The sequence below is a fragment of the Streptomyces sp. AK08-02 genome, from assembly GCF_033795085.1.
Lineage (GTDB): Bacteria > Actinomycetota > Actinomycetes > Streptomycetales > Streptomycetaceae > Streptomyces > Streptomyces echiniscabiei.
Window position 1 is genome coordinate 456,767 of sequence record NZ_JARAZV010000004.1, and the last position, 56,636, is coordinate 513,402.

The window sequence follows — 56,636 nt, forward strand, 5'->3', positions numbered from 1 at the left end:
CCCATGGGGAGTTCACCGACCCGGTCGCGTGGTGAGCAGGTCGCCGCCACACGTTCCAGGAGACCGGCGGCGACCTTGTCCTGGGCCCGGCGGTCGATCCGGCCGTACCGTGTCCACTCCTGGCCGAGAAAGATGTTCTCGGAGACGGTGAGCGCGTCGACCACGCTCAGCGTCTGGAAGATGATCGCCACACCCGCGGTGATCGACTCACGCGGGCTCAGCCGCTCGTACGCCCGTCCGCCGACCTCGATCGTGCCCGCGTCGGGTGGGTAGGCGCCGCCGAGGCACTTGATGAGGGTGGACTTGCCGGCGCCGTTGTGGCCGAGCAAGGCGTGGACCTGTCCCATCGGCACGGTCAGGTCCACGCCGTCCAGGGCTCGGACCCCGCCGAAGGACTTGGTCAGTCCGCGGATCCGGAGACTCGGCTCGGTCATGACGGTCCCCTAGCCGTTCTGGGCGAGCAGGGCGTCGATCTTCGCCGTGTCCCGCGGGCCGACGAGCGCGATCGGTACCTCCACACCGGGGTTGGCCTTGCCCGCGGCGACCGCGAGGGGGACGTCGACGACGGCGTTCGCGATGTCCTGCGGGGCGAGGGCGGCGGAGGCGCGGTAGAACGTGCCCTGCTTGATCGCGAGGAGCGAGGGCGCCGCTCCGTCCTGCCCGCCGACGAACGTCTTCGCGTCGTCCTTCGCCCGCCCCGTCTGTTCCAGCGCCTTGTAGCCGCCGTACGCCGCCGCGTCGGTCACCCCGAGGACCAGGTTGAGGTCGGGGTGCTTGGCCAGGATGGCCTTCGTCCTGCTCAGGCCCGTGTCCGGGTCGATGGCCTGCTCCTGGGAGACCACGTCGACGCCGGGCGCCAGTTTGGTGAAGGCGTCGATCATGCCCTTGGTGCGTTCGCGGCCCAGTTCGATCGTGCTGTCGGTGAGGAAGGCGATCTTGCCCTTGCCGCCGAGGTTCTCCAGCGCCCACTTGGCCGCCGCCTCGCCGAGCAGCGTGCCTCCCTCCCGGAAGCTGAACCGGATGTCGGCGCTCTGGTGCTCCAGCGTGCCGCCGTACGTCACCCAGATCAGGCCCGCGTCCAGCGCGGCCTCGGCCATCGGCTCGGCGGCCTCGAACACCATCGGGAACGACACGATCGCGGGCGTCCTGCGGGCGACCCAGGTGGTGAGGTTGGTCGCCTGGGTGTCGGCGCTGCTGCCGTCGCTCGTCGTCAGCAGGGAGACTCCGTGCTTCTTCGCGGCGGCGGTGGAAAGCTTCACCAGCGTTGCGTAGAGCGGGAGTTGGGTGAACGGATAGTCCAGGCCGATCTTTGTCAGGGGCTCGTCGGACGCCTTGCCTCCGGCGGCCTTCTGCCCCGATGACGCCGCGCTGCCGCCGGGGGCGGAACAGCCGGCGGCGGCGAGGGCGAGGGCCGCGCCGGACCAGGCGAGGAACTGTCTGCGCGAGGCCGCGGAGCCGGCGAACGGGGATGAGGTCATGGCGGTGCTCTCCCAGAGGACGTGCCCGTCGGGGACGGGCTGCGAGGGGTGTGGCAAGTGGTTCGGGACGCCGCCGGTCGGGGGGACCGGCCGTGCGGAACAGAAAAGCCCCAGGCGCCCCGCCGCACCATCCGTAGAAATACCGACCCTGTCCCGGCCCCACCCGCACCCCGCCGCGGCCGTGATCCATCCCGCTGTCGCGCCGGAACCGATCCGGTCACGTCCGGGCGAACGCCTTGTCCGGCACGGGGTGCGACTCTAACGTTAGGGGCCAAACAACTTTGCTGCTTGATGACTCCCGGGCAGCTCCCGGAGGCGCGCATGCTCAGCCATCACCAGATCGCGGCGGCCACCCGCATCGGCATGCTCACGCGCGAGCGCGACACCGTGGCGGCGTGCGACCAGGCCCTTGACGAACTCCGCCGCGCCCTGCCCCTCGACATGGCGACCCTGCTGACCATCGACCCGCTGACCGGCGAGCACATCCAGCTCGCCGGCATCGGCTACACCGCCGAGACATCGCAGGCGCTGGCCGCCGAGTTCGTCGACACCCCCTGGTACCGCAACGTCGTCCGCCAGGACGTGCCGCCTTCCATCTCCGAGGACGCCGACGACCCCGGGCAGCGCTTCCGCCACGGCTGGTTCTACGCCGACCGGGTCCGCCCGGCAGGCGTGCGCGACGCCATGACCGGAGCGCTCCGGCACGACGGACGTCTCGTCGGCCTCATCACCCTCTCCACGCGCGACGCGGACGCCTACGACACCGAGGCCCGTCACCTCCTCGCCTCCGTCATCCCCGCGCTCGGCGCGCTCGCCGACCCGACGGCGCACACCGGCGACCTGCACGGACTGCCGGCGGAGGGCGCGGCGACCCTCGTCGCCGAGGGCGGGAGCGTCGGCCTGCCGGGCCGGGAGCGTGCCCGGGTGGCGGCGGACGAGGAGTTCCGTCCCCTGCTGCGCGCCTTCGCCCGGACGCGCGGCCGACGGCTGCGGCTGCTGTGGCCGCTCGACGGCACCTGGTACCGCGTCTCCCTGTACCGGCACACCACGCACCGGCACACCTCGGCCACGGGCCCGACCGGCTCGGCGGACGCGGTACTGGTCCACGAGACACCGACCGAACTGCCGTACGGGCTCAGCCCGCGCGAGCTGGAAGTGCTCACGCGTGCCGCCATCGGGCAGACCAACCAGGCCATCGCGCAGGCGCTGTTCCTGTCCCCACGGACCGTGCACAGCCACATCGAGCATCTGCTCCGCAAGACCGGAGCCGCCTCCCGCGCCGAGGCCACCGCCCTCGCGGTCCGCGACGGCCTGCTGCGTCCCGCTCCGGACCACCTGGACCACTTCGTCGAGCGCGGCGCCTGAGCCGGGACGGCGACGGGCGTCCGTTCTTCCCCCAACCTCGCCCTGTCGCGCTGAACCCGGCGGCTTCTGACCGCGTATCACTTCACGGAGCCGACGGCATCGCCGTACGCGGCCCGTGTGGAGTCCGTACGCAGGGAAGGGGTGCAGAGTGTCGACACCGCCCGCACCGGGCCGGCCGGAAGGCCGCCGGCCCCTGGAGCCGACGCGCGTGGTGCGCCGCCGCCGTACCGAGGCGCTGGCGCAGCTCATGCGAGAGCACGAGGAGGCGATGGCCGGAATGCCGGAGGGCTACGAGGCCGTCCCGCTGCCCCGGCCCGCGCCCGACGTGGAGGAGGCGACGGAGCAGTTGCCCCCGGTCGCCCACCGCGGACGCGCCGAACGGCGACAACAGCGTGGACGGAGGGGGCAGTCCGGTCGGACGGAGCGGAGGGAGCGGGTCGGCAGCGGCTTCGGGTTCGGGCCGAACCTGCGCAGGGCCGCCATCGCGGTCGCCGTCGGCGCGGCGGCTCTGGTCGGCTTCGGTTCGGCCCTGCTGCTCCCGGGCAGCGCCGAGGGCGACGAGGTCCGGCCGGCGCCTTCGGTCACCCCGCCCGTCACGTCGTCGGCTCCCGTCCCTTCGGCGCCCGCCGCGGTGGACCCGGACGGTGACGGCACTCTGCGCGAGGGGGACAGCGGTCCCGAGGTGACCGACCTCCAGGAGCGCCTGCTGCGCATCCCGGACGTCTACACCCACGGTGCCACCAGCGGCAGTTACGACACCGCCCTCACCGAGGCCGTGGCCCGCTTCCAGCTCTGGTACGGCATCCGCGGCGACGAGACGGGCGTCTACGGCGACGACACCCGCAAGGACCTGGAGTCACGTACGGGTTCCTGAACCGCCCCTGCCGGCGGACCGGGCCGAGACGAACCGCTGCCCCGACGGACTGCCGACCCGGCGTGGGGGCTCAGCGGGCGGTGTGGGTGTCGACGAGGGCCTGGGTGACCGCGCGGATGCTGCGGGCGATGTGCTGGAGCTGGAGCACCTCGGCGGCGTACATCTTGATCGTGTGTTCGATGACCGACTCGCTCAGCCCGAGACCGGGCAGGTCGGCGCGGGCCGTCTGGAGGGCGGTGCGGGCGACCCGGATCTCGTGCTGGACCTGGATGTGCGCGTGGCGGGCCAGCAGTACGGGGTGGCGGATCAGCGTGGGGTAGCCCGCGTAGCGCGTCGGCACCAGCTCGCGCAGCCACTTGACCGCCGAGCGCTCCCAGTCGTAGCTGCCGGGGATCTTGACCTGACAGGGCCAGTCCGGACTGGTGCGCGTGGTCATCGTGGACGTCATGGGCATGCTCATCGCTCCGGGAGTGCGGCGTCGACAGGGTGGTGCGACGGGATTCAGCGGCCCCGGCCTAGGGGATGGCCGGGGCCACAACGGGCGTTCGCGCAGGCGGCACCCGTCCGGACACCCACGGCGCCGACGCGGGTAGGAGACGGCGGCAGCGGGTGTGCGGGGCTTGGAACGTGTCCCGGAGTCCCACCGGGACGCGATCCGTCAGCAGTATTTATATATGCCGTCTGGTTTGCAAGAAGTATGAAAAAATTCATGCACAAAACGGGATGAACACCCATACGCCCGGACGAGGGCACAGGCGGCCGATTCAGTCCCGGAGGAAGAAGTGGTGCTGGTCGGCGCTCTGTTCGTACTCCTCCAGGCGCCCCTGGGTCCGCTCCGGATCGGCGTCCGTCATGGCCTGGAGCAGTGCGGCCGAGAGCACCGCGGGCCCGGCGTACGAGTCGAACACCAGCCGGGATCCCGTGCCGGTGGCGAAGGCGATGTCGGCCTCGTCGGCCAGCGGGCCGAGGGCCAGGTCGGTGATCAGGGCCACCCGCAGCCCGGCCCGCCGCGCGACCTGCACCGCGGTGAGCGTCTCCTGTGCGTGCCGGGGCATGGAGAAGGCCAGTACCCAGGTGCCCCCGGCCCCCCGCGACTGCAGGAGCGCGTCGTAGGCGACACTGCCGCCCCGGGTCACCAGCCGGACGTCGGGGTGGATACGGCGGGCGGCGTAGGCGAAGTACTCCGCCAGTGATCCGGAGATGCGCAGGCCGAGCACGGTGAGCGGAGTCGAGCGGGACAGGTGCCGGCCGGCCTCGATCACGCGGTCGGGGTCGGCGAAGTCCCGCCGCAGGTTCTCCAGGTTCGCGATCTCGGCGTCCACGGCGGCCTGGAGTTCGTTGCTCCGGTTCTCCTCCGTGGTGCCCGGCGCGCTCGCGAGGGTGCTGAGCGCGATGGCCTGGAGCCTCTCGCGCAGTGCGGGGTAGCCGCTGAAGCCGACGGCCGCCGCGAACCGGGTCACGGAGGGCTGGCTCACTCCCACGCGGTCCGCCAGATCCGTGATCGACAGGAACGCGGCCTCGGTGATGTGCTCGATCAGGTACTGCGCGATGCGCCGCTGTCCGGGGGAGAGCCGGGGCCCGTCGAACAGGTCCCGCAGCCGGGAGGTCGGGGCCGCTTCCGCCTCGGGGGCCGTCTTCCCCGAGGTGATCGCGGACGCCTGGGCGCGTGCCTGCTGCGGCGATGGCACCGATGTGCCTCGTTCGTCTCCCACAGCGACTCAACATAGCTCACCGTTCACCGGTGGAAGATCGTGATCGAGTGGCCGACCTCGTCGACCTCGTGGCTGCTGTGGATCAGCCGCGCCAGTGGCCCCCGCGCCTTGGCGACCGACGAGTCCGACACCACCAGCAGCCCGCGCACCTTCCGTTCGGGCCGGCCGCGCGGATCGGACGCGTGGATCCCGTAGAAGGCGGGCACCCCGCTGCCCTTGTAGACCAGCCAGACCCGCTGACCCGTGTACCGGTCCCGCAGCCGGTCCGCGAGCCGCCCCAGGTCCTGGCCCCAGTCGACGTTGGAGTCGTGCAGCCGCTCGTGCGTCTTCGCCGTGCCCCCGAACGCCTCGTTGGAGTACGGCAGATAGAACGGGAACGTACGCAGCGAACTGATCGCCACGAACGCCAGCAGCCCCGCCGTCGCGACCGGCACCCACCGCCGCCGCAGCGCGAGCACACCGACCGCCGCCACCGCCCCGAACATCGGCACGAAGATGGCGTACCGCACCCCGAAGTCCCGCTGCCCGTCCATGGCCGCGGCCAGCAGCACGGCGGTGGGAAGCAGCAGGTAGGGCGCGACGGGCCGTAGTTGACGAATCGTCAAAAACGCTGTCGTACCCGCCGCCCACAGTGCCAGCATGCCGAGCGGTGTCTTCACCAGCAGTGCGGCCGGCAGGTAGTACCAGAGGGAGCCCTCGTAGTGCCGCCCGAAGAGGAAGCCCTCCCAGTGCGCGTTCTCCAGACCGAACTGCATGCGCGTCCCGTCGCGGTAGGCCTGGGGGAGGGGCAGCAGACCGGTCAGTCGCCCCCGCAGCCCGTGCACGGCCGGGACCTCGCCGGAGACCGGCGCCCAGTGCAGATGGGGATCGACGGCGAGATACGACGCCCATACGACGGCCACCGCGACCAGGGCCACCAGGGCCGCGCCCGCGCCGGCCCGCACGAGCTGCCTCGGCGGCGCGCCCGGGACCGCTGCGCGCCGGGCGTGCCACACCGACAGGCCGGCCAGCGGAAGCAGCACGGGGACGGCGGCGAGGGTGTTCATCTTCGTGGCCACGGCCGCCCCGAGGGCCGCTCCGGCGAGCGGGAGACACAGGCGGGGCCGTCGTCGGGCTCGCCACAACAGCCACACCGACGTCAGGACGAACCCGGCCGCCGGTACGTCGAGGGTGGCCAGTGAGCCGTGCGCGACGACGTCCGGCGAGAACGTGTACAGGGTGAGCGCCACCAACCCGCCCACCGCACCGGCGAGTTCACGGCCGAAGGTGAACACCACCAGCCCGAGGAGCAGCGTCAGCGCGATCACCGGCAGCCGCGCCCACAGCATCAGCCGCCAGGGGTCGTTGCCGGACTCGTAGAGCAGATGACGGCCCACGTGCCCCTGGTCGCCGACGTAGTCCCGGTCGAAGTGCGGGTGGGCGGCGGCGACCCCGGCGGCGATGAGCAGTTTGCCCAGCGGCGGGTGCTCGGGGTTGAGGCGCAGGCTGTGCTCATGGAGGTAGACGGCCGCCGTGCCGACGTACACGGGCTCGTCGATGGTGGGCGTCTGTTCCACCGCCGTGGTGACCATCGCCACGGCCATCTGGAGGAGCAGGACGGCGACGGCGAGCGGGACCAGCAGGCGCCGGTGCCGTCTGAGCCGGGCGAGGAACCGCTCCCGTCCGGTCGGGGCCGCCGGCGCGGTGGCAGCGGCCCCGGGGAGTGTCTCCTCCGGAGCCTCGGAGCTGGGCGGGCTCCCCGCGTCGGGGGGAGTCCTGGGGTCGAGAACCGTGTGCCGATCGCGCGTCATCGTCCGCCCCGCGGCGACGACGACCGCGCGGTGGCGGGAGTGATCCGGAGCCGGGCCATGGCCCTACTCTCGCATCGGCTCCCGCCCCGCGGCGTGCGTTACCGCTTCAGAAGTCGTACCGACAGACCCTTTGCCGTGTAGACGGGTACGGCGCGAATCTTGTCCGAGTTCACCACGACCCGGTCGAAGTGGCCCCGCAGAGCCGTGGCTCCGATGACGGGGACGACGCTGCCCACGGCGGGCGGGTTCTTGGCGTCGAGGGTCAGCGACAGGACGCTGCCCTTCTCCAGGATCGCGCGCCCGCTCACCGTCACGACCTCCTTGTGACGGTCCTTGCGCAGCGTGACCGCCAGCGTTCCCGACCGCTGGGAGAACGTGCCGTGCAGCTGCACCGGCTCGGTCACCCGCAGCGTCCCGCCCAGCACCCGGACATCGCCGTGGCCCAGCGCGTGGGACGAGGCCGAGACCAGCACGCCGGCCTTGAGGTCCGTCCCGCCCGTGTAGCTGTTCTGCCCGGTCAGCGTGAGCGTGCCGGTACCCGTCTTGGTCAGCCCGCCCCGGCCGTCGATGTCGTTGCGCCAGGAGTCGGCCGCACCGAAGCCGTGCGCCGCCGTGTCGAGCCTGACCGTCACGTCGGACTCGAAGGAGCCGTATCCGTCCGCCGCGGCGACCAGGTTGAGCCGCCCCCACTGTTCGAAGCCGTCGAGCAGGACGTAACCGGAGGGCACCGCGGTCGTACGCAGCACCGCCCGGCGCTGGTCCGCGCTCAGGTAGGGGAGCCGCGTCTCCAGCAGCACCTCGGCGCCCTTCGGGACGGTCAGCGGCGTCGAGCGGCCCTGCCGGGGAAGGACGTACGTCAGCTTGGGCGTGACCAGGGCGAGGTTCGCGGCCCGGTCGGCGTACTTGTCGTGGGCGTCGGAGTGCGCGTAGGCGAACAGGGTGTCGGCCGTCGTGCCCGTCTTGGCCTGGAAGTACTCTGCGGCCTGCTTGCGGGCGGCGGCCTTGAGCGCGGTGTTCTCCGGCTTGTACAGCACGGCGGCGGCCAGCGCGGTGGCCATGATCCGGCCGCCGATGACGTCGACGGTGGAGTGCATGCCGGACATGATCCGGGTGTGGCTCAGCTCGTAGGCACGGGTCACGATCTCCTGGAAGCGCTCCGGGACCGCGTACGCGTACGCCAGGGCCGCCAGGTGGAAGGCGTTGGTGTGGCCGCTGGGGAAGCCGCCGTCCTCGGCCGGGACGTCGCTGCGCTGCCGCAGCAGCTGCGTCACGACGACGACGTCGGAGTCGTAGACCGGGAACCCGAGGGCGTCGGTCGTTCCGGTTTCGACGACCTCGCTGTTCTCGTTCATCCGCCACGGGCGCGGGTACTGGAAGCTGAACTTGGCGGGGTTGCTGGAGGTGAAGTCGCCGCGGACGGTGTCGACCAGCTTGGCCACCTGGCCGAGGTCCGAGTCGTACGAACCGGCGCCCAGCGCGGATCCCGCGGGGGCGTCGGCGGGGACGGCGTCGTTGATCTTGGCGGCCGGAATGCCGTGCGGAGCGGAGGTGATCGAGGTGACCGCCTTGGCACCCGAGCGGTACAGGTCGGCCAGCGGGCCGAGCCCGCCGATGATGGCGTAGCTCTGGTGCTGGCGGTCGTAGACGAACGCCTCCCTCGCCTGCTCCTCCGTGCGCGCGTGGGTGAGGCGGATGCTGTAGCGCACGTTGGCGCGCAGTATCTCGGGCTGCAGCGGCGTGCCCGTGTTCCAGGTGGCGCCGGTCTTCCAGACCTTGGCGAAGCCGCCGAGCACGCGGATCACCGCGTTGGTGTCGGCCGTCGAGTTGGCGACGATGTTCGTGCTGTAGTCGTCGACGAACGCGAGAGGCGCGGTGGCGGCCTTCGCGTCGGCCGCGGCCAGCCAGCTGACGGCGGTCGGCGCGGCGAGCAAGCCCGCCGACGCGCCGAGGGAGGTACGGAGGAACCCGCGTCTGTCGACGGCGAGTTCACGGCCACGGGCCGACGGGGTGGCGTGCTGCCCGGCTGCTGACGGCATGCGATGCCTCTCTTGAGTTCTTCGGCCCTGCGGCCGGGTGACGACATGCGGACGGCGGTGTCCCAGGTACGTACGGGGTACATGGGGTTTACGAGACCTGCGTGTTGTGTGTTTCCGGAGGAGGAAGCGCACGGGGTGGGTCTTACGAGCGAAGATCTACGGCCAGGGCGTGTACCGATGCCCATGGTTCGGCGACCGCGAGACGGCCGCGAACTGTCATACGAGTGAACGAGCCAGCTCCACGGCCCCTTCGACCGGCGGCACCCTCAACGGCTGTAGCCGGGCGCCGGGGACGAGTTGGGAAAGTGACGCCAACAGCGCGTCGTGCAGGGCTGGTTGAGCGAGCACAGTACCTCCCGCGACCACGACGTCGTCGACCGGGACACCGCGCGCGGCGAGCCGGGCGACGAGCGCGGCGAGTGACCTGCCGCCCTCGGCGACCACCGTGCCGGCGAGTGACGAGCCCGCCTCGGCGGCGGCGAACACGACCGGCGCGTGCCGGCCCCAGTCGGCGGAGGGAGAGGCGGCGGCCTCCAGTGCACCGCCGAGCGCGGGCACATCGGGCACCCCGAAGGCGGCGAGGAGGCCCTTGGCGAGTTCGTCGGGTTCCTCGCCGCGGTCGTGTGCCGCCCACACCGTGCGGACGGCCTCACGGACGAGACCGGCGGATCCGCCCTCGTCGCCGAGGAGTGCGCCCCAGCCGCCGACCTGGACGAGGGTGCCGTCCTCCCGGCGGCCCACCGCGACGGAACCGGTGCCGGCGACCAGGCCGGCGCCCCGGTCCAGACCGGCGGCGGGAACGAGCAGTTCGGCGTCGCCGACGACCGACGCGGGCGCGTCGAGGTGAGGACGAAGGGCGGCGCGGATCTGGGCGCACTGCCGGGGCGTCTCGCAGGCGTGTCCGCCCATGGCGACGGCGGACGGGCGCGCGCCCGCGGGCAGTGCGCCGGTGACCAGCGCGGCCAGCCAGTCGGCGGCGGCCACGGGGTCGTGCGGACGCCAGCCCTCGCTGGGGCGGATGTGATCGGCGATCAGATCGTCCCCGGCGTATGCGCGCAGGTGCGTCTTGGTGCCGCCCACGTCGATGCCCACGACGAGCGGGTGTGGGTAGGGAGAGTCCTGCACGGATCCTCTTTCGTCGTTGCGCGGTGGCTGCGACGGTGGGCGAACCGTGCCGGGAGCAGGGAAAACCTGCTGTACGGAAGCTGTTTCGAGGAGCTGGGGAAGAACTAGTGAAGCCCCGGGACGGGCCTCTGGGCGGACACGGCAGGCGAGTACCGTGACATTCGTTAGGAAGTTAACTAACGAAGTACAGTGCGTGTCAAGAGGTATCGCGCACTCGACCGAGACGGTGGCCCGAGGGGCCGGAACGAGGCGGGAAACCGCGATACCAAGGAATCCCGTCGCCGCATCCCACGACATCGAGCTATCGGGGAGCGCGGCCCTCGACCTGGGGGACAACTGTGGACCATGAAGTGGCGAAGGCCCCCCGCCTGACCGAGAGCGCGAGCGCGGTGTTCGCCGTGCTGGCCGGGGCGGGCACCGCCACCCGGCCGCAGCTCGCGAGTCTGGCGGGGCTGTCGAAGCCGACCGTGTCCTCCGCGGTGGCGGAGCTGGAGAGCGCCCGGCTCGCCGCCCACTCCGGCATCGCCTCCGGCGGCACCGGCCGTTCCGCCGCCGTGTACGCACTCGGTCCCGCGGCGGGCTCCGTACTCGCCGTCGACCTCGGCCCCGCCCTGACCCGGGTGCGTGGCTGCGCCCTGGACGGCACCCTGCTCGCCGAGGCCACCGGCTCCCGCGACGAGGCCGCCGAGGTGGTGCGCGAAGCGCTGGGCACGCTCCCCGCCGACGCTCCGCTGCGCGCCATCGTGGTGGCCGTCGGTGACGTCACCGCGCGCGCCGAGGAGGGCACCGTGCGTCCGGCGACCGCCAAGGCGGGACCCGTCTTCGACGCGATGGCCGTGGCGCTGCCGCCCGGAGTGCCCGTCCACCTGGAGAACAACGTCAACTGCGCCGCGCTCGCCGAGCTCTACGAGGGCGCGGCGCGCGGCCGGCACACCTTCGGCTATCTGCGGATCGGTGTCGGTATCGGTCTCGGCATCGTCGTGGGGGGCCAGGTGCTCGCCGGGGCCAACGGCGCGGCCGGAGAGCTCGCCCGGCTGCCGTACCCCTGGGACGACGCCCTGGAGCCCCGCCGTGAGGCCCTGGAGGAGTACATCGGCGCCCGCTCACTGCTGCGCAGGGCCGCCCAAGCCTGGCCGGAATCCGACGTTTCATGCCCGCGTACCGTCGAACGGCTGTTTCTGCTGGCCGAGCAGGGCAGCGCCGGGGCCCGCGCCGTCGTCGACCGCCACGCGGTGGACGTGGGCCGGCTGGCCGCCGCCGTGACCGCCGTACTGGACCCCGGACTGCTCGTCCTGAGCGGCAGCACCGGCTCGTTTCCACAGCTCCTGCCCGGTGTGCGGGCCGAGCTGGAGCGGCTGAGCTGGCCCACCGAGGTGGTGAGCAGTCAGGTCGGTGATCTCGGCACCGTGGTGGGTGCGGCACGGCTCGCGGTCGCCAGAGGAGTCCAAACCGTGACCCAGGCAGCGCGGGCGAAGGATTGACGGTTTCGGACTCGGTCTGCCAATGTCCGGACAAGCGCTTTCTAAGTCGGCCGGGACGCCGACTTGGGGTGAGCCTCCCGCCCGTACTGACGTACGGCAACCGCACGAGGGCGTGCCCGTGCGGTGACGGCCTGGACGGCCGGGGATCCCGCCCCGCGTGGACGACGTGGCCGGGCGAGGCCGCGCCCCCGGAAAGCGACTATTCCTGCAAAATGCACCCGTACCGCCTCAGTCGGTGCCGTGCTCCGTCTCCTACGACGAAAAAAGGGATCGAAGATGACCACTGTGGGTGTACGGCGCTCGCGCCGAATCGGCCCCGGCGGCATGCGCCGCCTGGCTCCCCTCGCTGCTGTTGCCACGGCGGGTGCCCTGCTCCTCACCGCCTGCGGAGGGGACTCCGACTCGGGCGGTACGTCCAAGTCGCTGACGTTCTGGATCTCCACGGTTCCGGGGCAGGACGCGGGCTGGAAGAAGTCGGTGGCGGACTACCAGAAGGAAACCGGCGTCTCCGTCAAGCTCGTCAACATCCCCTACGACGGCTACACGACGAAGCTGCACAACGCCGCGCAGGCGAACTCCCTGCCCGACGTCGCGGCCGTCCCGGCGCTGGACCCGATCTGGTCGAACAAGCTGATCGACCTCGCCTCCATCGCCGACAACAAGACCAACAAGATCAACCCCAACTTCCTCGCGAAGGACTCCTCCGGGAAGGTGCTGGCCATCCCCTCGGACGTCACCGCGTCCGGCCTGTACATCAACAAGACGCTCTTCGAGAAGGCCGGCGTCTCCTTCCCGACCTCGCCCGACAAGACCTGGACCTGGACCGACTTCATCAAGGCGGCGGACGAGGTCCGCGAGAAGGCCAAGGCCAAGTACTCCCTGACCTTCGACCAGTCGCCGTCGCGACTGCGCGCCATGGTGTACGAGATGGGCGGGCAGTACGTCCACGCGGACGACTCCGGCAAGTTCTCGGTGGACGAGGCGACCAAGAAGGCCGTGAACACCTTCGTCGGCTGGAACGACGACAAGACCATGCCGAAGTCGGTGTGGACCAGCGGCGCCGACCCGTCCGCCATGTTCCAGAGCGGTGACGTCGTCGCCTACTGGTCCGGTGTGTGGCAGGTTCCCGCCTTCGCGGAGAGCATCAAGAAGTTCGAGTGGGCGAGCGTCCCGACTCCGGCCCAGCCGGTGCAGGCCAGTGACGTGAACAGCGGCGGCAACGTCGTGGGCTTCAACAACAACGCCGACGCGTCCGCCGCCGCGAAGAAGTTCCTGTCCTGGCTGTACGAGCCGGCCCACTACAAGGCGCTGTGCGAGGCGTCCGGCTTCCTGCCGGTCGAGAGCGGTCTGAACCCGACGTACCCCTTCAAGTCCGAGGCGGCGCAGGCGGCGTTCAAGCTCTACAACGAGTCGATCCCGCTCTACGCCCCGATCTCCGGCTACTTCAACGGCGCGCAGACCAACTGGGTGCTGAAGGGCAAGAGCCTCACCGAGGACCCGACCAAGACGGAGCTCGGCAAGGCCATCAACGGCCAGCAGTCGGCCGACAAGGCCCTGGAGAACATCGTCGCCGGCTACAACCAGCAGGTCGGCGGCTGATCGCAGGCCCTGGGGCCTGTCGTCACATTCCCGCCTGCCGGGCGACGCCATGCACGCACACTCGCCGCACCGGGCACAGGCCCACGTACAACCAGTACGAGGGCCCGCGCCCGGCACGCCGAGAGCACGCACCTGACGCCGCCCGGCCCGCCCTCCGGGCGGACGACGGGAATGTGACGACAGGCCCTGGTCCGGGCGGCGGAGTCTCGACCCCGCCGCCCGGCCCGGGCGCCCGCGCGACGCCGGGCTCATGGCGTGAGCCCACAGGAATCCCTTCCACCAGCACGGAGTCAGGAAGATGACAAAACGCGCCTCGGACGTGTCCGCGAGCCCGCCGAGCCGGTCCAGGAGACGCAACAAGTACACCCTCGCGCCGCTCGTCCTCATCGCGGCCAATGTGGTGCTCTTCGCGCTGTTCTTCGTCTGGCCGGCGGTGATCGGGCTCGTCTACTCGTTCACGAACTACACGGGTGTGGGGGCGTTCCAGTACATCGGACTGGACAACTACAGCAACCTGTTCGGGGACTCCACCTTCTACGACGCGCTGACCCGGACGCTGCTGTACGCCGTGCTCTTCGTACCGCTGAACTTCGCGGTCTCGCTGCTCGCCGCCAACCTGCTGGTGAGCAAGCACGCCAAGGGCGGGTCGGTCGCCCGCGTCCTCTTCTTCATTCCGTGGCTGCTGTCGCCCATCGTCGTGGGTGTCCTGTGGCGGTGGATGTTCGGTGAGAACTTCGGACTGGTCAACTACGTCATCGAGAAGTTCGGCGGCAGCGCCGTTCCGTGGCAGTCGAACGCGGACCTGTCGCTGATCGTGGTCGTGATGGCGGCGTCCTGGGCCTGGACGGGCTTCTCGATGCTGCTGTTCATCGCGGCGATCAAGAACGTACCGGTCTCCTACTACGAGGCGGCCTCGCTCGACGGCGCCGGCCCCTGGCGCCAGTTCTTCAGCATCACGCTGCCGAGCATCGCGCCCACCTCGTTCATCGTCATCCTGCTGAACACGATCAACGCGATGAAGGAATACCCGGTGTTCGTCGCCCTCAACAACGGCGGACCCGGCTCCTCGAACAACCTGCTCGTCCAGTACATCTACGAGACCGGCTTCAAACGCGGCCAGATCGGCTACGCGAGCGCCGCGTCATTCGTGCTCATGCTCATCCTGATGGCCGTCGCGATCGTCCAGCTGGTCGTCAACCGACGGGTGGAGAACCGATGACAACCACAGACATGCCACGACCGCTCGACGCCGACGCCAAGCGCTCCGCCGCCAAGAAGCGGCCCCGCGGGGCGAACAGCGGCGGGCTCCGGCGGGCGATCGCCCCGACGACACTGCTGTGGATCATGGCGTGCCTGTACGGGTTCCCGGTGCTCTGGTTCGTCCTCAGCTCCTTCAAGCCGGCCAGCGACCTGTTCTCGTATCCGCTGACGCTGGTTCCGCACAACCCCACCCTGTCGGGGTTCAAGGCGGCGTGGGACAGCGCCAACTTCTCCCAGTACTTCATCAACACGGCCATCGTGTGTGTGATCACCACGATCCTCACGGTGGGCGTCAGCTGCTGCACCGGGTACGCGCTGGCGAAGTACGACAACAAATGGCTGAAGGCGTTCTTCATCTGCATCCTGGCCACCACGATGCTGCCGGGCGAGGTCATGCTCGCCCCCGAGTTCCTGGTGGTCCGCAACCTCGGCCTCTACAACTCCTTCGCCGGCATCATCCTCCCGGCCGTGCTCACCGCGACCGGCTGCTTCATGTTCCGCCAGTTCTTCCTGACGGTGCCCGACGAACTCGTAGAGGCCGCACGCATCGACGGCGCGCGTGAGCTGGCGATCTTCGCCCGGATCATGTTGCCGCTCTCCCGGCCCATCATGCTGACCCTGGCCATCCTGTCCTTCCAGTGGCGGTGGAACGACTACATCTGGCCGCTGCTGATGCTCAACGACCCCGACAAGTTCACCGTGCAGATCGGCATCCAGAGCATCGTCGGCGCGCAGAACATCAACTGGTCGGTGCTGCTGGGCGCCTCGGTCATCTCCATGATCCCGCTGATCCTGGTCTTCCTGGTCTTCCAGCGCTACGTCATGGGCGCCGACATCAACGCCGGACTGAAGGACTGACCTTGCCCACCCCGCTCGACCACGAGTTCGTCCGCTCGGTGGCGCGCGCCGCCGACCGGTCGGCCGCCCCCCTGGCGGCCGACCCGGACGTGGAACCCGTCGGTGTGCCGCACCGCGGTCTGGCGGGGCGGGTGAAAACCCTGACAGCGGCATACCGTTCCCCGGACTCGGCACTGCACGGCAGCGGACAGGCGGTCGCCGCCGCGACGACCCACCTCCGCGCCCTGCGGGCCGTGCAGACGCCCTCCGGTCTCTTCGCCGGCGGCGACAACGTCCAGTCACCGCCCGACTCCGCGTTCACCGTCAACGACGTGTGCGACGCGTACGTCCTCGCCGCCGACGCGGGACCGGAACTGGGCGAGGTGGCGGCAGCGCTCGCCGAGATCGCCGGCGCCGCCACCGCCGGTCTCCTGACCGGTGGCGTGCACACCCCGAACCACCGCTGGGAGCTGAGCGCGGCGCTCGCCCGTCTGCACCGGTCGTTCCCCGACGACCGGCTGCTCGACCGCGTCGAGGAGTGGCTCGCCGAGGGCGTCGACATCGACGCGGAGGGCCTGTACTCGGAACGCAGCGCCATCTACGCGTCCCAGGTGACCAACCCCTCACTGCTGTTGCTGGCCGAGGTGCTCGGGCGTACCGACCTGCTGGACGCCGTCGAACGCAACCTCGCCACGACCCTGGACCTCATCAGGCCGGACGGCACGGTGGAGACCGTCCACTCGCGCCGCCAGGACCAGCGGCTGTCGTTCCCGCTGTGGCCCTACCTGCCGCACTACCGGCTGCTCGCGATCCGCACCGGCCGGGGCGACTTCGCCCGCGCGGCCCGCCTGGCGGCCGCCGACGGCATCGAAGACCCCGACCTGCTCGCCCGGACCCTCCTCACCCCGGAGCTGTGCCGCGCCCTGCCCGCCCCGGACGCGGAGGGCCTGCCGCGCGAGAGCTACCTCACCACCGCCCGCCTCGCCACCCGCGCCTCCGCCGACGCGCACACCGTGGTGTACGGCGGCTCCGACGTCCCCGAGCACCGGCGCGTCCGCTCGGGCCTCGCCTGCAACCCCACCTTCCTGCGCCTGTTCGCCGGTGCCGCCGTCCTCGACGCGGTCCGTCTCTCGCGCGGGTTCTTCGACCTGGGCCCGTTCCGCGCCGCCGACATGCGGCAGCTCGCCGAGAGCCGCTACCGGCTCACCGAAACCCTCACGGCCGCCTACTACCAGCCGCTCCCGAGAGACCGCAGACGGGACGACGGCGACTACCAACTGGTGGACGACGGACGCTTCTCGGCCGCCATGGCCTTCCCGGAGCGCCCTCGGGACGACGTCTCCCACACGACCCGCGTCGAGGTGGACCTGCGCGACGACGGCGCGGAACTGCGGATCGACATCAGCGGCCCCCGGGTGCCCTGGGCCCTGGAACTGACCTTCCGGCCGGGCGGAGTACCCGAGGGCGCCGTCCCGATCGGCGACGGACGCTGGTGCCTGACGACCGGACCGCTGACCTACCGCGTCGGCGACGACGAGATCCGGGTCGAGGCCGCCGTCGAGACCGGCGAACCGCTCGCCGGACCGGACCGGAGCGACGTACCGCGCTACGACCCGGGGCAGGACTACACCGTGGTCGGCGGCACCGACGCGACGACCGGGAACCGCGTCTACCTCGGTGGGTACGGACCGCAGACCCTGACCCTCACACTGCGCGCCACATCTCAGGCATGAAGGGCTGATCTCCTTGCACCTCCCACGCCAGCTCGGGCCGCTGCACGACCTGCCGGACACTCCGGAGGCGTACGACGCCGTGCTCGCCGACGTCACCGAGCAGGCCCTCGCCCGCCTCACCCCCGAGGGCAGCCTCGAACACCCCGACTGCGTCGACGACATCGGCGACACCTCGCTCGGCATCACCTCGCTCCTCGCGTTCGCCTGGCAGCGCGGCAAGGACCCGCGGCTGCCGGAGGCGGTGCACCGCAGCCTCGCCTTCCACCTGCGCGAGCGGGTCTACACCGAGGACAATCCCGGCTACCCGAACCTGAGGCTCCGCAACTCCGGTCTCCCGTACGCCCGTTACGTACTGAAGTCCGGCGCCCACCCCATCGGCGACTGGCCGAGCACGGTGTGGGCGCTGCTCCAGGCGGTGAACGTCCTGGACGCGGCCGAGGGGCTCGTCGGGGACGAACAGCGCGCGGAACTGGTCGAGTTGGCGCGCGGATACTGGCGCTGGCTGACCGAGGCGACCTTCTTCAACCCCCAGGAGGCCGGCAACCAGGCCATAGGCTGCGTCGTCGGCGGTCTGATGCTGGCGCCCCATCTCCCCCCGGAAGAGGGGAAGTCGGTGCGGTCCCGCGCGGTCTCGCTGTACGTCGACAGGATCCGTGCCCACCGGGTGAGCGACCGGGGCGCGGCCCTGCCTCCCGAGCACGGCGGCGCCTACGACAACAACTACGGCCCGATCTCCCTCTCCTTCCTGGCCCAGGCCCACCGGATCAGCGGCGAGGAGATCTTCGCCGAGGACGGCGACGCGCTGGCCGGCTACATCGACGCGCGCCTCACGAACGGCGGCTACGACAACGGCGGCCCCCGCTACAGCGAACAGCACTCCGCCTTCGAGTCCGTCCTCGGACTGCGCTACTTCGGCGCCCGCCTCGGCGCGGACCTCGGCCGCTACCGGGGCGACAGCCGCTGGGCCCGCCACGCGGTCAAGGAGGACGGCGGCATCGACGGCCACTTCGCGTGGATGCTGGTCTGGCAGATCCAGGACACCACCCCCTGGCACCGCACTCCCTCGACCCGGCCCTCGCGCCACCAACTCCGCGCCGGCACGGTCTCGGTGGCCTTCGACGACAGGATGACCCCGTCACTCGTCGAGGCGGCGGGCACCTACCATCTGCCGGCCGCGGTGGGCCGACAGCACGGCTTCGGCCCGGTGACGGACGGCTTCCTGCTGTGCCGCCCCATGGGCGAGGTCCGCGTACGCGACGTGCGCACCGCCGGCCTCGCGGCCAAGCTGGTCACCAAGCCCGTCGTCGGCCGCGACCACGTACTGCGCCACCTCCGGTCCCTGTACGTCACGGACGGCACGACCCTGTGGGTCACGGTCGCCGTGGAACACCTCGACGGCACGCCCTACCTGCTCGCCGGACTGCCGTACGCCACCGACGACGGCGACCGGGTCCGCAGGACGGCGGAGGCCGTCGGCGTCACCTCCGCGGGCCCCCTGCGTCTGACGCACCCCCTGTCGGAGGGCGTGGACCACTTCGACGCCCGCACGGAGACGACCCAGGAACAGGCGGCCTTCGCCCTCGCGGCCGACCCGCGCGGCTACGGCAACCCCGACGAGGGATGGCGCCACCTGATCACCTCCACCGCGCTGGAGGCCGACCCGGCGCCCGGCGCACCGGAGGGGCTGACCGTCTTCGCCGTACGGTACGGCGCCGACGGGGACGGCACCTTCGCCCCGGTCTTCGAGGCGACGCCGGAAGGCCTGCGGGTGCGCACGGAGGCCTTCACGGCGCTGATCGGCGAGGTGGCGGGCGACGTCCACGGAGAGCCGGAGCTGACGCTTCTCGACTGAGGGCGGCCCGAGGGAAGCAGGACGTACGAGGCCGAGCGGCTCACCCGCGCACTGCTCGGCCTCGTATCACCCGGCGGTCGGGTACCGCAGCGACCCCGGCACCACCAGATCCGCCCGGTCCCGGGTCGCGGCGACCAGATCGGCGTTGCGCTGGTCCGTACCCCGGACCCACGCGAGCGCGGAGGCGTGGTCCTTGCCGAACTCCTCGTGCCGGGCGACGAGCCGGCGGACCCGCTCGTCCTCGGCCGGCTCGCAGAACCACACCTCGTCCAGCTGGGCACGCACCCGCGCCCACGAACCCTCCGCGAGGAGAAGGTAGTTGCCCTCGGTGACGACTAGGCGCGCCGACGGAAACACCGGGATCGCACCGGCGACCGGCTGCTCCAGCACCCGCTCGAACCCCGGCGCGTAGACGATCTCTCCGTCGCTCGCCCCCTGCCCGTCCGTACGCAGCCGCCGCAGCAGCGCCGCGTACCCCGCCGCGTCGAACGTCTCCGGCGCGCCCTTGCGGTCCCGCAGACCGAGCCGTTCCAGCTCTACGTCGGCGAGATGGAAGCCGTCCATCGGCACATGGGCGGCCCAGGGCGAGCCGTCGCCGTTCAGTGCCCGGACGAGCCGCTCGGCGAGCGTCGTCTTGCCCGCCCCAGGACTCCCGGCGATACCGAGCACGGCCCGCCGGTCGTCCCGGAGCAGTGCCCGGGCGCGGCCGAGGAGGCCGTCGAAGGTGGGCGCGGGGGAGACGAAGGGGTGTTCCACGCGGCCGAGTCTCTCACCCGGACAGCCCCTCGTAGGCCGCCGCCATCATCAGGAAGGCCCGGTCGTCGCCGAGGCCGTCCGCGTCGAGCATGCGGTTCATGACGTACGCCACCGTCAGACGCGCGTCCATGTCGACCAGGACCATCGAACCGCCCCAGCCGCCCCAGGAACACGTGCGGGGGTTGGGGAGCTGGTCGCCGCTCAGGGCGTACCCCATGCCCCAGCGCATGGGCATGCCCAGCACCGCGTCCGTCCCGGTGAACTGTTCCTCCAGGGCGCGAGCACAGCCCGCCTCCGACAGGAGCCGTACGCCTCGTGCGGTGCCGCCGCAGGACAGGACCGACTGGACGGCGGCGACCGAGCGGGCGTTGCCGTGGCCGTTCCCGGCAGGGACCTCGGCGCGGCGCCAGGCCTCGGTGTGGGCGGTGGCGGCCAGGATGGGCGGGTTGCCCGGGGCCGCGTCCGGGTCGAGCGGACGCTCGGCCGGGGGAATCACCGGCGAGACGCGGTGGTCGTGCTCCCTGGGCAGCCCGATGTGGAAGTCGGCACCGAGCGGCCCGGCGATCTCCTCGGCGAAGAAGGCACCCAGGGTACGGCCGGTCACCCGGCGGACCACCTCGCCGACGAGATGGCCGAACGTGACGGCGTGGTAGCCGCCTTCGGCGCCGGGCTTCCAGGCCGGGGCCTGCGCGGCGAGCCGGGCGGTGGCGAGGGGCCAGTCGTAGAGGTCCTCGACCGTCATCGGCGCGTCCCAGACGGGCAGGCCCGCCGTGTGGCCCAGCAGCTGCCGTACCAGGACGTCTTCCTTGCCGTTCGCGGCGAACTCCGGCCAGTAACGGGCCACCGGTGAGTCCAGGTCGAGTTCACCCCGGTCGGCCAGGACCAGGGCGCTCAGCGCTGTCATCGTCTTCGTCGTGGACCACGTGTTGGTGATCGTGTCACGCTCCCACAAGGTGGTACGCGCCTCGTCGACGTGGCCGCCCCACAGGTCGACAACCGGCTCGCCGTCGAGGAACACCGCCACCGACGCACCCACGTCCCTGTCGTCGAGCGACGCCGCCAACGCCGCGCGTACGGGGGCGAACCGGTCGGTGCACGTGCCGAATGTCTCCACCATGCGGCGACCGTAGCCAAGCCCCGCAGAGGCGGCCACCGATTAATTCCGGCCCGCCGCCCGGTCCGTGAGCGCACCGGCCGCGCTCCCGCGTCAGGTCCGGTCGATGTGCACGCTCGTCGACTTCACCCGGGCCGTCGCCTCCACCCCGACCTCCAGACCCAGCTCCTCCACGGCCTCCCGGGTCAGCAGCGACACCAGCCGGTGCGGGCCCGCCTGGATCTCGACCTGCGCGGCGACATCACCGAGTTTGACGGCCGTGACGATGCCGGCGAAGGCGTTACGGGCCGAGGTGTACGACGGCTCGTCCTCGCCGGAGCCGGTGCCCGTGCCGGAGTTGGCCAGCTCGATCGAGAAGGCGGCCAGATCACGTCCGTCGATCAGCCGCCGCCCACCCTCGTCGCGGTGGGTCTTCACCCGGCCCGCGTCCGCCCACCGCCTCGCGGTGTCGGGGCTCACGCCCAGCAGACGGGCGGCCTGACCAATGGTGTAGGACTGCATACGCGCCAACTTAGCCCGTTCCTGGATCTCGCAAAATGAGCAACCATGCCCGTCCGGGCGTACTGAAGTGGTAGGGAACGCACGCACACAGCACGGCCACGCCCGGAGGTACCTCACCCGTGAGCATCACCAAAGCGGCCCCGCCCGGGGCCGGCCACCGCGACACGGAGGCACCGCCGGACGCGGCGAAGGGCAAGGTGACGGGCGAGCCGCAGGGCTGGCAGTTCAGCTCGCCGCTCGTCCTGACCATGCTGCTGATCCTGATGGCCGCCCTGCAGGGACCGATCCGCCGGGCCGTGTCCGAGCCGGTGATGCAGAGCTGGATGACGGTGTTCGTCGCCGTCGTCGTACAGGCACTGCCCTTCCTCGTCCTCGGCGTGCTGCTGTCGGCGCTGCTCGCGGTGTTCGTACCCCCGTCGTTCTTCGTCCGTGCCCTGCCCAGCAGGCCCGCTCTCGCGGTACCGGTCGCGGGGATGGCCGGAGCGATCCTGCCCGGCTGCGAGTGCGCGTCGGTGCCGGTCGCCGGTGCTCTGGTGCGGCGGGGTGTCGCCCCGGCGGCGGCGCTGGCGTTCCTGCTGTCCGCCCCGGCGATCAACCCGATCGTGCTGACGGCGACCGCCATCGCGTTCCCCGGCCGGCCGGAGATGGTCGTCGCCCGGTTCGCCGCGAGCCTGCTCGCGGCGTGTGCGATGGGCTGGCTCTGGCAGCGGCTCGGCCGCACCGACTGGCTGCGCCCGCCGGCCCATCCCCTGGACGAGGGCCTCGGCAAGTGGGCCGCGTTCTGGAGCTCCGTACGGCACGACGTGATGCACGCGGGTGGCTTCCTGGTCGTCGGCGCGATGGCCGCCGCCACCCTGAAGGCCATGGTCCCGGCGAGCTGGCTGAGCCTCGCCGCGGACAACCCCGTGGTGGCGGTCCTCGCGCTCGCCGTCCTCGCGGTGCTGCTGTCGATCTGCTCGGAGGCGGACGCGTTCGTCGCCGCGTCCCTGACCCAGTTCTCGCTGACGGCCAGGCTGGCGTTCCTCGTGGTTGGCCCGATGATCGACCTCAAACTCTTCGCCATGCAGACGGGCACCTTCGGCCGCGGCTTCGCCCTCCGCTTCGCACCGGCCACCTTCGTCATGGCCGTGGCCTCGGCGGTCCTTGTCGGGACGGTGCTCCTGTGAACCGGCAGGCACAGGCGGTCGTCCTGTTCCTGGTCGGCGGGGCGATGGTGCACGCCGGCACCACCGACCTCTACCTGCGCTACGTCAAGGCAGGTCTCCAGCCGATGGTCGTCGGCGCCGGCGCGGTGCTGATGGTGGCCGCGCTCACGACGGTCTGGTACGAGCGGAAGCACGCGAGAACCGGCCCCGCCGACACCGGGGTCCACGGTCCCGAGGGCGAGGCCCACGCACACCGTGAACCGCGGGTCTCCTGGCTGCTGGTGCTGCCCCTGTTCGCCCTGATCCTGGTGGCCCCGCCCGCCCTGGGCTCCTACAGCGCCCTGCGCACGGGTACGGCCCTGCAGGCGCCGCTGGCCTACCCGCCGCTGCCCTCCGGTGACCCCGTACGCCTCAGTCTGGTCGACTACGCCGGACGCGCGGCCTACGACCACGGACGCTCGCTGGGCGACCGGAGGATCGCCATCACCGGGTTCGTCGCGCTCGACGGCAAGGGCACCCCGTATCTCGTGCGGATGGCGCTCAACTGCTGTGCGGCCGACGCCCAGCCGGTCAAGGTCGGTCTGACCGGCCGGATCCCCCCGGTCCTGCAACCGGACACCTGGCTCGAACTCACCGGCACGTACACCGGCCGGCTGACCAGGGACCCGGTGAACAACGGCGTCATCCCGTTCTTCGACATCGCCGAGGCCAAGCCGGTCCCGACCCCGCGCGACCCGTACGACGAGAGCTGGAACAACTGAGGCGCCGAGGCGCGGGCCGGGAGTGTCGGCGGGGCCCGCGGGTCAGGGCCGGAGCAGCCCCCGCTCGTACGCCTTGACCAGCCGCTGCGGCACCATGTGCGCGACCCCGTCGACCGTGACCGGCACCAGCTGTGTGGTGGTCGCCTTCCACTGGGCGCGGCGGTGACGGGTGTTGCTGCGGGACATCTTCCGTTTGGGAACGGCCATGGGAATCCTCCTCGGTCGGTAAGCGAGACAGGACGCTACATGAAAATGGATCCCATTAACAGTTGAGTTCGCACGGGGCGGTGCAACCGCAGGCGAGCGAGGAAGGGGAGCCGGGAGAGGGGGATACGGAGGGCGAGGGGGACAGGAACACCACGACGTCCGACTCCGTGCCGGGCAGGGGCTCCGGCTCCCGCCAGCCCGTCCGGCGGTAGAACGCCACCGTGTCGTGCGCCTGGTCCCAGGTCAGCAGCCAGGCCCGGCCGCCCGGTGCGGCCGAGGTGAGCGCGGACAGGAGTCGACGTCCCAGGCCGGTGCCCCGGGCGTCGGCCCGCACCCCCAGCTCGTCGATCTCGAAGGCGCCCACCAGCAGCTCGTCGACGCGCTCCGCGCCGAGCAGGTCGGTCACCCTGCCGTACGCGCGGTCGGTGCGGAACGGGGCCTCGGTGGTCCAGCCCGTGACGAACCCCCGTATTCCGCCACCGTCCGCGAAGGAGAGGACGGCGCGGAAGCCCGGGCGGTGCGCGTCCGTCTCCAGTCGCTCGCGGAACCTCACCCGGGTCTCCTCGGGGTCCCGGTCGTTCCATGGCGGGGCGGTGAAGATCTCGACGTACGCGTCGGTGAGTTCGTCGGCCAGGGTGAGAACGTCGGGCCCGAAGGTCCGCAGGGGGAGTGGACGTGCCCCGTCGAAGTGGGTTGCCCCCGGGGGGACATGGGCGCTCGGGAGTGGGTCCGGGGCGCGTTCCCCGGCCAGCCAGTCGGCGACCGACCGGGCTATGGGCTGGCCGGTGTCCATCTCGACGAAGCCGAACTGACCCGACTGGTTGCACTCGAGGAACCACCAGATCCCGTCGGCATCCTCCGCGAAGTCGAAGGCGCCATAGGCGAGTTCGGCCTCCCGGAGATACCGGTGCACGGCCTCGGTGAGCCGCGGCGACACGTCGGTCGGCCGCCACGGTTCGGCCGAGGGCGCGAACCGGACATCGATGTCGTCGGGGTGCGCGTCGGGTGCGACGGCCTTGCGGGCGGCGAGTACGCGGTCGCCGACCACCGTCAGCCGGATGTCCGCCCGCTTGTCGACCCGGCGTTGCAGCAGGGTCGGCCCGAACGCGACGGCGGCGAAGTCGACGTCGGGCGCCACCCGGCTCGTCGGGACCACCCTGGGCGGCTCCTGCGGGTGCGAACCGGAGACGGGCTTGACGACCAGGTCGGGAAAACGCCGTGAGAAGTCCCGGGCGGCCTGTGGGAACGTCGTGATCAGGGTGGGCGGAACGGGCAGCCGGCTGCGCTGCGCGAGATGGAGCTGCCAGGGCTTGTGGCGGGCCCGCGCGGCGGCGTCGGGATGGTTCATCCAGCGTGCGCCGGCACCCCGGAGCATGCCGTAGAAGGCCTGCGAGGCCTCCTCCGTGAGCCAGTCGGACGGCGCGGCGGCGCGCGCCCCCGGCACCCCCGGTCTGCGTACCCAGACGGACCGCAGTCCGTCCATGCCCACCACCCTGCCGCCGACGGAGAGATACCCGCGGAAGGCGCCGTGCGCGTACTCGCCGGACAGGGCGACCTCGCCGGGCAGATCGGCGGGATCGAGCCGGACCACGGGAATCCCGGTGCTGTTCAGCCGGGCCACCACGAGATCCGCCGTCACATCCTGTTCGGACGTCAGAACCAGGACCGTCATCGCGTCAGGCCCGGGTCAGTCATCGAAGTGCGTCTTGGAACCGGCAGTTGATGTGGTGGATCCGAATTCACGCATCACGGCATGGTCGTGAGCGGCAATCCGCCCGCCCGGAAGCACATTCAACTGCAGTGCGCAGTCGTAACTGTACGGAGTGCTCACCTCCAACTGGTCAGCCGGGCGCGCGTAGTTCAGGACGAACAGCTGCATCGCTTCTCCTCGATCGGCGACGACGACGTCGGTCAAGTGGACGGTGGAGCTCCGGAAATACAACTGTCCAGTTCCCTGTGCCCCGCCTCCAAGGAGTTATACGAATCGAACGGGTGAATGGTTGCCTCCTGTTGAAGGTAACCGCGTCCGGGCACACCTCCGCGGGCCGCGCCCCCGGTCGAGAGCCGCGGACCAAGGTCGAGGACGGCTCAGTGGCGCCCCAGGCCGCCACTGCCGAAGGACCCGCTGGACCCGGGATCCCAGCGTCCGCGCTGCTGGTCCCCGCGCCGTTTCGTCGACGCGTGGTGGAGTTCGTGCGGCATGAGCCGCTCCCGCTCCTGTGCCGCGCGCGGCATCTCGTCGGGCTCCCTCATCTCGCGGAGCTCGTGGACGGGCCCGGAAGGCGGGAGGGTGGGTTGCTCGTCGGGGCGGGGCCGGGCGGATTCCCGGTCCCGTACCCGCATGCCGAACCAGAAGGCCCAGATCAGTGCACCAGCGATGAAGAGGCCCGCGACAAATGCGGCCGTTACGTTGAGTAGATCGCTCGACGCGGCCAGTAGTTCAGACGTTGTCGTACTCATATGGCGATTATCGCCGACGGCCTATGAATGCGCGTCCGAAAAGAGCCTGTGGAATCGCTGTCCCTTTCTTGTCGGTCAGGGCTTCACAGCGACGGCGCCGAATTGCGGAAGAGTGTCCGCGGAGTCGCTCTCCGGGCGCCACCGCGCACAGGAGACGAGTCCCGGGTCGAGAAGCTCCAGGCCCTCGAAGAAAGCGGCGACCTCGGCACGGGGACGCGCGGTGATCGGCGGAGTGGCGTTCTCGTTCCAGAACTTCATCGCCTCGACGTTGCCCTCGCCGTGGAGGTCCGGGTCGGTCGTCGGGTGGGTGAGGACCAGGCAGCTTCCCGAGGGCACCGATGCCATGACCCGGCGCACGATGTCCTGTGCCTCGCCCGTGTCGAGCACGAAATTCAGGATGCCGAGCATCATGACGGCGACGGGCCGGTCGAAGTCGAGCGTCTGCGAGGCGCGTTGGACGATGGTGTCGGGGCGGTGGATATCCGCGTCGATGTAGTCCGTGGCCCCTTCGCGCGTGCCGGTCAGCAGCGTGCGGGCGTGCGCGAGCACGATCGGGTCGTTGTCGACGTACACGATCCGTGACTCGGGCGCCAGGCGCTGGGCGATCTCATGGGTGTTGTCCACCGTCGGCAGTCCCGTCCCGATGTCCAGGAACTGCCGGACTCCCCGCTCGGCGACCAGGAAACGCACGGCGCGCCCGAGGAAGGCGCGGTCCGCGCGGGCCACACTGCGGATCAGCGGGAACATGGCGTCGATGTGGTCACCGACCGCCTGGTCGACGACGTAGTTGTCCTTGCCGCCGATCCAGTAGTTCCACACCCGCGCGTTGTGGGCCACCGAGGTGTCCAGCCGGCTCTGACCCTCTGACGTGCCGCCCTGCTCGCTCACGGCGCTTCCTCTCGTTCACTTCCCTTGTCCCGCACGGACGTTGACACCCACCTGAGTCGTCAACATCGTTCGCGCCTACGAGGGTGATCTTAGGGCCGGGCTCCCCGCGGCCAGGGCGGCAGGCGGCGGAAACGGACGCGGACGGCTGCCGACGGCGGCCTCTAGGCTCGCCGGACAGGCCCCGGAGCGGTGGGAGAGACGGATGGACGACTACGGCTACGATCTCGGCACCCACGGGCGGCCAGTGACGACGTCCTCCGCCGAGGCCCAGAAGTGGTTCGACCGGGGCCTGGTGTGGACGTACGGCTTCCACCACGAGGAGGCCGTCGCCTGTTTCGAGGCCGCCGCCGAGGCGGACCCCGACTGCGCCATGGCCCACTGGGGCATCGCCTACGCCCTCGGCCCGAACTACAACAAACCCTGGGAGTTCTTCGACGGCGAGGACCTCGCGCGGACCGTCGCCCGCACCCACGCCGCCGTCGAACGCGCCCGGCGGACAGCGTCCGGTGCCACGCCCGTCGAGCAGGCCCTGATCGGCGCTCTGCGGGCCCGTTACCCGCAGCCGGAGGCCGTCGAGGACTGCTCGGTGTGGAACGAGCCCTACGCCGCCCGCATGCGGAGGGTGTACGAATTCAGCCCCGACGACCCGGACATCGCCGCGCTGTACGCCGACGCGCTGATGAACCTGACGCCCTGGCAGCTCTGGGACGTACGCACGGGTGAACCGGCCGAGGGCGCCCACACCCTCGCCGCGAAGGCGGTCCTGGAACGGGCGATCGCGACCGGGGCGGGCTCACAGCACCCGGGCCTCCTGCACTTCTACATCCACCTGATGGAGATGTCCTCCGCCCCGGAGACCGCCCTGCCCGCCGCGGACCGGCTGCGCGGCCTGGTCCCGGACGCGGGCCACCTGCAGCACATGCCCACACACCTGGACGTGCTCTGCGGCGACTACCGGCGCGTGGTGGCCGACAACGGCACGGCGATCGCCGCCGACGAGAAGTTCCGTGCCCGGTCCGGCGCGATGAACTTCTACACCCTCTACCGGGCCCACAACCACCACTTCAGGATCTACGGTGCGATGTTCCTGGGACAGTCCAGGACCGCGCTGGAGGCAGCCGCACGGTTGGAGGCCGCCGTCCCGGAGGAACTCCTGCGCGTGGAGAGCCCGCCCATGGCCGACTGGCTGGAGGGCTTTCTCGCCATGCGGGTCCATGTGCTGATCCGCTTCGGCCGCTGGTCGGACATCCTCGAACTGCCGCTCCCCGCCGACCCGTCGCTGTACTGCGTGACGACGGCCATGCTCCGGTACGCCCGAGGGGTCGCCCTCTCCGCCACCGGCCGGATCGCCGAGGCCGAGGCGGAGCGCGAACTGTTCCGCTCGGCGCTCACCCGGATCCCGGAGACCCGGATGCTGTTCAACAACACCTGCCCCGACATCCTCGCCGTCGCGTCGGCGATGCTCGACGGCGAACTGGAGTACCGCAAGGGCAACCACGAGGCCGCCTTCGCCGCCCTGGAGCGCTCGATCGAACTGGACGACAACCTTCCCTACGACGAGCCCTGGGGCTGGATGCAGCCCACCCGGCACGCCTATGGGGCCCTGCTCCTCGAACAGGGACGCGTCACCGAGGCGGAAGCCGTCTACCGGGCCGACCTCGGCCTCGACGACACACTGCCGCGCGCGGTGCAGCACCCCGGCAACGTCTGGGCCCTGCACGGCTTCCATGAGTGTCTGGTCCGTCTGGGCAGGGAACGCGAGGCTCGGATCGTGGCCCAGCAACTGAAGATCGCCCTCGCGCTGGCGGACGTCCCGATCGAGGCATCCTGCTTCTGCCGACTGGACGTCGGGACGGGCGGTACCGAGCCGGGCTGTTGCTGAGGGACGCCGGACACACCGGGCCTGCCCCGAGAGCGCCCACAGCTGCCTCCGGCTCTGCCCCCGGGTCCGCTGACGAGCGGTCGACACGGCGCTAACGTCCGCACGTGAGTACGAGGAACTCCCCGCAACGGCCGGTTGAGTGAGCGACGACAACGCCGTCGGGACACCACCGCACGAGACACCGACCGCCGTGCGGCAGACCGGGACGCCCCAGGATGTCGCAGACCCTCCGGAGCGGGAACAGCCCGTGGAGCGCCCCCGCCGACGCGGTCCGGGTTTCTTCACCCTGATGGTGCTGCCCTGCCTGGTGACCCTTTCCGCGGTCGCCGGTCTCCTCGCCCTGACGGGAGGTCTGCCCGGGGACGGCCCCTCGGACGCGGATCCGCAGCAGAGCGCCGGGGGCGGCGTCAACGAGACCTACGGGCCGTGGCTGCGCAGGGCCGCCGCCTGCTCGGTCGTCGCGCCGTCCGTGCTCGCCGCCCAGATCGACCAGCTCACCGGCTGGCGCGACGACACCGGTGAGCTCTCGGGCGAACAGGGCATCGCCGGGTTCACGGCCGCGCAGTGGCGGACCTGGGGCAGGGACGACGACGGCAACGGAACCGCCTCGCCGCACGACGAGGCCGACGCCATCATGGCGCTCGGCCGCCAGGACTGCTCCCTCGCGCGGAAGATCACGGATCTCAGAACCGAGGGCACCGTCAACGGCGAACTGGTGGACCTCACCCTCGCCGCGTACGCCGTGGGTATCCACGAGGTCACCGCGGCGGGACGCGTGCCCGCCGGGGCGCGGGCCTACCTCGCCGAGGTGAGGGAACTGCTCCCACGCTACGAGGCGTTCGACCGGGAGCCCCCGACCGGCGGCGGACCCGCGAGCGCGATCCTGGCCGCACCCGTGAGCACCCTCGTCGTCACCTCGCCCTACGGATCGCGTCAGCACCCGCTCACCGGCGTGACCAAACTCCACACCGGCGTGGACTTCGGCGCGCCCCAGGGCGCCGAGGTCCACGCCGCCCGCCAGGGGCGGGTGGTCTTCGCGGCGATGACCAGGGCGTACGGCAACCGCGTCGTCATCGACCACGGGACGATCGAGGGCAAGCGCCTGGAGACGACGTACAGCCATCTGTCCGTGCTCGGCGTCACCGCCGGCCAGGCGGTGTCGGCCGGTGACGTGATCGGCCGGGTCGGCTCCACCGGTCTGTCCACCGGGCCGCACCTGCACTTCGAGGTGATCTACGACGGCTACTACGCGGACCCGCAGCCGTGGCTGGCGACTCCCGGCTGACGCGGCGGCACACAGGGCGACAGAATGCGAAACGAAATGGTCGTTTCGCAGGCGGGTACGCTCACGCCATGACCTCAGCCACCCTCAGCGAGCTCACGGAGCGGCTGCGCTCTGACCTCGACCGCCCCGCCCCCGACCTGCTGGCTCCGGGCGGGCCCTGGAACCTCTCGCAGACGCTGCAGCACTGTGCCCAGACCGTCCGCTACTCCGTCACCGGATACCCCAGACTCAAGCCCGCCCTGTTCCGGGCCACGGCCGGCGCCCTGGCCAAGCGGATCTTCCTGAGCCGTGGAGCGACGAAGCACTCGCTCGGCGCGGAGATCGACGGAGCCCCGGCACTGGACCCGAGCCTGCCCGCGGCGGAGGCCGCGGCAGGCCTCGCGGACGCGGTGGCCCTGTTCGCCGGCCACACGGGGCCGCACGCCCCCCATCCCGCGTACGGACGCTGTACGCACGACGAGTTCGCGCGGCTGCACGCCATGCATCTCGCCGAGCACCTTCCCGGACTGGTCGATGCCTGACGCCTGACCGCAACCGGGGGTGCTCGTGGCCCGTCTCCTGGGCAGGGTGAGCATGGCGGGGAGGCGTCGGACCGTCAGCCGTGGGCGTGCAGGCTGTCGAGGAGCGGGTGGTGGCTGTGCCGCCAGCCGCCGTGAACCCGTCGGGCGTCGGCCAGATGCGGATGCCCGACAGGGAGACCGGCGTGCTCGTGCTCGACCGGCGCCGTTTCCCGTGCCGGCCACAGCCGTACGGCGAGCAGCGCGGCGGTCAGGGCGACGGCGCCCAGGACGAGTACCGCGGACCGGAGCCCGGCCGTGGCGCCGAGCCAGCCGGCCAGTGGGTACGTGAGCAGCCAGCAACTGTGCGAGAGGGAGAACTGGGCCGCGAACGCCGAGGTGCGCGCCTCGGCGGGCGCCGCCCGGCGGATCAGCCGCCCCGTCGGAGTGAGCACCGCCGAGCAGGCCGCGCCGAACGCCGCCCAGCCGGCCAGCAGCGCGGGCCAGCGCCAACTGCCGCCGCCCGCCGAGGTGATGGCGCCGAGAGCGACGAAGACGACGGTGAGCAGCAGGGCGCCCGGCAGCATCACGGCACGGTCCGTGACCCGGTCGAGCAGCCGGGGCAGCAGCAGCGCCACGACCATCGAGCCCGCGCCGAACGCGCCGAGCGCCAGCGGTACGTCGCCCGCGCCGCGGCCGAGCTCATCGCGGACGTAGACCACGGTGTTGACGGTGACCATGGCGCCCGCGGCGGCCACCGCCAGATCGAGGGCGAGCAGGGCGCGCAGCTGTGGGACGGCCAGGAAGAGGCGGGCGCCCGCGGCCCGCTTCGCGTCGGCACCGCCGGTCCGAGGGGTGGTGGTGCGGGTGGGTTCGGGCAGTGCGGCGGAGGCGACCAGGGCGGCCGAGGCCAGGAATCCGGCCACCGTGCCGAGGAACAGCCGGTTGTAGGTGATCAGTGACAGCAGGGCGGCGGCGAGGGCCGGGCTGAACAGGCTCTCCAGGTCGTAGGCGAGCCGGGACAGGGACAGGGCCCGGGTGTAGTCGCGCTCGGCGGGCAGTACGTCCGTTATGACGGCCTGGAAGGCGGGCGTGAACGCGGCCGACGCCGCCTGGAGCAGGAAGATCAGGACGTACACCTGCCAGACCTGGTCCACGAACGGCAGCGACAGTGCGACCCCGGCCCGTGCGAGGTCCGCCGTGACCAGCAGCGCGCGGCGCGGCAGCCGGTCGGCGACCGCGCCGACGGCCGGGGCGATCACCACGTACGCCACCATCTTGACCGCGAGCGCGGTGCCGAGCACCGAACCGGCGTCCGCGCCCGCGAGGTCGTACGCGAGCAGCGCGAGGGCGACCGTCGCCAGGCCGGTGCCGGTCAGGGCGACCACCTGGGCGGTGAAGAGGCGGCGATAGGTGCGGTTGCGGAGTACGGAGAGCATGCGGCGGTCCCTTGGCCGGTCGGGGAGCGGGCGCGGTCCGACTCCACTCTAGCCATAGGTGCGCACCTGCGCACATGTCGATGCGGGAATCGGTACACCGACGCTCTCGACGAGCCCGTCCTGCCTCTACGCTGAGGGCATGCCGGCTCACGAGACCCTGCCAACCGCGGCCGACGCGCACCTGCGTGCCCCGGACAGCGCGCGTCTCGCGGAGGCGACCGAGGTGTTCGCGCTGCTGTCCGACGCGACGCGGCTCCATCTGCTGTGGCTGCTCGCGCAGGGGGAGTCGGACGTCGGCTCGCTGACCGAGCGGTGCGAGGCGTCGCGGACGGCGGTCAGTCAGCATCTGGCGAAGCTGCGGCTCGCGGGGCTGGTGGAGACGCGGCGCGAAGGCCGTCACGTCCACTACAGCCTGCGGGACGGGCATCTGCGGCGGCTGGTGATGGAGGCGTTGAGCCATGCCGACCACCGGGTCAGCGGCAGCGCGCCGCACGACTGAGGGCGGCGGGGCTGTGTCGCCCCGCCGCCCCTGCCTGTCCTCAAACGCCGGACAGGCTGACGGTGCCTGTCACTCCTGGGTCGCGCCCCGGCGTCGTACGACATAGAACGCCGAACCCGCCGCCACGACCACAGCCGCCCCGATGCCGATCCAGGCCCCCGCGGACATGCCGTCGTCGTCGCTCGTCGCCTCCGTGGCCTCGGCCGTGGACGTCGACGTCACGGACGGCGACTCGGACGCAGGCGCGGAAGGGGATGCGGAAGGCGACTCGGACGCGGTAGCGCTCGGCGACGGGCTGACCGGCTTCGCACCCGGTGCGGCGGCCTTCAGCTTGAGCACCGGCGCGGGCTGTTCGCTGCTCTCGTCGAGTTCGATCCAGCGGTCGATCTTGCCGTCGCTGTAGGTCTGCAGCGACTTGAAGGCGAGCTCCTTCACATCGGGGAGCTGTCGTACGACGACGGAGTACTCGGCGTTCACACCGGCCTTCAGGGCCGGGCCCTTGATCGTGTAGCCGTCGTCGGCGGCGGAGAACTTCCAGCCCTTGGGGCCTTCGCCGTAGGTCACGTCGCCGGGCGCGATGCCCGCGGGCAGGATCACCCGGACCGCGGCGATCCCCGCGGTGTCGGACTCGGCCTCCGCGTCGAAGGAGATCTCGACGTTCTCCGCGAGCGCCTGGGCCTTGTCGGACTCGACCTCCACATGGGCGGCGGCCGGTACGGCGGTGAGAAGGAGGAGGGCGCCTGCCGCGGCGGCCGTGAGGGCCAGGCGTCGCGCGGTGCCGTGCTGGACGGGGGCAGTGAACATGGGTGTCTCCGGGTCTTTCCGGGCGTGCGGTGGCACGGAACGGCCGATCTCGATCTGCGTCGGGACGTTCCGGCAGGGTCAGTGGGCGTGGACGGACCCCGCCGGCGGCGGACCTCGCCGTACGACCACGTTCGCGAGGAGCCCGGCCCAGAGGGGAGGCGGCTCCGTCCGGCGCGGGCGGCGTGCCCGCGATCCGCGCCCGGTCGGCACCGGCAGGCCGTCGAGCAGTGCCCGTACGGTGGCGATCCGCGCCCGCACCGCGTCGACGGCCCCGGTCAGACCGCGCGCCAGGGACCAGCAGGCCGCGTCCGCGCGGTGCAGCAGCACGGCGACGAGTACGGCCGCCACGGCGTGGAGGGCGGTCATCGCCGCCGAGTCGTGCGGCCGCCCGGGCCAGGTGCCGTGGGCGGACATCGCACGATGAGCGTGCGCGGTCATGGGGATGACCGCGGACGTGGCTCCCGACGGGCGTGCGTGAACGGCCGTCAGCCACACATGCAGCCCGGTCTGCGCCGTCGCGCTGGTCACCACCACCGCGGCGAGCGAACGCGGGCGCCGGGTACCGGCCAGCCCCACGGCGAACAGCAGCACCGCCGCCGCCACGCTCGACCGCCACGGAGCCGGCCCCCCGGCGACCAGATGATGCGCGCTGACCCCGAGCACCGTACCGACGACGGCGAACACCGCTGCCCGGAACACGGGCAGTGGCGCGGAGCGCGTCGTCGGCGTACGGAGCATGGTCATGACCCGCCCATCATCAACCATGAGGCTGCCGGGCAGGGACGGGGTCTCAGGAATTTCTCATTCCTCTCCCGTGGCAGGCCCAGGCGATGGTCAAGTGTCCAAGAGGGAGGCGGGGTTCTGTCCATCGGGAGGGCAAGGAGGCGCGGGTATGGATCAGCGGCCTCCGCGGGATCTAGTGGCCGCCGCCTCCGAATGCCCTGAGAATGCGCTCGGCGGCCAGGGTGGCCGTCAACTCGCCGTCCCGTACCTGCTGTTCGAGGCCTGGCGTGAGCGCGCGTACGGTTTCGTCGGCGTGCAGGCGGCCCAGCAGGTCGTCGCGGACCATCGCCCAGGTCCAGTCGACCTGCTGGTCACGGCGTTTGGCGGCGAGGCGGCCGGTCGAGTCGAGCAGGGTCCGGTGTTGTTCGAGGCGGTCCCAGAGGGTGTCCAGGCCGGTCGACTCGCGCGCGCTGCACGTCAGCACGGGCGGTGCCCAGGCCGCGTCGTGGCCGTGCATCAGCCGCAGGGCGCCCGCCAGCTCCCGGGCGGCGGCCTGGGCGTCGCGCTGGTGCGGGCCGTCCGCCTTGTTGACGGCGATGACGTCCGCCAGCTCCAGGACGCCCTTCTTGATGCCCTGCAACTGGTCGCCGGTGCGGGCCAGCGTCAGCAGCAGGAACGAGTCGACCATGTTGGCGACGGCCGTCTCGGACTGACCGACGCCGACCGTCTCCACCAGCACCACGTCGTAGCCCGCCGCCTCCATCACCACGATCGACTCACGCGTCGCCTTGGCGACCCCGCCCAGCGTGCCCGCGGTGGGGGAGGGCCGGATGAAGGCGGCCGGGTCGACGGCCAGGCGTTCCATCCGGGTCTTGTCGCCCAGGATCGAGCCGCCCGTACGGCTGGACGACGGGTCCACGGCGAGCACGGCCACCCGGTGCCCCAGCCCCGTCAGCATCGTGCCGAACGCGTCGATGAACGTCGACTTCCCGACGCCGGGCACCCCGCTGACCCCGATCCGCCGGGCCCGGCCGCTGTGCGGGAGCAGCGCGGTCAGCAACTCCTGCGCCAGCGCCCGGTGCTGGGGCCGGGTCGACTCGACGAGGGTGATGGCCCGCGCCACGATCGCCCGCTTCCCGTCGACCACGCCCTTGACGTACGCGTCGAGATCGATCACAGGTCGTGCCCGAGGTCGGCCGAGAGCCGCTCGACGAGGTCGTAAGCCGCGTCCGGGATCACCGTCCCCGGCGGGAACACGGCCGCCGCGCCCATCTCCAGCAGGGTCGGCACGTCCTGCGGCGGGATCACCCCGCCGACGACGATCATGATGTCCTCCCGTCCCTCGGCCGCCAGCTCCTCGCGCAGCGCCGGTACGAGGGTGAGGTGCCCGGCGGCCAGCGAGGACACCCCGACGATGTGGACGTCCGCCTCCACCGCCTGCCGGGCCACCTCTCCGGGGGTCTGGAACAGGGGGCCGACGTCGACGTCGAAGCCGAGGTCGGCGAAGGCGGTGGCGATCACCTTCTGGCCTCGGTCGTGGCCGTCCTGGCCCATCTTGGCGACCAGGATGCGCGGCCGGCGCCCCTCGGCCTCCTCGAAGGCGTCCACCAGGGTGCGGGTGCGGTCGACGGACGGGGACTCGCCTGCTTCGTTGCGGTACACCCCGGCGATCGTACGGATCTGGCCCGCGTGCCGCCCGTACACCTTCTCCAGCGCGTCGGAGATCTCCCCGACCGTCGCCTTCGCGCGGGCGGCGTTCACCGCCAGCTCCAGCAGGTTGCCCTCACCGCCCGCCGCCCGGGTCAGCGCGTCCAGGGCGTCCTGGCAGGCCCGCTCGTCGCGCTCCGCGCGCAGCCGCCTCAGCTTCTCGATCTGCTGGGTGCGTACGGAGGAGTTGTCGACCTTGAGGACGTCGATCTGCTCGTCGGTCTCCACGCGGTACTTGTTGACGCCGATCACCGGCTGGCGCCCGGAGTCGATCCGGGCCTGGGTGCGGGCCGCGGCCTCCTCGATGCGCAGCTTGGGGATGCCCGCGTCGATGGCCTTCGCCATACCGCCCGCCGCCTCGACCTCCTCGATGTGCTGCCAGGCGCGGCGCGCGAGGTCGTACGTCAGCTTCTCGACGTACGCGCTGCCGCCCCACGGGTCGATGACCCGGGTCGTGCCCGACTCCTGCTGGATCAGCAGCTGGGTGTTGCGGGCGATGCGCGCCGAGAAGTCGGTGGGCAGCGCGAGCGCCTCGTCCAGGGCGTTGGTGTGCAGCGACTGGGTGTGGCCCTGCGTGGCGGCCATCGCCTCCACGGCCGTACGCGTGACGTTGTTGAACACGTCCTGCGCGGTCAGCGACCAGCCGGAGGTCTGCGAATGGGTGCGCAGGGAGAGGGACTTGGCGTTCTGCGGGTCGAACTGCCGCACCAGCTTCGCCCACAGCAGGCGTGCCGCGCGCAGTTTGGCGATCTCCATGAAGAAGTTCATGCCGATCGCCCAGAAGAAGGACAGGCGGGGTGCGAACGCGTCGACGTCCAGGCCCGCTTCACGGCCCGCCCGGATGTACTCGACCCCGTCCGCGAGCGTGTAGGCCAGCTCCAGATCGGCCGTCGCGCCCGCTTCCTGGATGTGATAGCCGGAGATCGAGATGGAGTTGTAGCGGGGCATCCGCTGCGAGGTGAAGGCGAAGATGTCGGAGATGATCCGCATCGACGGCTTCGGCGGATAGATGTAGGTGTTGCGGACCATGAACTCCTTGAGGATGTCGTTCTGGATGGTCCCCGCCAGCTTCTCGGGCGGCACGCCCTGTTCCTCCGCCGCCACGATGTACAGCGCGAGGACCGGCAGCACCGCGCCGTTCATCGTCATCGACACCGTCATCCTGTCCAGCGGGATGCCGTCGAAGAGCTGCCGCATGTCGTAGATCGAGTCGATCGCCACGCCCGCCATGCCGACGTCACCGGTCACGCGCGGGTGGTCGCTGTCGTAACCCCGGTGCGTGGGCAGGTCGAAGGCGACCGACAGACCCTTCTGGCCGGCCGCGAGGTTGCGGCGGTAGAAGGCGTTGGACTCCTCGGCGGTGGAGAAACCCGCGTACTGGCGGATCGTCCACGGCTGGTTGACGTACATCGTCGAGTACGGGCCCCGCAGATACGGCGCGGCACCCGGGTACGTCGACAGGAAGTCCAGGCCCTCCAGGTCACGGCCGGTGTACAGCGGCTTGACGGCGATGCCCTCCGGGGTTTCCCAGAAGGTCCCGTCCGAGCCGGTGGCCCCCTTGACGGCCGTACGCCAGTCGCCGGCGTCGGCCTGGGCGGCCGGGGTCCCCAGTTCGATCTTGGAGAAGTCGGGGATTCCCATCAGATCGCTCCCATGCGGTCGAGGGTGGCGGAGAGCACGGCGACGGCGTCGCAGCCCGCGAAGACGTACGCGTCGACGTCCGTGTACTGCCCGGGACGACCGGCGAGGAACACATGAGAGGCGCCGGACGCCTTGAGTTCCGCGGCCACGGTCGCCGCCTGCTCCTCGTACAGCGTGTCACTGGAGCAGAGGCAGGCCTCGCTGGCGCCGCTCTCCTCGAAGGTGCCCTCCGTGACGGGCTCGATGCCGCCCGCCTGGAAGAGGTTCGAGACGAAGGTCGTCCGCGCGGAGTGCGCGGCGGCGGGGCCGATGGCCGCCAGATAGACGCGCGGCCGGGACCCGGTGGCGGCGAGACGGGCGTCGGAGCGGGCGCGCAGAGCCTCGTACGCCTCGTCGCGCCGCACCCGGGGAAGTCCTCCGGGCGACGGCTCGGGCGCGGGCTCGCGTTCCGGGAGACGCTCGGCGAGATTCGGGAACTCGCTGACCCCGGTGATGGGCTCACGCCGCTTGGCCAGCTTGGCGGAACGGGCCGCCCAGGTGGCGGCCAGCGCCTCACCGAGGCGCCCGGAACGCAGGGCGGCGGCCTGACCGCCCGAACCCTCGATCCACTGGAAGAACTCCCAGCCCGCGTGGGCGAGTTCGTCGGTGAGCCGCTCCACGTACCAGGAGCCGCCCGCCGGGTCGATCACCCGCGCCAGATGCGACTCCTCGACCAGGATCGTCGACGTGTTGCGGGCGATACGGCGCGCGAACGCGTCCGGCAGGCCCAGCGCGTGGTCGAAGGGGAGCACGGTGACCGAGTCGGCGCCGCCGACCCCGGCCGCCAGGGTGGCGACCGTCGTGCGCAGCATGTTCACCCACGGGTCACGCCGCGACATCATCACCGGCGAGGTCACGGCGTGCTGCAGCTGCGCCCCGGCCGCCGGTGCCCCGGACACCTCGGCGACCCGGGCCCACAGCCGCCGGGCGGCGCGCAGCTTGGCGATCGTCAGGAACTGGTCGGCGGTGGCGGCGTAGCGGAACTCCAGCTGGGCACAGGCCTGTTCGACGGACAGCCCCGCCTCGGTCAGCTCCCGCAGGTAGGCGACCCCGGTCGCCAGGGACGCGCCCAGCTCCTGAGCTGCCGAGCCGCCCGCCTCGTGATACGGCAGCGCGTCCACGGTCAGGGCGCGCAGCCCCGGATACCCCTCGGCGCACAGTCGCGCCAGCTCGACGACCGGCGCGAAGGCCAACTCCTCACCCGTACGGGCCTCGTGACCCAGCGGGTCGCCACCGAGGTTGCCGCGAGCCGACTCCGCGGCGACGCCCCGCTCCTCGTAAAGCCGCAGCAACTCCCGTGCGGCGGGCGCGACTTCCCGTCCCGCGTCGAGGACGACGGGGGCCAGGTCCAGATACACACCGTCGAGGGCCCGGGCGAGCGACGACACCGGGATCGCGTCCGGGCCGACCGTGAGCCACAGCGAGGAGACGCCGTTCTCCAGGTCCGCGAGCACCGCGTCGCCGACGAGGGTCGTGTGCTGCTGCCGTACGTCCCAGCCTCCGACCGTGTTCCCCTCGGGGCGTCCGCCGCGTACGAAGGGGGCGAAGCCGGGGAACCCGGGGTCGGGGGACTCGTCGTGCGCCGTGTAGAGGGGCCGGGTGGTGAGCCCGTCCTCCAGCGCGGTGGACAGCGCGTCCTCGGCTGTCGCGGCGGAGACCTCCTTGCCCGCTTTGCGCAGGACGCCTTCCACCAGGCGCTGCCACTGCTCATGGGACGTGGAGGGGAACTCTGCGGCCAGTGAGAGCCCGTCGTTGGGCAGGACTGTCATGCCCGGATGCTAGGGCAGAGAGGTCCGGCCACAGCAGAGCCCCAGGCTGTGACCTTGACCTCGACCGAGCTGTGACGTCGGCCTCACGGTGGTCCGGGACCCCGCGAGGAGCGCGGCCGGCGGCCTTCACCACCCCGTTGCCGGCGGTGTTCGTCGCCCGCGACCGGCACGTCGGAGCAACGCGTGTCGGAGCCTCGGGCAGGCGTCCCGGAGTGCCGGGCGTGACCTCGTGCGGCGCACCATAATGAGGGGGAGGGCGGCGCCGGAGACAGCGTCGCAGGTGAGGTGGCCCATGGCAGCCCTGAGCGAGCACGACGACGCGGACGTGTCGGCCGACGAGGTCGCCGTCATGCTGCTCGACAGCGCGGGCATCGTGCAGGGCTGGTCGCACGCGGCGGCGGAACTGCTGGGGCGGTCGGCCGAGCAGGTCTGCGGTCGGCCGATGGCGGGGCTGCTCGCGGATCCGGTGCCGACGGGCGGTGTGGACGCGCGCGGCGACACCCCGTTCGTACCAACCGGACCGACCGTTTTCCGGCACGCCTCGGGCCTGCCCGTCGAGGCCACCGTCGACGAGGTGCGCCTGGCCGGTTCCTCCAAGATCGTCCTGCTTGCGGCGCCGACCCGCGAAGAGGGCGGACACGAACAGGGATCGTCGCTGCTGACCGCCCTGCTGGCCCAGTCCCTGCTCGGGGTCGTCCTCTGCGACACCGAACTGAGAGTCCTCCTCACGAACGTCACCGCCGAGGTGCACGGCTGGCCGCTGCTGCGACCGGGGCACCGCGTCGAGGACGTCATCGCCGCCGAGGACGCGCAGGAGGTCGGTGACCAGCTGCGCCGGGTACTGGAGACGGGGGCGCCGCTGCTCGCACGGGAACAGCGGATGCGCGCGCCGGACGGATCGGGGCGGGAGCGGTACGTGTCGGTGTCCGCCTTCCGGCTGGCGGACGGCCAGGACCGCCCGGCCGGGATCGCGGCGTTCTTCACCGACAGCACGGAACAGCGGCGGGCACGGCGGCGCACCAAGGTCGGCCACGAGGCGTCGGCGCGTATCGGGGACTCCCTGGACGTGACCCGTACCGCCCAGGACATCGCCGATGTGCTGGTCCCCGGCCTGGGAGACATGGCGACGGTGGAGATGGCCGAGGCCGTGCTGGAGGGCGAGGAACCGTCGAAGGTGATCCTTCCCGGCCACTGGCTGCGGCTCCGCCGGGTGGCTGTCGCCTCGGACACCGGCCCCTGGCCCGCCGAACTCGTCCCCGTGGGCGGGCTGATCCCGCGGTTCCCCGACGTACCGCAGGTGCGACGGGCCGCCATTCACGGGGACACCGTCTTCAACACGACCCGGCAGGAGATGGTCGACCTCCTCGGCGATCCCGAACTCATCCGGGCGACGATGCCCGAGCGAGGGCACTCCGCCGTGGTGTCCCCGCTGTACGCGCGCGGTCTGCTGCTGGGGTTCGTGACCGTCTGGCGGACCGAACAGCCGGAGGCCTTCGAGCAGGACGACGCCGACCTCGTGTTCGACATCGCCTCACGGGCCGCGCTCAGCGTGGACAACGCGCGCCAGTACACGCGCGAACACCGGGCGGCGGTCGCGCTGCAGCAGCGCCTGCTCCCACGTGCCACCACCAGGACCGCGGCGGCCGAGTCGGCGGGCTGCTACGTACCGGCCGGAGGCGGCGCGGACATCAGCGGTGACTGGTTCGACGCCATCCCGCTGCCGTCGCTGCGGGTCGCCTTCGTCGTCGGCGACGTCTTCGGCCACGGTCTGCACGCCGCGGCGATGATGGGGCGCCTGCGCACCGCGATCCGTACGCTCGCCGACCTCGAACTGGAACCGGGGGAACTCCTCATCCATCTGGACGACCTCGTCCAGCAACTCGCCGAGGAAGTCGACCCCCAGGAACGGGACACCGTCGGCGCCACCTGCCTCTACGCGGTCTACGATCCGCTCTCCGGCAACTGCTCCCTGGCCAGCGCGGGGCATCCGGCACCCGCGGTGATCGGGCCCGACGGCACCGCCCGGTCGGTCGAGGTGTCCCCGGGGCCACCCCTCGGCGTCGGCGGCATGCCCTTCGAGGTCACAGCCGTCTCCCTGGAACCCGGCAGTACCCTCGCGCTGTACACCGACGGTCTCGTGGAACGGATCGCGGGTGACGTCGACCAGGGCACCCGTGAACTGCTCGACACCCTCTCGTCGCTCTGCCGGGGCACCGGAACCCTGGAGGACATGGGTGGCGCCGTCATGGCCGGCGCCGCCGAGCCACCGCCCCGCGACGACATGGCGCTGCTCCTGGCCCGCCCCCGGCTGCTTCCGGCGAACGACATCGCCGACTGGCGGTTCCCCGACGACCCGGCGGCGGTGGCCGAGGCGCGCAACGTGGTCGCGCGCAGACTCGCCGACTGGGGGCTCGACCACCTGGCCTTCAGCACGGAGCTGATCGTCAGCGAACTGGTCACCAACGCGATGAGGTACGCGGGCGGCACCGTCGGACTGCGTCTCTTCCACGACGGCACCACCCTGGTGTGCGAGGTCCGGGACTCCAGCAACACCCAGCCACGCCTGCGCCGGGCACGAGCGGCCGACGAGGGCGGCCGAGGGCTGTTCCTGGTGGCGCAGCTCACCAGACGCTGGGGCAGCCGCTACCACCACAGCGGCAAGACCATCTGGGCGGAGCAGCCGATAGGCGCAGCCCCGGCCGCGGACGACGGACTCACCGCGATGTGGACCGACGCCGCCTCGTAGGCGACCGTGGACCGGACCGAACCCCGACGAGCAGAGAGCACACCATGAGGATCCATCTGACCAGCGTCTTCGTCGACGACCAGGACGAGGCCCTGCGCTTCTACACGGAAGTGCTGGGCTTCGTGAAGAAGACCGAGGTCCCGTTGGGCACCGACCGCTGGCTGACCGTGGTCTCGCCGGAGGATCCCGACGGAACCGAACTGCTGCTGGAGCCCTCCGGCCACCCCGCGGTGAAGCCGTACCGGGACGCCCTGGCGAAGGACGGAATCCCGGTCACCGCCTTCGCCGTGGCCGACGTGCACGCGGAGTACGACCGGCTGCGCGGACTGGGCGTGCGCTTCACCCAGGAGCCACTGGAGATGGGCCCGGTCACCACAGCGGTGCTGGACGACACCTGCGGCAATCTGATCCAGATCGTGCACCACGCGGGGTAGGACCAACGACCGGCGGCCGGCGGTGGGGGAAAGGCCCCGCGCCGGCCCCGAAAACCGGTGGCGGACCGTGTCGACGCACGCGACGATGCCCCCATGGATTCGCGTGAGCACGACAGCGGGGCAACGGCGGCCCGATGGACGGTCGCGACCGTCTACGACGACATGTGGGTCGACCCGGACGACGACCCGCGCGAGACCGACACCGAGATCGTCGACGAACGCGGCACGCTGCTCGAAGGCCTGCGCCACTACCGCCTCACCGTGGAGATGAAGTGCGCAGGGCTGGACGCCGAACAGATGGCCCGGCGCTCCGTACCGCCGTCCACGATGTCCCTGCTCGGGCTGGTGCGGCACCTGACCGAGGACGAACGGCACTTCCGCCGGGTGATGGCCGGCGACGACGCGCCCAAGTTGTACCGCACCGACGACGACCGTGACGGCGACTGGAACGGCGCGGTCGCGGATCCGGCCGTTGTGGAGGACGCCTGGAAGCAGTGGCGGGCGGAGACGGAACTCACCGACCGGTTCATCGCCGGTGTCGCCGACCTGGGCACCACGAACGCCGGCTTCTCCGACCTCGGCGCCGAGCCCGGCGGGCAGCTCCAGCTCCGTGACGTCCTGTCGGCGCATGTCAACGAGTACGCGCGGCACTGCGGCCACGCGGACCTTCTGCGCGAGCGGATCGACGGCCGCGTGGGCCAGTGACCACCGGCGCGGGACCGGCTCGTCACCGCTGAGACGGCAAGGACGGGAAACTCGTCGCGCCACCGATGAGTTTCCGTCCGAGGATCGGTCGAAAGAGGTGACAGGTTCCCGCTCCAGGAGGTACTCCATGACCACCGACGGATTCACCACGTGTCTCTGGTTCGACGGCCAGGCCGAGGAAGCCGCCCACTTCTACGTCTCGGTCTTCAAGAACTCGACCATCGGCAGGATCGGCTACTACAACGAGGCGGGCCCCGCCCCCGCCGGTGGTGTGCTGGCCGTCGACTTCGTGGCCAACGGCCAGAAGTTCGTCGCTCTGAACGGCGGCCCGCAGTTCAAGTTCACCGAGGCCGTCTCCTTCCAGATCTACTGCGCGGACCAGCAGGAGGTCGACCACTACTGGGCCAAGCTCGCCGAGGGCGGCGGCGAGGGCGGTCCCTGCGGGTGGCTCAAGGACAAGTACGGCCTGTCCTGGCAGGTCGTCCCGGACGGCCTGATCGAGATGATCAGCGACCCGGACACGGAGAAGGCCGTCCGCACCACCAAGGCCATGTACGCGATGAGCAAGCTGGACATCGCCGCCCTGAAGAAGGCGTACGCGGGGGAGTAGGGGCGTACCCGGCCGACCGTCGGGCCCGAACCGCCCCTCCCGGGCGGTTCAGGCCGGTTGGCCGGCCGGTGTGCGGCGCCGTGCGGTACACGCCGTGCGGCATGCCGGTCGACGGCGAACTCCAGCGCGTCGGCCTCACTCGGCCAGGATCTCCCTGATCACATGCCGGGAGTTCGCGGCGAGCACCGGATTTGTCACCCGGTAGTACGGCAGCTGGATCAGCGAGATCGACAGCGCCCAGCCACGCCCGCGCGCCCACTCGGCGTCGTCCGCGCCGACCGCCTCCCGGAAGGTGCCACGGACACCGGCGGGCAGCAGGTTCCAGGCCACGATCAGGTCGACGGCCGGATCACCGATCCCGGTACAGCCGAAGTCGATCACGGCATTCAGCCGCCCCTCGGTGACCAGCACGTTCCCCGGGGAGAGGTCCGCGTGCGCCCAGACCGGCGGGCCCGCGTGTTCGGGAGCCCGCAGAGCCTTCTCCCACAGGGCTGTCACCGCCTCCGTGTCCACCCGGTCCGCGGTCCCCGTCAGCCGGGCGAGGGCCGCCCGAGTGTCCGTGTCCCGTGCCGACAGCGGAACCGCCCGGGCGTGGGCCGGCCCGCCACCGGCGTCGACGCGGCGCAGGGCGCGGACGAAACCGGCGAGTTCCCGGGCCAGTGTCTCGGGCGAGCGGAGGGCGTCGACCGCCGGATTCCGCCCGTCCAGCCAGCCGAACACGGACCAGGGCCAGGGGAACTCCTCGTCGGCGCCGCCCCGCCCGAGCGGCTCGGGCACGGCGACCGGCAGCCGGGGCCCCAGCAGGGAGAGCCAGCGCTGCTCGTGCGCGATGCCGCCGACCGCGCCGGGATGTCTCGGCAGCCGGACGACCAGATCACAGCCGAGCCGGAACATGGCGTTCTCGGTCCCGGCGGACTCCAACCGCTCCACCGGCAGCCCCGCCCACTCGGGAAACTGGCGGGCGATCAGGCGTCGGACCAGCGAGGCATCGATCTCCACCTCGTCCGAATGCATCTTCATGGCAGGCATGGGCCCATCCCAGCCGCCGACGGGCCCGTGGTCCACCGAATTTCCACGGCACGGACACACGTGGGTGCCTCCGCGGGGTCGTCCGGTGCGAACGCCCCGCGGCCGGGCCTCAGCTCACGGTGTCATCCCGTTGGTGCACGCGGCACCGGGCTCGGGCGTCTGCTCGCCCTGGACGTACTTGTCGAGGAACGCGGCGACCCGGGGGTCCGACGCCTTGTCGACCTTGAGCTGGTGCTCCCAGGCGCTGAGCACGATCGGCGACGACTGGTCCTCGTAGGGACTCATGAAGGTGTACGACGTGTTCGTCACCTTCTCGGAGAGCGTCTCGACGTCCGCCTTGGCCGCCTTGTCGCTGTACGTGATCCACACGGCGCCGTGTTCGAGGGCGTGCACCGCGTTCTCGTTGGGGACCACCTTCGTGTAGACCTGCCGGTCGCAGTTCACCCACACCTGGTTGTGGTCGCCGCCCACGGGCGGGCTCATCTTGTAGGTGACGGCCTTGGCCACGTGGTTCTGGGTGAGCTTGGACCAGCTCTTCACGCCGGATATCGGCGCCGCCTTCGCCTCTTCCTTGTCCTGGGCGGAGTCGACGAGAAGCCAGCCGCCGCCGGCCAGGCCGACGAGTATGACGGCGGTCGCGCCGAGCGTGAGCAGACGCATACGGCGCTCACGGGCCTGCTCGGTCTTGCGCAGCTCCTCCATGTGGGCGCGGCGGGCCGCGGTCTTCGCCTTGGCGTTGGATGTACCCATGGGATGTCCTTCTCCGAGCCGTACCTGTCTGCGGGCACGGCGCTGCAAGCTGGGGTGATGGTCGTGGCTGAGCGGGTCGGCCACGCTCTAGACCCGGAGCAGTTGCAGTTCGTGGAGATCGGGAGGGCGGGCGGTCCCCGGGACCCGCGACGGGCCGAGCGGCAGCCGGGCGGGGTCGGTGCTCGGCTGGTCCAGCGCGGCGGCCCGGTCCGCGCCGACGAAGGGGGCGTGGTTGAGGACGCCGTGCTGTCCGGGCGCGTGACAGCCGTGGTGCGGACTCTCCTGACAGGGGTCCCGGTCGGCGATGTGCACGACGTGCGCGGACGCCGACCGAGAGGTCCCGGCGTCCGGCGAGGGCAGGGAGCCGGCGCAGGTGAAGGCGAACGTCGCGAGGGCGAGCACGAGGACCATGACGCCACCCAGCAGATGCGGGAGGCCGCCACGGGCATGGCGCGCCGCGAGGCGGCGTCGTACCCGTGCAGCGGACATCTGGACACCTGGAGGTAGGGGAGGGGCCAAGGAGACGAGCGCCGATGAAATTATCAGACCGCAGTGGCGTGTTGGAGCCGCGCCCCATCACTCCAGCGGCCTCAGCGGCCGCGGAGGTGTCCGCAGGTCTGTAACAGCCCGGGCCCTTCGGCGCGCGGCCCGGACGAAGCCTGACTAGCGTGAGGATCCGGACAACCCGTGAGCTCGACGAGACCGGAGAGGCCGCAGCCATGGCCGTGCAACCTGAGGGAACCCCCTGTTGGGCCGACGCGATGTTCAGCGACGTCGAGGGAGCCAAGAGCTTCTACGGCGAGGTGCTGGGCTGGACCTTCGGCGAGTCGTCGTCGGAGTACGGCAACTACACGCAGGCGTACGCCGACGGCAAGGCGGTCGCCGCGGTCGTCCCGCCCATGCCCGGCCAGGAAGGTCAGTCGGCGTGGTGCCTGTACCTGGCCTCACCGGACGCCGCCGCCACCGCCTCCAGGATTCGGGACAACGGGGGCGAGCTGCTGATGGAGCCGATGCAGGTGGGCGAGTTCGGCACCATGTGCCTGGCCCGCGACCCCAGCGGTGTCGTCTTCGGTGTCTGGCAGGGCGGTATCCACGAGGGCTTCGAAGCGGGACCCGAACAGCCCGGCGCCTACTGCTGGGCCGAGGTCTTCACGCGCGAGGCCGAGAAGTCGGACACTTTCTTCCAGAACGTTTTCGGCTACAGGGCCAAGCAGATGCAGGACGACGCCGTCGACTTCCGTATGTACAACCTGGGCGACGACACCGTCCTCGGCCGGATGCGGATGACGGACGAATTCCCGCCCGAGGTGGCGCCGTACATCAACGTGTACTTCGGCGTCGGCAACTGCGACGAGGCCGTCGCCACGGCCACGAAGCTCGGCGCCGTGCTGCGCTTCGGGCCGATGGACACCCCGTTCGGCAGGTTCGCCGCCCTGAGCGATCCGCAGGGCGCCAACTTCTCCGTCATCGACGTCACGACGACGGCGGGCGAACTGCCCAAGTCGGTGGACGTGGGCTGAGCGAGGCGGCCCACGAAGGCCGGGAGCCCGCCGCACACATGGCATGATCGAGCGCATGCGTGAACGTGTGGTGGCCGCGTGCGACGGGGCTTCGAAAGGGAATCCGGGACCGGCGGGCTGGGCCTGGGTGGTGGCCGACGGCTCGGAGAACCCGGATCGCTGGGAGGCCGGACCGCTCGGCCGGGCCACCAACAACGTCGCCGAACTCACCGCACTGGAACGCCTGTTGACGGCTGTCGCGCCGGACGTACCGCTGGAGATCCGGATGGACTCCCAGTACGCGATGAAGGCCGTCACCACCTGGCTGCCCGGCTGGAAGCGCAAGGGCTGGAAGACGGCCGCCGGCAAGCCGGTCGCCAACCAGGAACTCGTCGTCCGTATCGACGAACTGCTCGCCGGACGCTCGGTCGAGTTCCGTTACGTACCCGCCCACCAGGTCGACGGCGACAGGCTCAACGACTTCGCCGACCGCGCCGCCAGCCAGGCGGCGATCGTGCAGCAGCCGGCCGGCAGCGACCTCGGCTCCCCCCGGCCTCCGGCCTCGCCCGACACCCCACGCTCCACGGCCACGAAGTCCTCCGGCGCGTCAGGCACGTCCGCCACGAAGACGCCCCGACCGCGAAGCGGCAGCTCGGGCGGTGCCGGCCGCACCCTCAAGGCCAAGTTCCCCGGCCGCTGCCTCTGCGGAAAGGCCTACGCGGCCGGCGAGACCATCGCCAAGAACGCCCAGGGCTGGGGTCACCCGGAGTGCCGTACGGGCGACGTCTGAGGGCGTCCGACCTCGTCCCACGTCACCGGAACACCGGTGGACGGCGTTTCGGCGTTCCCGCATCCTGCTACCCTCCGACGCTAACTGACCACCTTCCGTAATCGCTAGGGGTGTGTGTGAAGGTCGCCTGTGTCGGAGGCGGGCCCGCCGGCCTGTATCTCTCGATCCTGTTGAAGCTGCGGGATCCGTCCCACGAGGTCACCGTGTACGAGCGCGACCCGGCGGGCTCGACCTACGGCTGGGGCGTCACCTACTGGCGCGGACTGCTCGACAAACTCCACGACCACGACCCCGAGTCCGCGCGGGCCATCGGCGACGCCTCGGTGTCCTGGAACGACGGAGTCGCCCGCGTGGGTGACAGCGAGACCAGACATCCGGGCGACGAGGGCTTCGGCATCGGTCGCCACAAGCTCCTCGACATCCTCGCCGACCGAGCCCGGCAACTGGGCGTACGGCTGGAGTTCGAGCGCGGGATCACCGACGCCGACGACGCGGCACTGGCCGACGCCGACCTCGTCGTGGCCGCCGACGGTGTCAACAGCGCGCTGCGCGAACAGCGCACCGAGCACTTCGGCGCCCATCTGAGGGCCGGACGCAACCGGTACATCTGGCTCGGCACCACCAAGGTCTTCGACGCCTTCACCTTCGACTTCAGGGAGACGGAGCACGGCTGGATCTGGTGCTACGGCTACGGCTACAGCGAGGACCACAGCACCTGCGTCGTCGAGTGCGCCCCCGAGACGTGGAGCGGACTCGGCCTCGACCGGGCGAACGAGGCCGACGGTCTGGCCCTGCTGGAGAAGCTCTTCGGCGACCTGCTGGACGGTCACCCCCTGATCGGCCGCGCCGCCGCCGACGGCGCCGCCCAGTGGCTCAACTTCCGCACCCTCACCAACCGGACCTGGCACCGCGGCAACCTCGTCCTGCTGGGCGACGCCGCCCACACCACGCACTACTCCATCGGCGCCGGTACCACCCTCGCGCTGGAGGACGCCATCGCCCTGGCCGACGCCCTGCGCGCCCACCCCGACCTGCCCGCGGCCCTCGCCGCCTACGAGAAGCGGCGCACCTCGGAACTGCTCTCCATCCAGAGCGCGGCCCGCTACAGCGCCCAGTGGTACGAGAACCTGCCGCGCTACATCCGGCTGCCCCCGGCCCGGATGTTCGCCCTGCTCGGCCAGCGCCACTCGCCCCTGCTGCCCTATGTGCCGCCCCAGCTGTACTACGGCATCGACCGGGCGGCGGGGCGCCTTGAGGCGCTGCGCCGGTTCAAGCGGTGGCTCGGCCCCAAGCTCGCCAGGACCGCACAGACACGGGCACTGGCCTCCCGTACCCGGGAAGAGGCCGAGGTCTCCGGCGGCTAGCCGGGTCACAACCGGAGTGTTATTGGGTGAATGGCGATTCACCGCTATGGTGAATCGCCATTCACCCCTTCTTTGTCGCGTAGAGCGGCCGGCCGCTGGAGCACCGATGGACCAGCCTGTCCCGATACCCACCCCGTCGGCCCCACCCGATCCGTCCGCCCGGCGGCCCCTGCGTGACCGGATGACCGTTCCCGCGCTGGCGTTCGGCGGGATGCTCATGGCGATCATGCAGACCGTGGTCATCCCGCTGCTGCCCGACCTGCCCCGGCTGACGGGCGCCTCACCCGGCGCGGTCTCCTGGATGGTGACCGCGACCCTTCTGTCCGGCGCCGTTCTCACCCCGGTGCTGGGCCGCGCCGGCGACATGTACGGCAAACGGCGGGTACTGATCGCGGCTCTGGGGCTGATGGTCCTCGGCTCGGTCATGTGCGCCCTGTCCTCCGACATCGGCGTGCTCGTCACGGCCCGCGCCCTGCAGGGCGCCGCGTCCGCCGTCGTCCCCCTGTCGATCAGCATCCTGCGCGACGAACTGCCGCCCGAGCGCACCGGAAGCGCGGTCGCGCTGATGAGCTCCACCGTCGGGATCGGCGCCGCCCTCGGGCTGCCGCTCGCCGCGTTGATCGTCCAGTACGCGAACTGGCACGTCATGTTCTGGGCGACCGCGGGCCTCGGCACGGTGGGCGTGACGGCGGTGTGGTGGGCGGTGCGCGAGTCGCCCGTCCGTGAGCCGGGGCGCTTCGACGTCGTGGGCGCGCTGGGACTGGCCGTCGGGCTGGTGTGTCTGCTCCTCGGCATCGTCGAGGGCGGTGCGTGGGGGTGGGGCAGTGCACGCGTCCTGGGGCTGTTCCTCGGTGCCGTCGCGATGCTCGGCCTGTGGTGGTGGCACCAACTGCGCACCCCGCGGCCCCTGGTGGACCTGCGGCTGGTGTCCCGGCCCCGGGTCGGTCTGTCCCATGTCGCCGCCCTGCTGACCGGGTTCGCCTTCTACTCCAACTCCCTGGTGACGGCCCAGCTGGTCCAGGCGCCCGAGGCCACCGGCTACGGGCTCGACCTGACCATCGTCCAGACGGGCCTCGTCCTGCTGCCGGGCGGCATCGTCATGCTGGTGTTCTCTCCCGTCTCGGCCCGCCTCTCGGCCCGGTACGGACCGCGGGTCACCCTGGCCGTCGGCACGGCGGTCATCGCGCTCGGCTATGTCGTGCGCATCGCGGACAGCCGCGACCTGTGGATGATCATGGTGGGTGCCGCGGTCGTCGGGATGGGCACCACCTTCGCCTACTCGGCGCTGCCCATGCTGATCCTGGGAGCCGTGCCGCCCGGTCAGACCGCCTCCGCCAACGGTGTCAACGTCCTGATGCGCACGGTCGGCCAGGCCATGTGCAGCGCCGTCGTCGTCGCCGTGCTGGTACGCCACACCAGCCGGGTCGGCGGTGTCCCGGTACCCACCCTGCACGGCTATCTGCTGGCCTTCTCGATGGCGGGCGTCGTCGCCCTGCTGGCCTGCGCGGCGGCCCTCGCCATCCCCGGCGACCCGGTCTCCGGCTCCACCCGGCGCGCCCGTGAGCACGCACCGGCAGCACGGGACGGGGCGATGGAGGGAGCATGAGCGCCGTGCCCACACCACCGACCACCGACACCGATCCGTCCCCGGCCACGCCCCCGCGCCGGGACGCGGAGCAGACCAGGGCCGCCATCCTGCGCGCCGCCCGCCACCTCCTCGCCCGCCACGCCCAGGCCGACATCACACTCAGGGCGGTCGCCGAACGCGCCGGTGTCAGCCCGCCGTTGATCCTCAAGTACTTCGGCAACAAGGACGCCCTCTTCGCCCGCGTCATGTCCTTCGACCAGGACGCCGACGCTCTCCTCGACGCACCACTGGACGATCTCGGCCGCCATATGGTCCGCCATCTCCTCACCGGTCAGACCGAGCGCGGCGCCGACCCCGTCCTGCGGATCGTGTTCGCCCCCTTCCAGGGCGACCGCGGCGACGTCATGCGGGCCAACTTCCGCACCCAGGTGAGCGGCCGCCTCGCCGGCCGGCTCACCGGCCCCGACGCGGGCCTGCGCGCCGAACTGGCCGTCGCCACCCTGCTGGGCCTGGGCGTCATGTACGGCATCGCCCGCGGCACGCATCTGCGGGAGGCGACGATCGACGACATCGTGAGCCGGTACGCCCCCACCGTGCAGGCCCTTCTCGCTCCTTGACGGGGCGTCGACGGGGCCTTGCCGGGCCTCAGCGCAGCAGCCGGTCGAGGAACGCGTTCCCGAACACGCCGTGCGGGTCCAGCCGGTCCAGGGTGGCGACGGCCTCCCGCCACACGGTGTCTCCGTAGGAGGCCGGGACCGCCGTGCCGATGACCTCCTCGTCGCTCCACCCGGCCGTGTCCGTGTACGCCCAGCCCTTGGACCACTCGACCCGGGTCAGCGCGTGCCCGCCGTCGTACGTCGTGAGCAGGAACTGTTCGAGCTCGCGGAAGAACTCCTGCGCGTACGGCGTCCCGGGCAGTGTCAGTACGTCCAGCCAGACGGCGGTGTCCCATTCGGGACGCCCGTCGACCGGTCGCAGCGCGGACAGCAGCGGGGCGTGGGCGCCGGTCGAGTCGGCGTCGCCCGGGCGGTCGAGTCCGGTGGCGCGGATCTCGACCGTGCCGTTGACCGGGAAGCGGCCCGACGCGGCGTAGGCGGCCAGTCGTTCCCGGTAGAACTCGGTGAACTCCGCGATGACACGCTGCACCTGGGCCCGGCCGGTCAGCACCGCGTACCCGTTGGCGGTGACCCGCAGAGTCGTCGGCCTGACGTACAGCAGCGTGTTCTTCGACGGCCCCCAGATGTCCGCCGACAGTGTCGTCACGAGCCCGAGCGCGGCCACGTCCAGCTGCGCGTTGCCGAGCACCGGCGCGAGATACCAGGCCCCGTCGGAGAGGATCCGCCCGACGAGGTCGGCCACCGGGGTCGGGACGTTGTCGGAGAAGGGATAGTTGTACGGCGACGACACACGCCGCGAGGCCAGCGGTCTGGTCGGTGCGACGCTCCACACCTTCAGCCAGGGGAACTCGGTGAAGGCGAACCAGATCGTCTCGACCCGCCCGGCCTCGTCCAGGAAACTCGCGAAGGTCCGCCCGCCGGAACCGCCGCCGGGCGCCGCGAAGAGCTCGGCCGCCGAGATGTCCGTACGGCTGACACAGCGCAGATTGCCGTTCGCCCCCGCCCGCAGCACCACCTCGACGACCAGGGACCGGCCGAGGTGGGTGAGAAGTGCCGCGCAGTCCGCCTCGTCGCGGTGGAACGTCCGCAGGGCGTAGGCGCCGGAGTCCACGTCCCACACGACCGCCGTCAGCGACAGCACGAGGTTGCTGAGCGAGCCGTACGTGTGGCCGGGCGACCTGGTCTCGCCGGTGGCCGGTACGGCGGTGCCGTGCGCGTCGACGGCCAGCGCGCCGCCCAGCGTGAGGTCGCCGGGTGCGGGCGCCGCGGTGACCCCGAGCCCGTGCCGCTCCAGGTAGGTGAGCAGGGCCTCCAGGGTGACACCGGTGCCGGCGCGCACGGCGGCGGGGCCGGTGGACTCCAGGGCGAGGCCGGTGAGCCGGGGAGCGGTGTCGACGAGCAGTACGCGCGCGCCGGACTCCGTGCCGGCGGTGACCGTGAGGGGCGACCAGCCGTGCGCGGAGCCCCGGGCGCGGACCGTCCAGCCGTGCTGCCAGGCCCAGTTGACCACGGCGACGACCTGGTCCGGGTCGGCCGGCGCGCAGGCCCACAGTCCGTCGGCGGTGATCTCGCCGGCCCAGTTGCGGTAGCCGGATCGGTAGGGCGTGACGGCCGCAGGGAAGCCGGGAAGCTCGGCGGCGGCGACGGCGGGGTCGGCGGCGATCGGAACCAGGGCGAGGGAGGCCGCGCCGAGCAGAAAGCCGCGGCGCGCCAAGTGATCAACCATCAGCTCACGCTAAAGGGTGATGGACGCGAATTGGTTGCCACCTTCATCGCCTCACCCGTGTGAGTGACATGCGGCCCTGGTCTGCGGCCAGGTCGGACGGATGAAAGACTGGCGCCATGGACGAGCGTGTAATCGGTAGGTCGGGTCAGCGGGCGTCGGTCATCGGCCTCGGAACGTGGCAGCTGGGCGCCGACTGGGGCGACGTGGAGGACAAGGACGCCCTCGCGGTGCTGGACGCGGCGGTCGAGTCGGGAGTGACCTTCTTCGACACCGCCGACGTGTACGGCGACGGGCGCAGCGAGCAGACCATCGCCACCTTCCTGCGCGGCAGGCCCGAACTGGATCTGCTGGTCGCGACCAAGATGGGCCGTCGGCTCGACCAGCTCCCGGAGAACTACGTCCTCGACAACTTCCGTGCCTGGAACGACCGTTCGCGGCGCAACCTCGGCGTCGACCGGATCGACCTGGTCCAGCTGCACTGCCCGCCGACCCCGGTCTACTCCTCCGGCGAGGTCTTCGACGCCCTGGACACCCTGGTCGAGGAGGGGCGTATCGCCCGGTACGGCGTCAGCGTCGAGACCTGCGCGGAGGCACTCACCGCGATCGCCCGCCCCGGCGTGACCAGCGTGCAGATCATCCTCAACGCGTTCCGGACGAAGCCCCTCGCCGAGGTGCTCCCGGCCGCCGAGAAGGCGGGCGTCGGCATCATCGCCCGGGTGCCGCTGGCCTCGGGCCTGCTGTCGGGCAAGTACACCAAGGACACGGTGTTCCCGGAGAACGACCACCGCACGTACAACCGCCACGGCGAGTCCTTCGACCAGGGCGAGACCTTCTCCGGTGTCGACTACGCCACCGGCGTCGAGGCGGCGGCCGAGTTCTCCGCGCTGGCCCCGGAGGGGTACACCCCGGCGCAGCTGGCCCTGCGCTGGATCCTCCAGCAGCCCGGTGTGACCACGGTGATCCCGGGCGCCCGCTCGGCCGAGCAGGCCCGTGCCAACGCCGCGGCCGCCGCCCTGCCGCCGCTGTCGCAGGAGACGCTCACCGCGATCCAGGACCTCTACGACCGCCGGATCAAGGCTCAGGTGGAGAGCCGCTGGTAGCGGACCGGCGCCGGGTGTCACGGCTCCAGGAGCAGTTGCCGTTCCTGTTCCTGGTCGCCGGAGACACTGCCCCGGTCCTGGGCGGTGAAGGTACCGGTGAGGGTGTCGCCCGCGCAGCGGACGGCCGTGGGAGTGCCCTGCACGGTGACCGTCACCGGCGCCGAGAGCCGCGTGGTCGTCGGGTGACCGGGCGCGAGGGACTCCGTACCGACGGTGAACGCGGCCGTGTGCACCGTCGAGTGCCCGTCGTCGTCCCCCGGGGACTCGTCCGCCGGCCCGAAGGCCGATTCCAGGGCTCGTACGACCGTCTGGGCGTCGGCGGCGGTGCCGCCACTGATCGTGAGGGTGAGCTGCGTCCCGGACATGGCCGGACCTCTTCTCGACGTGGGCACCGTGGCGCTGTCCGAGTAGCCCTCCCCCGATCACTCAAACCCGGTCGGTCCGGAACTGATCGAACTCGCCGAGACGGGGAACCCGTAGCCGACAGGACGTGAGGGCGAGTGGGCCGGGAGGAATCATGGTGGACACGGACGGCAAGGCCGGTCCGCGCGAACGTGGGCGCACGGAGACCGAGGACGAGCGGGCCGACCGTATGTGGGGCGAGCTCATCCAGGAGGTGCGGGTCGCGCAGACGGGTGTGCAGATCCTGTTCGGTTTCCTGCTGACCGTCGTCTTCACCCCGAGATACCCGCAGCTGGGGCAGACGGAGCACACGATCTACATCATCACCGTCGTGCTGGGGGCCGCCGCGACCGGCGCCCTCATCGGGCCGGTCTCCCTGCATCGGATCGTCTCCGGACGCCGGGTGAAACCGCAGGCCGTGCGCTGGGCCTCGCGCCTGACCTTCACCGGTCTGCTGCTGTTGCTCGCCACCATGACCTCGGCGTTGCTGCTGGTCCTCAGGGTGGCCACCCACGACGCGTACGTGCCCTGGCTGGTCGCGGGGATCGTCGCCTGGTACCTGGCCTGCTGGTTCGTGCTGCCGCTGTGGACGCGTCACCGCTACACCACGAACTGAGCGCGAGCGCGCAGCGCCGCGAGCTGCCGGTCGTGGACGCGGCTCAGCAGGAGCAGTGAGAGGGTCGCACCGATCAGCGCGCAGAACATGTCCCACTGCGTGTCCCACACGTCGCCCTGCGTGGCCAGGAAGTCGTCGGCCGCGGCGCCACCGATCACGGCCGCCGCCCACTCGAACATCTCGAACACCGCGCTGAAGGCCAGACAGGCACACACGGTCAGCGGCGCGAGCCAGCGGCTGCCGCGCAGCGGTGACGTCCGGCTCAGCAGTTCCCGGACGAGCAGGGCCGGCACGAAGCCCTGCATCAGGTGGCCGAGCCGGTCGTACGGATTGCGGTCGAGGCCGAAGGCGTCGCGTGCCCAGTCGCCCAGCGGGACCTGCGCATAGGTGTAGTGGCCGCCCACCATCAGGACGAGCGCGTGGAGCGCGAGCAGACAGCACAGCAGGTTGGTGAGGGGGAAGCGCCGCCAGGTCAGGACGATCACGGGCAGCCCGACCATGATCCAGAACGTCTCCAGGAACCAGGTCATCAGGTCGTGCGGCTGCCACACGGAGATCGCGAGCGCGGCGGTCACCAGCCCGGCGAGCAGCACGGGAAGGCGTCGGCGCGGGGCGCCGCTGTCGGCGGGGACAAGGCGGGAGGCGGTGTCAACTGCGGGCATCGGGACGCTCCTTGTGGTGGAGCACCATCGTGGCGGAGCGTCCCGGCCCTCGCTTGAGTACGCGTACTCAAGCGAGGGCGCCCGCATCCTCAGGTGCTACGCGGGCGAGGTACGTGCCCCGCGCAGCGCGGTGATGCACGAGGCGATGGCCTCCTGGAGCTCCTCCAGCTGCTGGACCATGTCGTCCTCGGCGAACTCCTGGACGTCGTCGAAGGTCAGCTCCTCGAACGCCTTCGTCGCCTTGGTCAGGCTGCTGTAGAACTTGGTCCGCCGTTCCTGGACGCGCAGCTCCGGGTCGGCCTCGACGGCCTCGACGACCAGGTTCTTGAGGGTGTCGTAGGCCTCGCTCGCCCACTCGCCGGTGTCCTCGTCCTCGTCCAGCTCGTCGAGGAGGGACAGATGCCGTTCGGCCTCCTGACGCAGATCGACGGGGGCTTCGATGGTCTGCCCGGCGGGTGTCTTCACCTGGCCGGACTCGGCGATCTGGCGCACGTATCCGACGCGGTCGGCCGACCGGGACTCGGAGGCCACGGCCTTCTTGAGGTCGTCGGTGCGGACGATGTCGCGGGCCAGCTCGGCCTGGAGGTCCGGGTCCTCCTTGATCCGGTCGAGCAGTGCGTGCCGGGCGGCTCGGGCGGTCGAGGGGTCGGCCATGATCGCGGCGCGCAGCGCGGTGGGGTTCTCGGCGACCTCCAGCGCCTTGGTCGGCCGGATGCCCTCCGCCTCGGCGGCCTCGGAG

The 56,636-nt window shown here is 71.4% G+C and carries 53 protein-coding genes and 1 pseudogene (2 of these 54 running past the window's edge); 25 read left to right on the forward strand and 29 right to left on the reverse strand.

Annotated elements, in window-relative coordinates; genetic code table 11:
- Both PV734_RS10595 and PV734_RS10600 read right to left on the reverse strand, forming a co-directional pair.
- A protein-coding gene (locus PV734_RS10595; protein WP_319289326.1) for a sugar ABC transporter ATP-binding protein crosses the window boundary here: on the reverse strand, positions 1-434 show its start. The gene continues 1,309 nt to the left of window position 1, outside the view; the window shows 434 of its 1,743 coding nt (coding positions 1-434); its start codon is at positions 432-434; its stop codon lies off the left edge, out of view.
- A 9-nt stretch (positions 435-443) separates the two neighbouring features.
- The gene (locus tag PV734_RS10600) at positions 444-1,478 is read right to left on the reverse strand and encodes a sugar ABC transporter substrate-binding protein (protein ID WP_319090773.1); all 1,035 of its coding nucleotides are present in this window, start codon (positions 1,476-1,478) and stop codon (positions 444-446) included.
- 321 nt (positions 1,479-1,799) lie between these two features.
- On the opposite strand from PV734_RS10600, the gene PV734_RS10605 reads away from it, so the two are divergent.
- A complete protein-coding gene (locus PV734_RS10605; protein ID WP_319090772.1) occupies positions 1,800-2,843 on the forward strand; it encodes a LuxR C-terminal-related transcriptional regulator in 1,044 nt (347 codons plus the stop codon).
- Between the two features lie 148 nt (positions 2,844-2,991).
- Entirely contained in the window at positions 2,992-3,717 is a 726-nt protein-coding gene (locus PV734_RS10610) for a peptidoglycan-binding domain-containing protein (protein WP_319090771.1), read from the forward strand.
- Positions 3,718-3,787: 70 nt separating this feature from the next.
- Here PV734_RS10610 and PV734_RS10615 read toward each other — a convergent pair whose 3' ends face one another.
- From PV734_RS10615 to PV734_RS10635, 5 genes are all read right to left on the reverse strand, one after another.
- Entirely contained in the window at positions 3,788-4,177 is a 390-nt protein-coding gene (locus PV734_RS10615) for a hypothetical protein (RefSeq protein WP_319090770.1), read from the reverse strand.
- A gap of 304 nt (positions 4,178-4,481) precedes the next feature.
- Positions 4,482-5,405 carry a MurR/RpiR family transcriptional regulator gene (locus PV734_RS10620; RefSeq protein ID WP_319090769.1) on the reverse strand — a complete coding sequence of 308 codons (924 nt, stop codon included), beginning with the start codon at positions 5,403-5,405 and terminating at the stop codon, positions 4,482-4,484.
- A gap of 47 nt (positions 5,406-5,452) precedes the next feature.
- Positions 5,453-7,219 (reverse strand): phospholipid carrier-dependent glycosyltransferase, encoded by a 1,767-nt coding sequence (locus PV734_RS10625; RefSeq protein ID WP_319289327.1) that lies wholly within the window; start codon positions 7,217-7,219, stop codon positions 5,453-5,455.
- A 98-nt stretch (positions 7,220-7,317) separates the two neighbouring features.
- Complete coding sequence (locus tag PV734_RS10630) at positions 7,318-9,255, reverse strand: phosphatase PAP2 family protein (RefSeq protein WP_319090767.1); 1,938 nt, start codon at positions 9,253-9,255, stop codon at positions 7,318-7,320.
- A 216-nt stretch (positions 9,256-9,471) separates the two neighbouring features.
- Positions 9,472-10,380, reverse strand: a complete 909-nt coding sequence (locus PV734_RS10635) for an N-acetylglucosamine kinase (RefSeq protein WP_319090766.1) — start codon at positions 10,378-10,380, stop codon at positions 9,472-9,474.
- 350 nt (positions 10,381-10,730) lie between these two features.
- On the opposite strand from PV734_RS10635, the gene PV734_RS10640 reads away from it, so the two are divergent.
- The 6 genes from PV734_RS10640 (at position 10,731) to PV734_RS10665 (ending at position 19,142) form a co-directional block, all read left to right on the forward strand.
- Positions 10,731-11,861 carry an ROK family transcriptional regulator gene (locus PV734_RS10640; protein WP_319289328.1) on the forward strand — a complete coding sequence of 377 codons (1,131 nt, stop codon included), beginning with the start codon at positions 10,731-10,733 and terminating at the stop codon, positions 11,859-11,861.
- Between the two features lie 276 nt (positions 11,862-12,137).
- On the forward strand, positions 12,138-13,460 hold the full coding sequence (locus tag PV734_RS10645) for an ABC transporter substrate-binding protein (RefSeq protein WP_319090764.1): 1,323 nt from the start codon (positions 12,138-12,140) through the stop codon (positions 13,458-13,460).
- A gap of 298 nt (positions 13,461-13,758) precedes the next feature.
- A complete protein-coding gene (locus PV734_RS10650) occupies positions 13,759-14,679 on the forward strand; it encodes a sugar ABC transporter permease (RefSeq protein WP_319090763.1) in 921 nt (306 codons plus the stop codon).
- Positions 14,676-15,578, forward strand: a complete 903-nt coding sequence (locus PV734_RS10655; protein WP_319090762.1) for a carbohydrate ABC transporter permease — start codon at positions 14,676-14,678, stop codon at positions 15,576-15,578. The genes PV734_RS10650 and PV734_RS10655 overlap by 4 nt, the downstream gene beginning before the upstream one ends.
- Before the next feature lie 2 nt (positions 15,579-15,580).
- Positions 15,581-17,290, forward strand: a complete 1,710-nt coding sequence (locus PV734_RS10660) for a hypothetical protein (protein ID WP_319289329.1) — start codon at positions 15,581-15,583, stop codon at positions 17,288-17,290.
- A gap of 13 nt (positions 17,291-17,303) precedes the next feature.
- Complete coding sequence (locus PV734_RS10665) at positions 17,304-19,142, forward strand: hypothetical protein (protein ID WP_319289330.1); 1,839 nt, start codon at positions 17,304-17,306, stop codon at positions 19,140-19,142.
- Between the two features lie 66 nt (positions 19,143-19,208).
- On the opposite strand, the gene PV734_RS10670 is transcribed toward PV734_RS10665, so the two are convergent.
- From PV734_RS10670 to PV734_RS10680, 3 genes are all read right to left on the reverse strand, one after another.
- A complete protein-coding gene (locus PV734_RS10670) occupies positions 19,209-19,898 on the reverse strand; it encodes a nucleoside/nucleotide kinase family protein (protein WP_319289331.1) in 690 nt (229 codons plus the stop codon).
- Between the two features lie 13 nt (positions 19,899-19,911).
- Positions 19,912-21,015 carry a serine hydrolase domain-containing protein gene (locus PV734_RS10675; protein ID WP_319289332.1) on the reverse strand — a complete coding sequence of 368 codons (1,104 nt, stop codon included), beginning with the start codon at positions 21,013-21,015 and terminating at the stop codon, positions 19,912-19,914.
- Between the two features lie 90 nt (positions 21,016-21,105).
- A complete protein-coding gene (locus PV734_RS10680) occupies positions 21,106-21,513 on the reverse strand; it encodes a helix-turn-helix transcriptional regulator (protein ID WP_319090757.1) in 408 nt (135 codons plus the stop codon).
- 119 nt (positions 21,514-21,632) lie between these two features.
- Between PV734_RS10680 and PV734_RS10685 the strand changes: the two genes are divergently transcribed.
- Positions 21,633-22,679 carry a permease gene (locus tag PV734_RS10685; RefSeq protein WP_319289333.1) on the forward strand — a complete coding sequence of 349 codons (1,047 nt, stop codon included), beginning with the start codon at positions 21,633-21,635 and terminating at the stop codon, positions 22,677-22,679.
- The gene (locus PV734_RS10690; RefSeq protein WP_319289334.1) at positions 22,676-23,419 is read left to right on the forward strand and encodes a TIGR03943 family putative permease subunit; all 744 of its coding nucleotides are present in this window, start codon (positions 22,676-22,678) and stop codon (positions 23,417-23,419) included. Before PV734_RS10685 ends, PV734_RS10690 begins: the two co-directional genes overlap by 4 nt.
- Positions 23,420-23,461: 42 nt before the next feature.
- Here the strand turns inward: PV734_RS10690 and rpmF are convergent, their stop codons facing one another.
- The 6 genes and pseudogenes from rpmF to PV734_RS10720 form a co-directional block, all read right to left on the reverse strand.
- On the reverse strand, positions 23,462-23,626 hold the full coding sequence (gene rpmF / locus PV734_RS10695) for a 50S ribosomal protein L32 (protein ID WP_319090754.1): 165 nt from the start codon (positions 23,624-23,626) through the stop codon (positions 23,462-23,464).
- A gap of 55 nt (positions 23,627-23,681) precedes the next feature.
- A complete protein-coding gene (locus PV734_RS10700; protein WP_319289366.1) occupies positions 23,682-24,377 on the reverse strand; it encodes a GNAT family N-acetyltransferase in 696 nt (231 codons plus the stop codon).
- Positions 24,366-25,298: pseudogene (gene tgmB, locus PV734_RS10705) on the reverse strand (ATP-grasp ribosomal peptide maturase); the annotation flags it as partial. The gene PV734_RS10700 and the pseudogene tgmB, both read right to left, overlap by 12 nt.
- Before the next feature lie 15 nt (positions 25,299-25,313).
- Entirely contained in the window at positions 25,314-25,505 is a 192-nt protein-coding gene (gene tgmA, locus PV734_RS10710; RefSeq protein ID WP_006378039.1) for a putative ATP-grasp-modified RiPP, read from the reverse strand.
- Positions 25,506-25,714: 209 nt separating this feature from the next.
- The gene (locus PV734_RS10715; protein ID WP_319090753.1) at positions 25,715-26,086 is read right to left on the reverse strand and encodes a DUF6479 family protein; all 372 of its coding nucleotides are present in this window, start codon (positions 26,084-26,086) and stop codon (positions 25,715-25,717) included.
- Between the two features lie 75 nt (positions 26,087-26,161).
- Complete coding sequence (locus PV734_RS10720) at positions 26,162-26,974, reverse strand: SAM-dependent methyltransferase (RefSeq protein ID WP_319090752.1); 813 nt, start codon at positions 26,972-26,974, stop codon at positions 26,162-26,164.
- Positions 26,975-27,176: 202 nt separating this feature from the next.
- Here PV734_RS10720 and PV734_RS10725 point away from each other — a divergent pair, with 202 nt between their 5' ends.
- The 3 genes from PV734_RS10725 to PV734_RS10735 all read left to right on the forward strand — a co-directional run bounded on the left by PV734_RS10725 (position 27,177) and on the right by PV734_RS10735 (position 30,662).
- Positions 27,177-28,856: a hypothetical protein gene (locus tag PV734_RS10725; protein ID WP_319090751.1), complete on the forward strand. Its 1,680-nt coding sequence runs from the start codon at positions 27,177-27,179 to the stop codon at positions 28,854-28,856.
- Positions 28,857-28,995: 139 nt separating this feature from the next.
- Positions 28,996-30,141 carry a M23 family metallopeptidase gene (locus tag PV734_RS10730; RefSeq protein ID WP_319289335.1) on the forward strand — a complete coding sequence of 382 codons (1,146 nt, stop codon included), beginning with the start codon at positions 28,996-28,998 and terminating at the stop codon, positions 30,139-30,141.
- Positions 30,142-30,209: 68 nt separating this feature from the next.
- The gene (locus PV734_RS10735; protein ID WP_319090749.1) at positions 30,210-30,662 is read left to right on the forward strand and encodes a DUF1569 domain-containing protein; all 453 of its coding nucleotides are present in this window, start codon (positions 30,210-30,212) and stop codon (positions 30,660-30,662) included.
- A gap of 74 nt (positions 30,663-30,736) precedes the next feature.
- On the opposite strand, the gene PV734_RS10740 is transcribed toward PV734_RS10735, so the two are convergent.
- Entirely contained in the window at positions 30,737-32,077 is a 1,341-nt protein-coding gene (locus tag PV734_RS10740) for an MFS transporter (RefSeq protein WP_319289336.1), read from the reverse strand.
- 139 nt (positions 32,078-32,216) lie between these two features.
- On the opposite strand from PV734_RS10740, the gene PV734_RS10745 reads away from it, so the two are divergent.
- Positions 32,217-32,576: a metalloregulator ArsR/SmtB family transcription factor gene (locus PV734_RS10745; RefSeq protein WP_319090747.1), complete on the forward strand. Its 360-nt coding sequence runs from the start codon at positions 32,217-32,219 to the stop codon at positions 32,574-32,576.
- 69 nt (positions 32,577-32,645) lie between these two features.
- Here the strand turns inward: PV734_RS10745 and PV734_RS10750 are convergent, their stop codons facing one another.
- The 5 genes from PV734_RS10750 to PV734_RS10770 all read right to left on the reverse strand — a co-directional run bounded on the left by PV734_RS10750 (position 32,646) and on the right by PV734_RS10770 (position 39,259).
- Complete coding sequence (locus PV734_RS10750) at positions 32,646-33,380, reverse strand: DUF1775 domain-containing protein (protein WP_319090746.1); 735 nt, start codon at positions 33,378-33,380, stop codon at positions 32,646-32,648.
- 78 nt (positions 33,381-33,458) lie between these two features.
- Positions 33,459-34,124: a hypothetical protein gene (locus tag PV734_RS10755; protein ID WP_319090745.1), complete on the reverse strand. Its 666-nt coding sequence runs from the start codon at positions 34,122-34,124 to the stop codon at positions 33,459-33,461.
- Positions 34,125-34,296: 172 nt separating this feature from the next.
- Positions 34,297-35,280, reverse strand: a complete 984-nt coding sequence (meaB, locus tag PV734_RS10760) for a methylmalonyl Co-A mutase-associated GTPase MeaB (RefSeq protein WP_319289337.1) — start codon at positions 35,278-35,280, stop codon at positions 34,297-34,299.
- The gene (scpA, locus tag PV734_RS10765; RefSeq protein ID WP_319090743.1) at positions 35,277-37,451 is read right to left on the reverse strand and encodes a methylmalonyl-CoA mutase; all 2,175 of its coding nucleotides are present in this window, start codon (positions 37,449-37,451) and stop codon (positions 35,277-35,279) included. The genes meaB and scpA overlap by 4 nt, the downstream gene beginning before the upstream one ends.
- Complete coding sequence (locus PV734_RS10770) at positions 37,451-39,259, reverse strand: methylmalonyl-CoA mutase subunit beta (RefSeq protein WP_319289338.1); 1,809 nt, start codon at positions 39,257-39,259, stop codon at positions 37,451-37,453. The genes scpA and PV734_RS10770 overlap by 1 nt, the downstream gene beginning before the upstream one ends.
- A 292-nt stretch (positions 39,260-39,551) precedes the next feature.
- On the opposite strand from PV734_RS10770, the gene PV734_RS10775 reads away from it, so the two are divergent.
- From PV734_RS10775 to PV734_RS10790, 4 genes are all read left to right on the forward strand, one after another.
- Entirely contained in the window at positions 39,552-42,005 is a 2,454-nt protein-coding gene (locus PV734_RS10775) for a SpoIIE family protein phosphatase (RefSeq protein WP_319090741.1), read from the forward strand.
- Positions 42,006-42,049: 44 nt separating this feature from the next.
- Positions 42,050-42,439, forward strand: coding sequence for a VOC family protein (locus PV734_RS10780; protein ID WP_319090740.1), 390 nt, complete (start codon positions 42,050-42,052; stop codon positions 42,437-42,439).
- A 93-nt stretch (positions 42,440-42,532) separates the two neighbouring features.
- Positions 42,533-43,144 carry a DinB family protein gene (locus tag PV734_RS10785; protein WP_319289339.1) on the forward strand — a complete coding sequence of 204 codons (612 nt, stop codon included), beginning with the start codon at positions 42,533-42,535 and terminating at the stop codon, positions 43,142-43,144.
- A 127-nt stretch (positions 43,145-43,271) separates the two neighbouring features.
- Positions 43,272-43,754 carry a VOC family protein gene (locus PV734_RS10790; RefSeq protein ID WP_319289340.1) on the forward strand — a complete coding sequence of 161 codons (483 nt, stop codon included), beginning with the start codon at positions 43,272-43,274 and terminating at the stop codon, positions 43,752-43,754.
- 135 nt (positions 43,755-43,889) lie between these two features.
- Here PV734_RS10790 and PV734_RS10795 read toward each other — a convergent pair whose 3' ends face one another.
- The 3 genes from PV734_RS10795 to PV734_RS10805 form a co-directional block, all read right to left on the reverse strand.
- Positions 43,890-44,768: an aminoglycoside phosphotransferase family protein gene (locus PV734_RS10795; protein WP_415924187.1), complete on the reverse strand. Its 879-nt coding sequence runs from the start codon at positions 44,766-44,768 to the stop codon at positions 43,890-43,892.
- 129 nt (positions 44,769-44,897) lie between these two features.
- A complete protein-coding gene (locus PV734_RS10800) occupies positions 44,898-45,533 on the reverse strand; it encodes a DUF3105 domain-containing protein (protein ID WP_319090736.1) in 636 nt (211 codons plus the stop codon).
- A gap of 87 nt (positions 45,534-45,620) precedes the next feature.
- Positions 45,621-46,022, reverse strand: a complete 402-nt coding sequence (locus tag PV734_RS10805) for a hypothetical protein (RefSeq protein WP_319090735.1) — start codon at positions 46,020-46,022, stop codon at positions 45,621-45,623.
- Between the two features lie 230 nt (positions 46,023-46,252).
- On the opposite strand from PV734_RS10805, the gene PV734_RS10810 reads away from it, so the two are divergent.
- The 5 genes from PV734_RS10810 (at position 46,253) to PV734_RS10830 (ending at position 51,391) form a co-directional block, all read left to right on the forward strand.
- On the forward strand, positions 46,253-47,053 hold the full coding sequence (locus PV734_RS10810) for a VOC family protein (protein ID WP_319091310.1): 801 nt from the start codon (positions 46,253-46,255) through the stop codon (positions 47,051-47,053).
- Between the two features lie 43 nt (positions 47,054-47,096).
- Complete coding sequence (locus tag PV734_RS10815) at positions 47,097-47,822, forward strand: ribonuclease H (RefSeq protein ID WP_319289341.1); 726 nt, start codon at positions 47,097-47,099, stop codon at positions 47,820-47,822.
- Between the two features lie 110 nt (positions 47,823-47,932).
- Positions 47,933-49,186 carry an FAD-dependent monooxygenase gene (locus PV734_RS10820; RefSeq protein WP_319289342.1) on the forward strand — a complete coding sequence of 418 codons (1,254 nt, stop codon included), beginning with the start codon at positions 47,933-47,935 and terminating at the stop codon, positions 49,184-49,186.
- Between the two features lie 106 nt (positions 49,187-49,292).
- Positions 49,293-50,792, forward strand: a complete 1,500-nt coding sequence (locus PV734_RS10825; RefSeq protein ID WP_319090732.1) for an MFS transporter — start codon at positions 49,293-49,295, stop codon at positions 50,790-50,792.
- Positions 50,789-51,391 (forward strand): TetR family transcriptional regulator, encoded by a 603-nt coding sequence (locus PV734_RS10830; RefSeq protein WP_319289343.1) that lies wholly within the window; start codon positions 50,789-50,791, stop codon positions 51,389-51,391. Before PV734_RS10825 ends, PV734_RS10830 begins: the two co-directional genes overlap by 4 nt.
- Positions 51,392-51,419: 28 nt before the next feature.
- Here the strand turns inward: PV734_RS10830 and PV734_RS10835 are convergent, their stop codons facing one another.
- On the reverse strand, positions 51,420-53,117 hold the full coding sequence (locus PV734_RS10835; protein ID WP_319090729.1) for a cholesterol oxidase substrate-binding domain-containing protein: 1,698 nt from the start codon (positions 53,115-53,117) through the stop codon (positions 51,420-51,422).
- Positions 53,118-53,233: 116 nt separating this feature from the next.
- Here PV734_RS10835 and PV734_RS10840 point away from each other — a divergent pair, with 116 nt between their 5' ends.
- On the forward strand, positions 53,234-54,217 hold the full coding sequence (locus PV734_RS10840; protein ID WP_319090728.1) for an aldo/keto reductase: 984 nt from the start codon (positions 53,234-53,236) through the stop codon (positions 54,215-54,217).
- Positions 54,218-54,234: 17 nt separating this feature from the next.
- Here the strand turns inward: PV734_RS10840 and PV734_RS10845 are convergent, their stop codons facing one another.
- A complete protein-coding gene (locus tag PV734_RS10845) occupies positions 54,235-54,582 on the reverse strand; it encodes a hypothetical protein (RefSeq protein ID WP_319090727.1) in 348 nt (115 codons plus the stop codon).
- Positions 54,583-54,734: 152 nt separating this feature from the next.
- Between PV734_RS10845 and PV734_RS10850 the strand changes: the two genes are divergently transcribed.
- On the forward strand, positions 54,735-55,235 hold the full coding sequence (locus tag PV734_RS10850) for a DUF6328 family protein (protein WP_319090726.1): 501 nt from the start codon (positions 54,735-54,737) through the stop codon (positions 55,233-55,235).
- On the opposite strand, the gene PV734_RS10855 is transcribed toward PV734_RS10850, so the two are convergent.
- The gene (locus PV734_RS10855; protein ID WP_319090725.1) at positions 55,220-55,897 is read right to left on the reverse strand and encodes a DUF2238 domain-containing protein; all 678 of its coding nucleotides are present in this window, start codon (positions 55,895-55,897) and stop codon (positions 55,220-55,222) included. The genes PV734_RS10850 and PV734_RS10855 overlap by 16 nt on opposite strands.
- A 96-nt stretch (positions 55,898-55,993) precedes the next feature.
- Positions 55,994-56,636, reverse strand: the 3' portion of a protein-coding gene (locus PV734_RS10860; RefSeq protein ID WP_415924188.1) for a hypothetical protein. 341 nt of this gene lie beyond the right edge of the window; the window shows 643 of its 984 coding nt (coding positions 342-984); its start codon lies beyond the right edge, outside the window; the stop codon is at positions 55,994-55,996.

Bases quoted from the DNA above. Each gene is read 5' to 3' on its own strand.
- PV734_RS10600 (WP_319090773.1), bottom strand. From the start codon at position 1,478: ATGACCTCATCCCCGTTCGCCGGCTCCGCGGCCTCGCGCAGACAGTTC.
- PV734_RS10605 (WP_319090772.1), top strand. From the start codon at position 1,800: ATGCTCAGCCATCACCAGATCGCGGCGGCCACCCGCATCGGCATGCTC.
- PV734_RS10615 (WP_319090770.1), bottom strand. From the start codon at position 4,177: ATGAGCATGCCCATGACGTCCACGATGACCACGCGCACCAGTCCGGAC.
- PV734_RS10625 (WP_319289327.1), bottom strand. From the start codon at position 7,219: ATGACGCGCGATCGGCACACGGTTCTCGACCCCAGGACTCCCCCCGAC.
- PV734_RS10630 (WP_319090767.1), bottom strand. From the start codon at position 9,255: ATGCCGTCAGCAGCCGGGCAGCACGCCACCCCGTCGGCCCGTGGCCGT.
- PV734_RS10645 (WP_319090764.1), top strand. From the start codon at position 12,138: ATGACCACTGTGGGTGTACGGCGCTCGCGCCGAATCGGCCCCGGCGGC.
- PV734_RS10650 (WP_319090763.1), top strand. From the start codon at position 13,759: ATGACAAAACGCGCCTCGGACGTGTCCGCGAGCCCGCCGAGCCGGTCC.
- PV734_RS10655 (WP_319090762.1), top strand. From the start codon at position 14,676: ATGACAACCACAGACATGCCACGACCGCTCGACGCCGACGCCAAGCGC.
- PV734_RS10675 (WP_319289332.1), bottom strand. From the start codon at position 21,015: ATGGTGGAGACATTCGGCACGTGCACCGACCGGTTCGCCCCCGTACGC.
- PV734_RS10680 (WP_319090757.1), bottom strand. From the start codon at position 21,513: ATGCAGTCCTACACCATTGGTCAGGCCGCCCGTCTGCTGGGCGTGAGC.
- rpmF (WP_319090754.1), bottom strand. From the start codon at position 23,626: ATGGCCGTTCCCAAACGGAAGATGTCCCGCAGCAACACCCGTCACCGC.
- tgmA (WP_006378039.1), bottom strand. From the start codon at position 25,505: ATGCAGCTGTTCGTCCTGAACTACGCGCGCCCGGCTGACCAGTTGGAG.
- PV734_RS10715 (WP_319090753.1), bottom strand. From the start codon at position 26,086: ATGAGTACGACAACGTCTGAACTACTGGCCGCGTCGAGCGATCTACTC.
- PV734_RS10725 (WP_319090751.1), top strand. From the start codon at position 27,177: ATGGACGACTACGGCTACGATCTCGGCACCCACGGGCGGCCAGTGACG.
- PV734_RS10735 (WP_319090749.1), top strand. From the start codon at position 30,210: ATGACCTCAGCCACCCTCAGCGAGCTCACGGAGCGGCTGCGCTCTGAC.
- PV734_RS10740 (WP_319289336.1), bottom strand. From the start codon at position 32,077: ATGCTCTCCGTACTCCGCAACCGCACCTATCGCCGCCTCTTCACCGCC.
- PV734_RS10745 (WP_319090747.1), top strand. From the start codon at position 32,217: ATGCCGGCTCACGAGACCCTGCCAACCGCGGCCGACGCGCACCTGCGT.
- PV734_RS10750 (WP_319090746.1), bottom strand. From the start codon at position 33,380: ATGTTCACTGCCCCCGTCCAGCACGGCACCGCGCGACGCCTGGCCCTC.
- PV734_RS10755 (WP_319090745.1), bottom strand. From the start codon at position 34,124: ATGACCATGCTCCGTACGCCGACGACGCGCTCCGCGCCACTGCCCGTG.
- scpA (WP_319090743.1), bottom strand. From the start codon at position 37,451: ATGGGAATCCCCGACTTCTCCAAGATCGAACTGGGGACCCCGGCCGCC.
- PV734_RS10770 (WP_319289338.1), bottom strand. From the start codon at position 39,259: ATGACAGTCCTGCCCAACGACGGGCTCTCACTGGCCGCAGAGTTCCCC.
- PV734_RS10775 (WP_319090741.1), top strand. From the start codon at position 39,552: ATGGCAGCCCTGAGCGAGCACGACGACGCGGACGTGTCGGCCGACGAG.
- PV734_RS10780 (WP_319090740.1), top strand. From the start codon at position 42,050: ATGAGGATCCATCTGACCAGCGTCTTCGTCGACGACCAGGACGAGGCC.
- PV734_RS10785 (WP_319289339.1), top strand. From the start codon at position 42,533: ATGGATTCGCGTGAGCACGACAGCGGGGCAACGGCGGCCCGATGGACG.
- PV734_RS10790 (WP_319289340.1), top strand. From the start codon at position 43,272: ATGACCACCGACGGATTCACCACGTGTCTCTGGTTCGACGGCCAGGCC.
- PV734_RS10795 (WP_415924187.1), bottom strand. From the start codon at position 44,768: ATGCATTCGGACGAGGTGGAGATCGATGCCTCGCTGGTCCGACGCCTG.
- PV734_RS10800 (WP_319090736.1), bottom strand. From the start codon at position 45,533: ATGGGTACATCCAACGCCAAGGCGAAGACCGCGGCCCGCCGCGCCCAC.
- PV734_RS10805 (WP_319090735.1), bottom strand. From the start codon at position 46,022: ATGTCCGCTGCACGGGTACGACGCCGCCTCGCGGCGCGCCATGCCCGT.
- PV734_RS10810 (WP_319091310.1), top strand. From the start codon at position 46,253: ATGGCCGTGCAACCTGAGGGAACCCCCTGTTGGGCCGACGCGATGTTC.
- PV734_RS10815 (WP_319289341.1), top strand. From the start codon at position 47,097: ATGATCGAGCGCATGCGTGAACGTGTGGTGGCCGCGTGCGACGGGGCT.
- PV734_RS10825 (WP_319090732.1), top strand. From the start codon at position 49,293: ATGGACCAGCCTGTCCCGATACCCACCCCGTCGGCCCCACCCGATCCG.
- PV734_RS10830 (WP_319289343.1), top strand. From the start codon at position 50,789: ATGAGCGCCGTGCCCACACCACCGACCACCGACACCGATCCGTCCCCG.
- PV734_RS10835 (WP_319090729.1), bottom strand. From the start codon at position 53,117: ATGGTTGATCACTTGGCGCGCCGCGGCTTTCTGCTCGGCGCGGCCTCC.
- PV734_RS10840 (WP_319090728.1), top strand. From the start codon at position 53,234: ATGGACGAGCGTGTAATCGGTAGGTCGGGTCAGCGGGCGTCGGTCATC.
- PV734_RS10845 (WP_319090727.1), bottom strand. From the start codon at position 54,582: ATGTCCGGGACGCAGCTCACCCTCACGATCAGTGGCGGCACCGCCGCC.
- PV734_RS10850 (WP_319090726.1), top strand. From the start codon at position 54,735: ATGGTGGACACGGACGGCAAGGCCGGTCCGCGCGAACGTGGGCGCACG.
- PV734_RS10855 (WP_319090725.1), bottom strand. From the start codon at position 55,897: ATGCCCGCAGTTGACACCGCCTCCCGCCTTGTCCCCGCCGACAGCGGC.